The sequence below is a fragment of the Shimia marina genome (genome assembly GCF_001458175.1).
GTDB lineage: Bacteria > Pseudomonadota > Alphaproteobacteria > Rhodobacterales > Rhodobacteraceae > Shimia > Shimia marina.
The window spans coordinates 172013-228772 of the sequence record NZ_CYPW01000024.1; the positions used below are offsets into that span (position 1 = coordinate 172013).

Annotated in this window: 54 protein-coding genes and 1 pseudogene (1 of these 55 running past the window's edge); 28 read left to right on the forward strand and 27 right to left on the reverse strand. The window is 56.8% G+C overall.

The window, feature by feature from the left end; genetic code table 11:
• The 5 genes and pseudogenes from SHM7688_RS20060 to SHM7688_RS11640 all read right to left on the reverse strand — a co-directional run.
• A pseudogene (locus tag SHM7688_RS20060) lies at positions 1–838 on the reverse strand (cobaltochelatase subunit CobT); the annotation flags it as partial.
• A 159-nt stretch (positions 839–997) separates the two neighbouring features.
• On the reverse strand, positions 998–1984 hold the full coding sequence (gene cobS / locus SHM7688_RS11625; RefSeq protein ID WP_058240246.1) for a cobaltochelatase subunit CobS: 987 nt from the start codon (positions 1982–1984) through the stop codon (positions 998–1000).
• A 332-nt stretch (positions 1985–2316) separates the two neighbouring features.
• Positions 2317–3024, reverse strand: coding sequence for a response regulator transcription factor (locus tag SHM7688_RS11630; RefSeq protein ID WP_083499029.1), 708 nt, complete (start codon positions 3022–3024; stop codon positions 2317–2319).
• Positions 3025–3291: 267 nt separating this feature from the next.
• Positions 3292–4308 carry an AraC family transcriptional regulator gene (locus SHM7688_RS11635; RefSeq protein WP_058240105.1) on the reverse strand — a complete coding sequence of 339 codons (1017 nt, stop codon included), beginning with the start codon at positions 4306–4308 and terminating at the stop codon, positions 3292–3294.
• A 148-nt stretch (positions 4309–4456) separates the two neighbouring features.
• Positions 4457–5080 (reverse strand): DnaJ domain-containing protein, encoded by a 624-nt coding sequence (locus SHM7688_RS11640; RefSeq protein ID WP_058240106.1) that lies wholly within the window; start codon positions 5078–5080, stop codon positions 4457–4459.
• Positions 5081–5154: 74 nt separating this feature from the next.
• Between SHM7688_RS11640 and SHM7688_RS11645 the strand changes: the two genes are divergently transcribed.
• Complete coding sequence (locus tag SHM7688_RS11645; protein ID WP_058240107.1) at positions 5155–5415, forward strand: BolA family protein; 261 nt, start codon at positions 5155–5157, stop codon at positions 5413–5415.
• A gap of 2 nt (positions 5416–5417) precedes the next feature.
• Here SHM7688_RS11645 and SHM7688_RS11650 read toward each other — a convergent pair whose 3' ends face one another.
• The 3 genes from SHM7688_RS11650 to SHM7688_RS11660 all read right to left on the reverse strand — a co-directional run bounded on the left by SHM7688_RS11650 (position 5418) and on the right by SHM7688_RS11660 (position 7049).
• The gene (locus SHM7688_RS11650; protein ID WP_058240108.1) at positions 5418–5855 is read right to left on the reverse strand and encodes a DUF4177 domain-containing protein; all 438 of its coding nucleotides are present in this window, start codon (positions 5853–5855) and stop codon (positions 5418–5420) included.
• A gap of 86 nt (positions 5856–5941) precedes the next feature.
• Positions 5942–6535, reverse strand: coding sequence for a class I SAM-dependent methyltransferase (locus SHM7688_RS11655; RefSeq protein ID WP_058240109.1), 594 nt, complete (start codon positions 6533–6535; stop codon positions 5942–5944).
• Positions 6536–6548: 13 nt separating this feature from the next.
• The gene (locus tag SHM7688_RS11660) at positions 6549–7049 is read right to left on the reverse strand and encodes a thioesterase family protein (protein ID WP_058240110.1); all 501 of its coding nucleotides are present in this window, start codon (positions 7047–7049) and stop codon (positions 6549–6551) included.
• Positions 7050–7251: 202 nt separating this feature from the next.
• Here SHM7688_RS11660 and SHM7688_RS11665 point away from each other — a divergent pair, with 202 nt between their 5' ends.
• Complete coding sequence (locus tag SHM7688_RS11665; protein ID WP_058240111.1) at positions 7252–8775, forward strand: tetratricopeptide repeat protein; 1524 nt, start codon at positions 7252–7254, stop codon at positions 8773–8775.
• Positions 8776–8867: 92 nt separating this feature from the next.
• Here the strand turns inward: SHM7688_RS11665 and SHM7688_RS11670 are convergent, their stop codons facing one another.
• Positions 8868–9332: a YybH family protein gene (locus SHM7688_RS11670; RefSeq protein ID WP_083499042.1), complete on the reverse strand. Its 465-nt coding sequence runs from the start codon at positions 9330–9332 to the stop codon at positions 8868–8870.
• A 71-nt stretch (positions 9333–9403) separates the two neighbouring features.
• Between SHM7688_RS11670 and SHM7688_RS11675 the strand changes: the two genes are divergently transcribed.
• Positions 9404–10339 carry a LysR family transcriptional regulator gene (locus SHM7688_RS11675; RefSeq protein WP_223229206.1) on the forward strand — a complete coding sequence of 312 codons (936 nt, stop codon included), beginning with the start codon at positions 9404–9406 and terminating at the stop codon, positions 10337–10339.
• A gap of 138 nt (positions 10340–10477) precedes the next feature.
• Here SHM7688_RS11675 and gatB read toward each other — a convergent pair whose 3' ends face one another.
• The 4 genes from gatB to pepN form a co-directional block, all read right to left on the reverse strand.
• Positions 10478–11986: an Asp-tRNA(Asn)/Glu-tRNA(Gln) amidotransferase subunit GatB gene (gene gatB / locus SHM7688_RS11680; RefSeq protein WP_058240112.1), complete on the reverse strand. Its 1509-nt coding sequence runs from the start codon at positions 11984–11986 to the stop codon at positions 10478–10480.
• 74 nt (positions 11987–12060) lie between these two features.
• Positions 12061–13383, reverse strand: a complete 1323-nt coding sequence (locus tag SHM7688_RS11685) for a hypothetical protein (protein ID WP_058240113.1) — start codon at positions 13381–13383, stop codon at positions 12061–12063.
• Between the two features lie 112 nt (positions 13384–13495).
• Complete coding sequence (locus tag SHM7688_RS11690) at positions 13496–13924, reverse strand: hypothetical protein (protein WP_058240114.1); 429 nt, start codon at positions 13922–13924, stop codon at positions 13496–13498.
• Between the two features lie 15 nt (positions 13925–13939).
• The gene (gene pepN / locus SHM7688_RS11695) at positions 13940–16501 is read right to left on the reverse strand and encodes an aminopeptidase N (protein ID WP_058240115.1); all 2562 of its coding nucleotides are present in this window, start codon (positions 16499–16501) and stop codon (positions 13940–13942) included.
• Between the two features lie 210 nt (positions 16502–16711).
• On the opposite strand from pepN, the gene SHM7688_RS11700 reads away from it, so the two are divergent.
• The 4 genes from SHM7688_RS11700 to SHM7688_RS11715 all read left to right on the forward strand — a co-directional run bounded on the left by SHM7688_RS11700 (position 16712) and on the right by SHM7688_RS11715 (position 21951).
• Positions 16712–18844: a malate synthase G gene (locus SHM7688_RS11700; RefSeq protein WP_058240116.1), complete on the forward strand. Its 2133-nt coding sequence runs from the start codon at positions 16712–16714 to the stop codon at positions 18842–18844.
• Positions 18845–18894: 50 nt separating this feature from the next.
• Positions 18895–19320, forward strand: a complete 426-nt coding sequence (locus SHM7688_RS11705; RefSeq protein WP_083499043.1) for a GlcG/HbpS family heme-binding protein — start codon at positions 18895–18897, stop codon at positions 19318–19320.
• 65 nt (positions 19321–19385) lie between these two features.
• Positions 19386–20165: a gamma-glutamyl-gamma-aminobutyrate hydrolase family protein gene (locus tag SHM7688_RS11710; protein ID WP_058240118.1), complete on the forward strand. Its 780-nt coding sequence runs from the start codon at positions 19386–19388 to the stop codon at positions 20163–20165.
• Between the two features lie 292 nt (positions 20166–20457).
• Complete coding sequence (locus SHM7688_RS11715; RefSeq protein WP_083499030.1) at positions 20458–21951, forward strand: diguanylate cyclase; 1494 nt, start codon at positions 20458–20460, stop codon at positions 21949–21951.
• 57 nt (positions 21952–22008) lie between these two features.
• On the opposite strand, the gene SHM7688_RS11720 is transcribed toward SHM7688_RS11715, so the two are convergent.
• The gene (locus SHM7688_RS11720) at positions 22009–22761 is read right to left on the reverse strand and encodes an SDR family NAD(P)-dependent oxidoreductase (protein WP_058240119.1); all 753 of its coding nucleotides are present in this window, start codon (positions 22759–22761) and stop codon (positions 22009–22011) included.
• 304 nt (positions 22762–23065) lie between these two features.
• Here SHM7688_RS11720 and SHM7688_RS11725 point away from each other — a divergent pair, with 304 nt between their 5' ends.
• The 13 genes from SHM7688_RS11725 (at position 23066) to SHM7688_RS11785 (ending at position 34468) form a co-directional block, all read left to right on the forward strand.
• Positions 23066–23533: a methyltransferase family protein gene (locus SHM7688_RS11725; RefSeq protein ID WP_058240120.1), complete on the forward strand. Its 468-nt coding sequence runs from the start codon at positions 23066–23068 to the stop codon at positions 23531–23533.
• A gap of 132 nt (positions 23534–23665) precedes the next feature.
• Positions 23666–25237: a Re/Si-specific NAD(P)(+) transhydrogenase subunit alpha gene (locus SHM7688_RS11730; RefSeq protein ID WP_058240121.1), complete on the forward strand. Its 1572-nt coding sequence runs from the start codon at positions 23666–23668 to the stop codon at positions 25235–25237.
• Positions 25238–25248: 11 nt separating this feature from the next.
• A complete protein-coding gene (locus SHM7688_RS11735) occupies positions 25249–26787 on the forward strand; it encodes an NAD(P)(+) transhydrogenase (Re/Si-specific) subunit beta (protein WP_144432570.1) in 1539 nt (512 codons plus the stop codon).
• A 211-nt stretch (positions 26788–26998) separates the two neighbouring features.
• Positions 26999–27670, forward strand: coding sequence for a THUMP domain-containing protein (locus tag SHM7688_RS11740; protein WP_058240123.1), 672 nt, complete (start codon positions 26999–27001; stop codon positions 27668–27670).
• A gap of 143 nt (positions 27671–27813) precedes the next feature.
• Complete coding sequence (locus SHM7688_RS11745; protein ID WP_058240124.1) at positions 27814–29094, forward strand: DUF3422 family protein; 1281 nt, start codon at positions 27814–27816, stop codon at positions 29092–29094.
• A gap of 287 nt (positions 29095–29381) precedes the next feature.
• A complete protein-coding gene (gene ihfB / locus SHM7688_RS11750; RefSeq protein ID WP_058240125.1) occupies positions 29382–29663 on the forward strand; it encodes an integration host factor subunit beta in 282 nt (93 codons plus the stop codon).
• Between the two features lie 3 nt (positions 29664–29666).
• Positions 29667–30017 (forward strand): lipopolysaccharide assembly protein LapA domain-containing protein, encoded by a 351-nt coding sequence (locus SHM7688_RS11755; RefSeq protein WP_058240126.1) that lies wholly within the window; start codon positions 29667–29669, stop codon positions 30015–30017.
• Positions 30018–30065: 48 nt separating this feature from the next.
• Positions 30066–30710 carry a phosphoribosylanthranilate isomerase gene (locus SHM7688_RS11760; RefSeq protein ID WP_058240127.1) on the forward strand — a complete coding sequence of 215 codons (645 nt, stop codon included), beginning with the start codon at positions 30066–30068 and terminating at the stop codon, positions 30708–30710.
• Positions 30711–30860: 150 nt separating this feature from the next.
• Positions 30861–32114: a tryptophan synthase subunit beta gene (gene trpB / locus SHM7688_RS11765; RefSeq protein ID WP_058240128.1), complete on the forward strand. Its 1254-nt coding sequence runs from the start codon at positions 30861–30863 to the stop codon at positions 32112–32114.
• A gap of 190 nt (positions 32115–32304) precedes the next feature.
• The gene (locus SHM7688_RS11770; protein ID WP_144432571.1) at positions 32305–32571 is read left to right on the forward strand and encodes a hypothetical protein; all 267 of its coding nucleotides are present in this window, start codon (positions 32305–32307) and stop codon (positions 32569–32571) included.
• Between the two features lie 145 nt (positions 32572–32716).
• A complete protein-coding gene (locus SHM7688_RS11775) occupies positions 32717–33079 on the forward strand; it encodes a hypothetical protein (RefSeq protein ID WP_058240130.1) in 363 nt (120 codons plus the stop codon).
• A gap of 150 nt (positions 33080–33229) precedes the next feature.
• The gene (locus SHM7688_RS11780) at positions 33230–33934 is read left to right on the forward strand and encodes a hypothetical protein (protein ID WP_058240131.1); all 705 of its coding nucleotides are present in this window, start codon (positions 33230–33232) and stop codon (positions 33932–33934) included.
• Positions 33935–33973: 39 nt separating this feature from the next.
• Positions 33974–34468: a helix-turn-helix transcriptional regulator gene (locus SHM7688_RS11785; RefSeq protein WP_223229207.1), complete on the forward strand. Its 495-nt coding sequence runs from the start codon at positions 33974–33976 to the stop codon at positions 34466–34468.
• A gap of 71 nt (positions 34469–34539) precedes the next feature.
• Here the strand turns inward: SHM7688_RS11785 and SHM7688_RS11790 are convergent, their stop codons facing one another.
• From SHM7688_RS11790 to SHM7688_RS11800, 3 genes are all read right to left on the reverse strand, one after another.
• Positions 34540–36066: an alpha/beta hydrolase family protein gene (locus tag SHM7688_RS11790; protein ID WP_058240133.1), complete on the reverse strand. Its 1527-nt coding sequence runs from the start codon at positions 36064–36066 to the stop codon at positions 34540–34542.
• 246 nt (positions 36067–36312) lie between these two features.
• Positions 36313–36633 (reverse strand): heme-degrading protein HmuQ, encoded by a 321-nt coding sequence (gene hmuQ, locus SHM7688_RS11795; RefSeq protein WP_058240134.1) that lies wholly within the window; start codon positions 36631–36633, stop codon positions 36313–36315.
• A gap of 116 nt (positions 36634–36749) precedes the next feature.
• On the reverse strand, positions 36750–37124 hold the full coding sequence (locus SHM7688_RS11800; RefSeq protein ID WP_058240135.1) for a DUF2237 family protein: 375 nt from the start codon (positions 37122–37124) through the stop codon (positions 36750–36752).
• Between the two features lie 139 nt (positions 37125–37263).
• On the opposite strand from SHM7688_RS11800, the gene SHM7688_RS11805 reads away from it, so the two are divergent.
• Positions 37264–38628: an FAD-dependent oxidoreductase gene (locus SHM7688_RS11805; protein ID WP_083499044.1), complete on the forward strand. Its 1365-nt coding sequence runs from the start codon at positions 37264–37266 to the stop codon at positions 38626–38628.
• Positions 38629–38694: 66 nt separating this feature from the next.
• Here the strand turns inward: SHM7688_RS11805 and SHM7688_RS11810 are convergent, their stop codons facing one another.
• The 3 genes from SHM7688_RS11810 to pth form a co-directional block, all read right to left on the reverse strand.
• Positions 38695–39858: a serine hydrolase domain-containing protein gene (locus SHM7688_RS11810; RefSeq protein WP_058240136.1), complete on the reverse strand. Its 1164-nt coding sequence runs from the start codon at positions 39856–39858 to the stop codon at positions 38695–38697.
• Positions 39859–39955: 97 nt separating this feature from the next.
• Positions 39956–40999 (reverse strand): DUF2332 domain-containing protein, encoded by a 1044-nt coding sequence (locus SHM7688_RS11815; protein ID WP_058240137.1) that lies wholly within the window; start codon positions 40997–40999, stop codon positions 39956–39958.
• A complete protein-coding gene (gene pth / locus SHM7688_RS11820) occupies positions 40996–41715 on the reverse strand; it encodes an aminoacyl-tRNA hydrolase (RefSeq protein ID WP_058240138.1) in 720 nt (239 codons plus the stop codon). The genes SHM7688_RS11815 and pth overlap by 4 nt, the downstream gene beginning before the upstream one ends.
• A 364-nt stretch (positions 41716–42079) precedes the next feature.
• Here pth and SHM7688_RS11825 point away from each other — a divergent pair, with 364 nt between their 5' ends.
• The 3 genes from SHM7688_RS11825 (at position 42080) to SHM7688_RS11835 (ending at position 45255) form a co-directional block, all read left to right on the forward strand.
• On the forward strand, positions 42080–43084 hold the full coding sequence (locus SHM7688_RS11825; protein ID WP_058240139.1) for a DctP family TRAP transporter solute-binding subunit: 1005 nt from the start codon (positions 42080–42082) through the stop codon (positions 43082–43084).
• Positions 43085–43186: 102 nt separating this feature from the next.
• Positions 43187–43852 (forward strand): TRAP transporter small permease, encoded by a 666-nt coding sequence (locus SHM7688_RS11830; RefSeq protein WP_058240251.1) that lies wholly within the window; start codon positions 43187–43189, stop codon positions 43850–43852.
• Positions 43852–45255, forward strand: coding sequence for a TRAP transporter large permease (locus tag SHM7688_RS11835; RefSeq protein ID WP_058240140.1), 1404 nt, complete (start codon positions 43852–43854; stop codon positions 45253–45255). The genes SHM7688_RS11830 and SHM7688_RS11835 overlap by 1 nt, the downstream gene beginning before the upstream one ends.
• A gap of 344 nt (positions 45256–45599) precedes the next feature.
• Here the strand turns inward: SHM7688_RS11835 and tpiA are convergent, their stop codons facing one another.
• The 5 genes from tpiA to SHM7688_RS11860 all read right to left on the reverse strand — a co-directional run bounded on the left by tpiA (position 45600) and on the right by SHM7688_RS11860 (position 48590).
• Complete coding sequence (tpiA, locus tag SHM7688_RS11840; RefSeq protein ID WP_058240141.1) at positions 45600–46346, reverse strand: triose-phosphate isomerase; 747 nt, start codon at positions 46344–46346, stop codon at positions 45600–45602.
• Positions 46347–46415: 69 nt separating this feature from the next.
• Complete coding sequence (locus tag SHM7688_RS11845; RefSeq protein ID WP_058240142.1) at positions 46416–46814, reverse strand: HesB/IscA family protein; 399 nt, start codon at positions 46812–46814, stop codon at positions 46416–46418.
• Between the two features lie 28 nt (positions 46815–46842).
• Positions 46843–47217 (reverse strand): SUF system Fe-S cluster assembly protein, encoded by a 375-nt coding sequence (locus tag SHM7688_RS11850; protein ID WP_058240143.1) that lies wholly within the window; start codon positions 47215–47217, stop codon positions 46843–46845.
• 209 nt (positions 47218–47426) lie between these two features.
• Positions 47427–47702: an NfeD family protein gene (locus SHM7688_RS11855; protein ID WP_058240144.1), complete on the reverse strand. Its 276-nt coding sequence runs from the start codon at positions 47700–47702 to the stop codon at positions 47427–47429.
• A 3-nt stretch (positions 47703–47705) separates the two neighbouring features.
• A complete protein-coding gene (locus SHM7688_RS11860; protein WP_058240145.1) occupies positions 47706–48590 on the reverse strand; it encodes an SPFH domain-containing protein in 885 nt (294 codons plus the stop codon).
• A 132-nt stretch (positions 48591–48722) separates the two neighbouring features.
• Between SHM7688_RS11860 and tgt the strand changes: the two genes are divergently transcribed.
• The 4 genes from tgt to SHM7688_RS11880 all read left to right on the forward strand — a co-directional run bounded on the left by tgt (position 48723) and on the right by SHM7688_RS11880 (position 54667).
• Positions 48723–49853, forward strand: coding sequence for a tRNA guanosine(34) transglycosylase Tgt (tgt, locus tag SHM7688_RS11865; RefSeq protein WP_058240252.1), 1131 nt, complete (start codon positions 48723–48725; stop codon positions 49851–49853).
• 19 nt (positions 49854–49872) lie between these two features.
• Positions 49873–50547 (forward strand): hypothetical protein, encoded by a 675-nt coding sequence (locus tag SHM7688_RS11870; protein ID WP_149687248.1) that lies wholly within the window; start codon positions 49873–49875, stop codon positions 50545–50547.
• Between the two features lie 251 nt (positions 50548–50798).
• Positions 50799–53201 carry an endopeptidase La gene (lon, locus tag SHM7688_RS11875; RefSeq protein WP_058240147.1) on the forward strand — a complete coding sequence of 801 codons (2403 nt, stop codon included), beginning with the start codon at positions 50799–50801 and terminating at the stop codon, positions 53199–53201.
• 194 nt (positions 53202–53395) lie between these two features.
• A complete protein-coding gene (locus SHM7688_RS11880; protein ID WP_058240148.1) occupies positions 53396–54667 on the forward strand; it encodes an ATP-grasp domain-containing protein in 1272 nt (423 codons plus the stop codon).
• Between the two features lie 249 nt (positions 54668–54916).
• On the opposite strand, the gene SHM7688_RS11885 is transcribed toward SHM7688_RS11880, so the two are convergent.
• Both SHM7688_RS11885 and SHM7688_RS11890 read right to left on the reverse strand, forming a co-directional pair.
• Positions 54917–55126 (reverse strand): hypothetical protein, encoded by a 210-nt coding sequence (locus SHM7688_RS11885; RefSeq protein WP_058240149.1) that lies wholly within the window; start codon positions 55124–55126, stop codon positions 54917–54919.
• Between the two features lie 10 nt (positions 55127–55136).
• On the reverse strand, positions 55137–56760 hold the 3' end of the coding sequence (locus SHM7688_RS11890) for a vitamin B12-dependent ribonucleotide reductase (protein ID WP_058240150.1). 2042 nt of this gene lie beyond the right edge of the window; 1624 of the gene's 3666 nt are visible here — the last part of the coding sequence; its start codon lies off the right edge, out of view — the gene reads right to left on this strand; it ends in the stop codon at positions 55137–55139.

The window sequence follows — 56760 nt, forward strand, 5'->3', positions numbered from 1 at the left end:
CGGACATCTCGTCGTCGGCCATGTCATCCATGGTGACCTGCGCTTCGGACATGTCCTGTTGCTCTTCCTGAGACTGCTCAGGATTGGCTTCGGTGTCCTCTTCTTCGCTTTGGTCTTCGCCGCTGCTATCGGGATCATCCTGTTCTTCGGATTCTGGCTCAGCGTCATCCTGTTGATCATCAAGATCGTCAGGATCATCCCCAAGCTGATCGCCATAGCCCAGATCATCAATGATCTGTCGGGCAAATTTCGCAAAGGCCTGTTGATCGTCGAGCAGACCTTGAAGGTCCCCCAAATGTTCTCCGGCGCTTTGCTCGATGTAGCCGCGCCAGAGGTCCATCACATTGGCAGCTGCTGGTGGCAGGTCGCGGCCTGTGGCCAGATGCCGGATCAGATAGCCTGCTGCCACCGCAAGGGGGGCCTGCTCTGTGGAGGTCATGTCCGCATAGCCACGGCCGGCGGCGTCGTGGCTGATCTTCACGTCAATGTTGGAGGCTGTACCGGGCATGTCACGCGCGCCCATGGCTTCGCAGCGCGCGGTTTCCATGGCCTCATAAAGATCGCGCGCAATGCCCTGTCCGGGCGCATAGCGCATGTGGGTTGCGTCATCGTGATACTTGCGCTGCAGCGCCAGCGCATCTGCCGTGCCCCGTGCCAAAAGCACCTCATCGCGGCTCATGCGGCGGCTCACCTGTGGCAGGCGCATTGCATCGCCAGAAACACCAGACGGGTCCACCGTGTAAGAGACCGACAATTCCGGATCGTTGGCCATCACTTTGGTGGCCTCAGCCAGGGCCTTCTTGAACGGATCAGCGGGGTTGTCGCTTGGTTTTTTCATGATCGCACCCAGTCCATAGAATGAGTTTCCCGCCCAAAGTGGTCTTTGTCCAGCCTTCCTTCATGAGAGGGCGGCGCCCGACCGCGGGCGGAAAACGAAGTGCCCGCCCATGGGGGCGGTCGGGCACTGCCCGGCGTTGCCGCCGGACAAGGCTGTTGTTTAACCCAAGCTCACGTTTGCAGCGCTTTCCGGCAGCTCTTCGTCAAAGCAGCGCTGGTAGAACTCTGCCACAGTCTGGCGTTCCAGCTCGTCACATTTGTTCAGGAAGCTCAGGCGGAAAGCATAGCCCACATTGCGGAAGATTTCCGCGTTGGCCGCCCAGTTGATCACGGTCCGTGGGCTCATCACGGTTGAGAGATCGCCGTTCATGAAAGCTGTCCGGGTCAGATCTGCCACAGTCACCATCTGGTTTACAATTTTGCGGCCTTCCGCGGTGTTGTAATGCGGCGCTTTGGACAGGATGATCGCGGCTTCGGCATCGTGGCTGAGGTAGTTCAGCGTCGCCACCAGAGACCAGCGGTCCATCTGCGCTTGGTTGATCTGCTGCGTGCCGTGATACAGCCCGGTGGTATCCCCGAGGCCCACGGTGTTGGCCGTGGCAAACAGGCGGAAATAGGGATTGGGCGTGATCACTTCGTTTTGGTCCAGCAGGGTCAGCTTGCCATCGGTTTCCAGAACCCGCTGAATGACAAACATCACGTCGGCGCGGCCTGCATCATATTCGTCAAACACAATGGCCGTCGGGTTGCGCAGGGCCCAAGGCAGAATGCCTTCGTGGAATTCTGTCACCTGTTTGCCATCGCGCAGTTTGATAGCGTCTTTCCCGATCAGGTCGATCCGGCTGATGTGGCTGTCCAGGTTGACGCGCACACAGGGCCAGTTCAGGCGCGCGGCCACCTGTTCGATGTGGGTCGATTTACCGGTGCCGTGATAGCCCTGAATCATCACCCGGCGGTTGTGACCAAAGCCAGCAAGGATGGCCAGCGTGGTTTCGGGGTCAAATTTATAGGTCGGGTCGATTTCCGGCACACGGTCGGTGCGCTCTTCAAAACCCTTGATTTTCATATCGCTGTCGATGCCAAACACATCACGCAGATCAATGTCTTCGGTGGGCTTTGCGTTGCTTTCCATAGTGCCGTTGGCCATGTCCATCGTCCTTCTACAAGCCGCGCGATGAGGGCGGCCCAAATCTACCGGCCTTTGGTGCATCAATTCCAAACAGATCACAAGCGAAACCACGCAAAAGACGCGGCGTTGTCGTCAAACGCCCACCCGCGCGCCTATGCGGGGGTATAGATTGAATTTCTGTGCCACCGGAGATGAGAGCGAAGGCGACGGATGGCCCCTTCATGTGTTTCAGACAGGCTTGGGGCATTTGCCAGGTCTCCCGAAGACCTGAGCGGGGGGCGATGTGCCCAGAAACATCGGGAGACCTGACCCTCCCGCAAAGGGGAGGGCCCCATCCGCGAGCTTGCGGTTTAAGCGGCAACCTCGCTTGAGGGTTCCGTAAAGCGATAGCCAAGCCCGTAGAGGGTCTGGATCGCGTTGAACTCTGGCGCAACGTCGCGCAGCTTGCGGCGAATGCGCTTCACCTGACTGTCAATGCTGCGGTCTGTAACGTCCGCATCGCCACCGTGGGCCTGATCCAGAATGGCCGCGCGGCTGAAAACATGTCCGGGACGTTGCGCGATGATCCACAGCACATTGAATTCCGAAGCGGTCAGCATCACGTCCTTGCCGTCCCAGGAGGCAAGATGTCTGAGCTTGTCGAGCCTCAGCAGACCGCGCTGCAAAACCTGTGTCGCGTCATCGGCCTCCAAGGAGACAAACCCCACGCGCAGCGCCGCAGCAACGCGGGCGGACATGACCTTTCTGGCAAAGGGTTTTGCCAGATAGTCGGATGCGCCCAGGCGCAGATACATGGCCTCTTCACTGTCGCTGCTTGTTGCGCTTGTGATCATCACGGGCACCCGAAAGCCGTCCCGTAAGCGGTCAAAGACGGCAAGACCGTCCATCTTGGCGAAGCGCGTTTCCATGATCACCAGATCTGGCATCTGACGCGCCACGTCAGGCAAGGCTGTGTCCGGATCTACATGTGTGCGGACCACATGTCCCTCCGCTTCCAACTGCAATTGCAAAAGGCTCAGACAGTCCCTGTCCGGATCGATTAGAATAATCCTGCTCACCGCCTTATGCCCTTTCGCTACATGGCGCGCGCACTTCTGTGAGCGGTTGCAGCATGGGCGATCTCTGGCGGAGCATCACGGTAAAAAAGCCAATTACAAAAACAAATCCAACCAGACTCATGTTGCCTCCAAATCCTATTCAAATGCGGTCCTGTGGAAGGCGGCATAATTGGTCGCGCGCCTTCGCAAAGGACATAGGGGCGCTGGTCAGTCCCGCCTTAGGGAAACGTGCCAAGGTTTTGAGGAAATTTGCCAAGTTGTTTGGCGTCAGGAGCGCGTGTGGCGTTGCTCGCCCGGAGAATGACCGGTCCATCGTTTAAATGCGGTCGCAAAGGAGCTGACATCAGAGTAGCCCAACATATAAGCAATTTCGCTTTGCGACAGGCTGTGGTCAGAGAGGTAGCGTTCGGCCAATGCGCGTCGTAAATTGGAGAGAATGGATTGATATGTCGTGCCGACGTCGCCCAGACGTCGTGCCAGCGTTCGGGCGCTCATGCCCAGATCTTTTGCGATGACGCCCACGGTGGCCTGCCCTTGGGCAATGCGATCGACAATGGCCTTTTCAACCTTCACCTGAATATCGGGGCGATCTTTGGGGCGATTGGCCAAAACCAGCTCACAGTGCCGCTGCAAGACCGCCTGTAATCCTGCGTCGGCAGTGCTTAGGGGCAGATCAAGGTCCGCTTGATGAAACACAATGCGATTGGCCGTATGCCCAAAGCTGACCGGACAGTGAAACAGACTTTGGACGTCACCGGCGCGCGCGCTGCGGAAATGCTCAAATTCGATCAGTTTGGGTTTCAACTGACGTGGCACCACAAGGTTGAGACCGCCGATGACCTGTGCTGTTTGAGCTTCAACGAAGCGGCTCAGGTTGATGCGCGGCGGCAAATTGTAGCTCCACATAAAGGCGCCGGTGATTTCCAATTGGCTTACGTCAAAATCAATCGGGTCCGAAAACACCTGTCTGTAGCGCGCGATGTTCAGCAGCATGTTTTTGACATCCATAGAGGAACGTCCGAGGTAGCCCACAAGGCCGAGCTGAACAAAACGTCTGTTCAGCCCCCAACGAATGCCGATGAGGTCATCACCGGTCAGCGCGGCGCCATTGTCAAAAACACGACCCAACTCTGCGATCGGGGCCATCGCCTCTGGTTCTGAAATCTCCGTCAGAGAAAGAAGGGTGCCTTGAAATACATCCGCCTGCTGATGGCCTTCGGCGATCAGATAAGAGGCAAAGTCGCGCACAATTGCGGCAAGATGTTTTGGACTGTCATGACCCATAGCGCAAAATGTGCTGATTTACCGTGTCAAATCAAGTGCGGCCTGTGCCGGAATACAAAAGCGCGCGGTCCACTCAAAACCGCGCGGCTTTATAAAACTGTCAGTCAGAAAGCCTCAGGGGCAATATTGCGCCCCTAAATCCGCGACATCACTTGAAGTTGCGGCTTTCTTTGATCTGGTCCCAGGCCCAGACCACCTCTTGAAGCTGATCTTCCTGGCTGCGATCACCACCGTTCATATCAGGGTGCAGCACTTTGATGAGCTTTTTATAAGCCTTGCGCACTTCTGCTTTGGTCCAGCTGTCCTTGGCTTCAAGGATTTCTATGGCCCGACGTTCCGTCGGTGGCAGGCGTTTGGAGGCCCCCCCGTTTTTACCTGGGTTCTGTGTGGCATTGCCCCCCAGAACCTGATGAGGATCTTCAATGCCCAGACGGGCCCATGCACGGGCTTCTGGATCGGTGAATTTTTTTGTCTCGCGCTCCCAGACTTTGTCTTTGGAGTTTTGCGCGTTCAACTCGGCTTCGGTCTTGCCGTCAAAGAAGTTCCACTTGAGGTTATATTCCCTCACATGGTCTTTGCAGAACCATTTGAACTCATCCAGCACATCCGGCGCGCGTGGCGCACGGTACTGGCCAGCCTCGGTACATCCGGGGTGTTCACATTCGCGCGTAGAGGTTTCTGACGCGCCTGTCATGCCACGGCGCCCGCGCGGGTTCTTCTTCTTCGCCGATTTCACCGACATATCAAAACCGAAGGGATCAGATTTTGTCATTCACGCACCTATTCGACTCGGAGCAGAGAGTTTACCCTAAAGCGCGCCAGATTGAAGAGGTCGGAGTCAGAAAAATGAGCGTTGCACAGGAAATTCACAAAAAGTTGGCAGAGGCCTTTTCCCCGGTGGAACTTGATGTGCAGGATGATAGCGCCAGCCATGCTGGACATGCAGGCGCGCCTTCAGGCGGGGAAAGCCATTTCAATGTGCGGATTCGTGCTAACGCCTTTGCGGGTCAGTCCCGGATTACACGGCACCGTGCCGTACATGCCGCGCTGGGCGCAGAAGTGCTGTCCCGTATCCATGCATTGGCTTTGGATATTGACACGCCCTAGCACTATGGTCGGTCCGACGGAGGGGATACGGACACCTCTGTTGCGGAGACCTCCTCAGACATTTCTTCATACTCGTCGTTTGCAGCAGGCGCATCTGCTTCTTGGTCCGAGACAGGCATGTCTGCCTCAGGGGTGACAACCGGTGGCGTAGCGGGCACAGCGCGTGATGTTGCGGGGATTCGCTCCGGGTGAAATACGGCAACCTCATCTGTTTTGTTGCGACGAAAGACCAACACGGAGCGATATGTGGTGGCGGATCCGGTGAGCCCGCTGCGTTCTTCGTTGGGCAATGTTTCGGCCCGAACAAACTCCCAGCCCTCCGCCGCCAGCATGTTCATCTGGTGTTCCAGCGCATGGGCAAACCGCCCATCGGGTCCTTTCACCCCCTTTGCTTTTAAGCCGCGGGTGGGGGAGGGGATCACTTTGTATTCAAATGTCATAACTCTTCGTCCAGACTTTAAAGCACCACGGCGTGTCATGCGCCATTTTCAAATATCGCTTGCGCAAATACGTTGGGTCGCCATTTTTATCCACGCAGTTTCTTTGGAAGCAGGCGCAATCGATCCGGGTACGCGGGTGTTTTTGCATCTTCCTTGAACATGGCCCAACTGGGGAATTTATCCTGCGGATCCCGTTTCTTGGAAAGCGCGGTGCGCATCACAGGCTGTTGTAACTCCTCCGCCAGCGCGTCGACGCTGATCTGCACCAGTGGCCATTTTTTGTGATAGTCATGGCCGGCAATCATACCACCGACTTTCACCTTGGCGAACCAGTCAAACATGGTCTTGCCGCGCTCTTCCCCGGTGTGTGCATAGCCATCGATGTACACAAAATCAAAATACTCATCCGGGAAAGCACTCAGGGCCTCGTCAAAGCTCATCCGCAAAAGCCAGTAAGGTTTGCCCATACCGACATTATGAAGGGCTTTTATGTATTCTTCGGTGTCATGATGATCGCCGTACAGATCCACCCCATAAAGCTCTTTGAACAAACCGGTTTCCATCAGGCGCTTGGAATACCAGCCCCCGGCCACGCCAAGTTCAATGCCAATCAGCCCGTCGCGCTCTAAGAAGCGCGGCAGTTCTTTGCGTTCTTGTATTATATCGATCAAATCCGCCATGCGTGGCACAGTCTCATGCGCGTGTCAGCGCGTCTAGTGGTTTGCGCAGCCCCATTGGGCGTCCCACCCTCTCTGGGCGCGGCAAGCCGCTATGGGTCTGAGCCATAATGTTAAATTGCGTTTGGATTTCTGCTGGCATGGCCGCCACCCGCGGACCGCTTTGATCAATGTGCAAGCCGATCCCTTCGCCGGTTGCGGCCAACCAGCCGTCCACATGGCGCAGTTCTTGATAGAAGTGAAAGCTCTTTGGGCCGTGATCCAGCAGTTGAAAGCTGGCTCGGACCTGATCACCCAAATGGAGTTCCCGAATGTAGCAGACGTGAAATTCCGCCGAAAATGTCGTGTGCCCCGTGCGGTCACGGTACTCTGGCCCCAAACCCAGTGGCGCATAGACTTGATCCACGCCGCGATCAAAAAGCACATTATAAAACGCCATGTTCAAATGCCCATTGTAGTCAAGCCATTGCGCTTCGACAGCCATGGGCTTGGATAAAAAAGGGGCGTCATAGGTCATTGGGCACTCCTGTTGGCCGCCCTTTTTTATGGCAATGCCGCTTTCTGAGTTCAAGAGAGATCCAGAGGGACAACGCTTGGAGTTACCTAGGGGAGCTTTGCTTAGCTGCGCCCCCACTACAGGGCGACCAAAGTCCAAAGGCGACGTGCTTGAGACTCACATAAAACTGCCGTAACTGCCTGAGTGCATTCGGAGTACTCATATGAAAACACTATTCTTTTCACCTTCCTCTGCCATATCGGTTGCCGCGATTTCGTTGGCAGCCTCTTGGGCGGCTCTGCCGGCGGCTGCACAGGACGAAGCCCCTGCACCAGAGGTCGTCGCGCTCACAGAGGCCTGCGATGCAGGCACCGCAGAAAGCTGCTATCAACTTGGGCACCTTTACTATGGTGGTGAGGGCGTTTCCTGGGATGAAACCAAAGCAGCGGAACTTTACGTAAAGGCCTGCGAGGCCGGGTTTGAGCCAAGCTGTGCAGACGCGGGATATATGTATGAACGCGCCCGCGGAGTGGAGGTGGATCTCACACGCGCCGCGCAATATTATGCTGTCGGTTGTGAGGCCGGTGAGACCTGGTCCTGTGTGTCGGTTGGGCGCATGCACGAGCTTGCGCGGGGTGTTGTTGCAGATGACGCGCAGGCGGCGCATTTTTATCAGCTGTCCTGTGATGGTGGTGATGCGGCTGGCTGTGCCTATCTGGGCGTGCTTCACGAGGAAGGACGCGGCGTCTCACAAGCCTATGATGTCGCGGCACAGCTCTACGACAGAGCCTGTTATGGCGACGGCATGTCTTATGCCTGCTCCAAACTGGGTTTTTTAACGGAAAAAGGACAGGGCGTTGCGCGGGACGACAGGCAGGCAGCCCTGTTGCATTCCTATGCCTGTGACAGCGAAGAATGGGCCAGTTGCCGCGCATTGGGTCTGATTTACGAGTATGGGGAGGCGGGGATCAAAAACGGTCGTCTTGCGCTCAGCATGTATATGCAGGCTTGCGAAGGGCGCTACGGGTTTGATGCGGAAAGCTGTGCCTTTGCCGGGATCCTGCTTGAAAATGGCGAAGTCACTGCGAAAGATACCAAACAGGCGGTCAAGTATTTTGAACGCAGCTGTGAAGCCGGCTCTGGGCTTGGGTGTGGTAAGCTCGGCAGCGCTTATGCGCTTGCCATCGGTGTAGAAGAAGACTTGGCCAAGTCGGCCCATTATTCGGAAATCGCTTGTGAGCGTGACAATACCGTTGGCTGCTACAATGCAGGATTGGCCTATGGTCTTGCGCGTGGCGTCGAAGAAGATCTGTCGCGCGCCTTCACTTACTTCCAGACCGCTTGTGACAAAGGGCATGTCTACGCTTGTACCAATCTGGGAGATGCTTATTCCAATGCGAAAGGCGTGGAGCGGGACCATCAAAAGGCCCATGTGCTGTATGAAAGCTCATGTGAAAAGGACGATGGGCTGGCCTGCAACAATCTGGCGTGGCTCTATCGGGATGCCGCAGGCGTGGTGCAGGACTATGCCAAAGCGCTGGATCTGTTTGTGCTGTCTTGTGACAAAGGCCATATTCGCGGCTGCTATGCCGCAGGGTATCAATACCTGTTTGGCGAAGGTATTGCCAAAGACAAAGACCAAGCTGAGGTCTACCTCACCCAAGCATGTGAAGCTGATGTTCAACACGCCTGCGACCTGCTGGATGAAGAGTTTGGCGGTTTCAAATTCAAAAAGAAAAAACGCTGATACAGGATCAGTGATTTTAAAAGGCCCGCAGGTTTGCTCCTGCGGGCCTTTTTACTTTTGGGGCGTGTGTGATTGTCCCGACGCGGCTAAGTTTACGGAGCGACTTCGAAGTGGTCTTCGCGCAGCAATGCGGTGCCATCTGGCTGCATCACCCAGAGTTCATTGGTGATAATCCCATGCGCTTTGTTCATACGCCACTGCGCGGACACCTGTGCGGCATTCAGTGACTGGTCCACAACTTGTGTTGTGGTCTGTGTATAGACGATATCGTCATAGCCATTTTCAATCAGGTTTTGCCAAAAGGCTTGAATGGCGTCGCGGCCTTCAAAGGTGCCAAAGGGCTTGGCGACCATGATGGCGTCTTCTTCATAAAGTGCGGCGGCCGCGGTTGCGTCTCCGGCATTGAACGCATCGCGCCAGGCGCGGCTGGCGGTGGCCACGGCTGTGCTTAGGGCAAATTCGTCTGCGGCACGGGTCTCCGCGTCTTGAGCAAAAGCAGGTGCTGCGATGCTCATCGTCAAAGCGCCCAGAAGCGAGAGGGTGGGGAGGAATTTCATCATGGTGCTCCAATCTTCATGTTCTGCGCCATGATCTAGATCGTTTGATTGGTGTGAAAAATAGGCATAGTATGAAGTATAAGTTCAGTTTTGGAGAACAATTGAATATGCTGTCGCCTCTGCCGATGTCCTTTCTTGCCATTGTCGAAGCGGGGTCAATCACTGGTGCGGCAGACGCTCTGGGGGTGGCAAAATCGGCGGTCAGTCAAAATCTCAAACATCTGGAAGACACACTCGGCGTCAAACTGGCCATCAGAACAACACGCCGTTTCACTCTGACTCCCGCTGGTGAGCGCTATTATCAGCGATGCAAAGATATTGTGGCTTTGTCACACAGCGCTCGCACAGAGATGGAGGCCTATGGCGCCACGCCCAAAGGGCCGTTTGTGATTACAGCGCCGCATGCGCTTATCGCGCCGGTTGTGGCGCCTGCACTGGCGCAGATGCTCAGGCGATTCTCGTCTCTGCAGCCGCGTGTGATCGCCGATGATGCCCGTCTGGATCTGGTGGCAGGAGGCATTGATCTGGCACTGACTGTTGGCGACCTGCCCGACAGCAGCCTGAAAGCGCAACGGGTGGGCGCCTTGTGCGATACTCTCTGTGTGGCTCCCGAATTGCTGGAAACCGGCCCATCGCCTTCAGCAGCAGAGTTTACGGACTGGATTCAGCAACTGCCTTATGTGGCTCATATGCGTGAGCCCGCCACTGTTACGTTTGCCTGCGACAGTGAGATAAGGGGCGATCTGCGATTTGTGCCCAACTTGCGCGGCAACACGGTCGACGCGGTTCTGGCCATGGCCAGAGAAGGGATGGGGGTGGCTTTGCTGCCGGATCTTGCGGTTGCCGAAGACCTTGCAGGAGGGAGGCTGGTCAGAGTGTGCTCTGCTCATAATCCCGCACCGGTTCCGATTTATGCGGTGCATGCTTATGACGCGTTGGTGCCGCTCTCTGTGCGCGAAGCAATTTTGGCGTTACGCCATCGGCTCTCTGAAAATGGGCCAACTTAGGCGGCGGTAAGGGCGCGGATGCCATGGGCCGTTGCAGGGGGCACGCTGTTGGGCTGTTAACGATTTAAAACGCAAAACGCGCCGGTTTTTACACCGACGCGTTATGGCTGCGATACCGACGCGATACCGACGCAGCGTTTAGCCGTTCAGTTTCTGCGCCACCAATTGGTTAACAGCCTTTGGGTTGGCCTTGCCGCCGGTGGCTTTCATCACCTGACCCACAAACCAGCCCGCCAGTTTCGGGTTCTGTTTCGCCTTTTCCACCTGCGCCGGATTGGCCGCGATGATCTCATCAAGAGCGGCTTCGATTGCGCCGGTGTCGGTCACCTGCTTGAGGCCTTTTTCTTCAACGATCTTAGCGGGATCGTCTTTGGTCTCGATGTGGATCTCAAGCACGTCTTTGGCGATCTTGGTGCTGATTTCGTCAGAGGCGACCATGGCAAGAATGGCGGCGTTGGCTTCAGGTGCGACCAGTTCTTGCGGGCGCACTTCGGCCTTATTGGCGCGGCCCAGCACTTCGTTGATCACCCAGTTTGCGGTCTTCTTGCCGTCACCTTTACCCACAGAGGCTTCAAAGTAGTCAGCCAGATCAACCTCAGCCGTCAGCACCGAAGCATCATATTCGGTCACGCCGTAGTCTTTGATAAAGCGTGACTTTTTCTGATCCGGCAGCTCTGGCAAGGTCTTGGCAATATCGTCCACCCAGCCTTGTTCGATCTCCAGTGGCAGCAGATCGGGATCCGGGAAGTAGCGATAATCATGCGCTTCTTCTTTGGAGCGCATGGAGCGGGTTTCGTTCTTGTCCGGATCATAGAGACGGGTCTCTTGATCGACGGTGCCACCAGCCTCAACAATCGCGATCTGACGACGGGCTTCATATTCGATCGCCGCCTGAATAAAGCGCATGGAGTTCATGTTCTTGATTTCGCAGCGGGTGCCGAGATGTGAGAAGTCCTGTGTTTCCATGTACTTCTCATACTGGCCCGGACGGCAGATGGAGACGTTCACGTCCGCACGCAGGTTGCCGTTCTGCATGTTGCCGTCACAGGTGCCCAGATAGCGCAGGATCTGACGCATCTTGGTGACATATGCGGCGGCCTCTTCTGGCCCACGAATGTCAGGGCGGCTCACGATTTCCATCAGCGCCACACCAGTGCGGTTCAGGTCCACGAAGGACATGTTTGGATCCATGTCGTGCACAGATTTGCCGGCATCCTGCTCCAAGTGGATGCGCTCAACACGCACCAAACGCGCCACACCGGGGCCCATATCCACAAGGATTTCGCCCTCGCCCACAATGGGTTCATAAAGCTGGGAAATCTGGTAGCCCTGCGGCAGATCCGGGTAGAAATAGTTCTTGCGGTCAAAGGCGGATTTCAGGTGAATCTCGGCATTCAGGCCAAGGCCTGTGCGCACTGCTTGCTCCACGCAGTATTCGTTGATGACAGGCAGCATGCCCGGCATGGCACTGTCCACGAAGGCTACGTTGGAGTTGGGTTCGGCACCAAAAGCGGTTGAGGCGCCGGAAAACAGCTTCGCATTGGAAGAAACCTGCGCGTGGACCTCCATGCCAATGACCAATTCCCAGTCATGTTTGGCACCCGCGATCACTTTGGGTTTGGGGGTCTCATATGTCAGGTCGAGCATCGCTCACGCTCCTTAGATATCTGGCTGATCTGCGTTCTAGGCCAGCCAGACATGAGGAGCAAGAGGTCAGTGGCCTATGGGTTCACCTGAGTGATGCCTTCGGGTGTGAAATAGACCGTTTGCCCAGCCTGAAGGCCGCTCATGAACGGCATGGCCACCGCTTGCAGCGCAATGTCGCGCCCTTTGGCTGAAAGGCGTTCTTTTGAGATCACACGAGAGGTGTTTTCAAAGCCGATTTCAGCATGGCCCCATATCAGGGGATGAATTTCGCGCAGGTGATCTCGAACCACCATTTCAAAGCCCTGACGTAATGCGGGAGGCAGATCTGCCCGCAGCCCATCAGCACTGTGTTGCGCACGAGCATGTTGCCAACATCGATAAAGATGTGCCGCCATGAGGTTGGCGGAATGTTGATCCCCGCTGCGCTGCAATGCGTCGGTGACCCCATCGACAAAATATTCTATTTCAAGGGTTTCCAACCCACGTGGGTCGACCAATAGGGCGTCAAACCACACCCAAGCATAGGCACCAGCGCCCCAGACATCATATGTTTGTGCGGCGATACGGCGGGCTTGCAGGTCCAGTTGCGGAAAGTCACCATACCAACGTGGCAACAGATAGTTGCCAAGCGCGCGCATGTGCCGAGGGTTGAATGGATCCAGCGCAATGAGCGATTCAAACTCGCGACACAGCGTGTTGAGAGGCTGGGCTTCGCCGGGCAAAAGCGCGCAGCGGGCCGCAGAGAGGGCTGGGGAGTGGCGTTCCTTTGGGCAAAATCTTTTCAGGATGTTTGTGGCACGCTCAAAGTGGGCCTCAAAAGCTTCTCTGTTGATTTCGCGCACATCTTCTTTGGCCGAGGCCCCGCGCCAAGCCCAGCCGACGTCAATATGCATATGCGCGACTACCAAAGCAATTGGGTAGCTGTCTGGGTGTTCCTCTAGCAGGTACTCCATGGCCTCGATGCCAGCGAAGAAATCGGCGTCCTTAGCAGGGCGTCCGTGGAGAAGGGCATGTTCTGCGGCGCGTACGACATCTGAGCGTGCGCCAAACAACATGAGTTCCGCCAGGGGTGTGCCCGTCGCAGTTGCGGCTCTGTTTTGATCATGGGTTCGGATCAGATCTTCGAGTTCTTCCCACCTTTCCTGACGCGCCAGAAACTGGCCGCGGTCACGCACCTGAGCACTTTCGATCTGATCGGGCGTTTCCGCGTTGATCGGAATTTGCAGACGACTGAGCAAATCACGGTAGGTTTTGTTTCCCTCCGAAGTCTGGCCTACGGAGATGCTAGAACTGGATTGAGAGAAAACTTTGCCGAGTTTGCGCAGTGCAGGAGGTGCGATTGCGCTCACAGCAGGCGCGTGCGGCCCCTTGGTGCGGTATCTGGAAAACAGCTTCATCTCGACTCCCGTCCTGTCACTCCAGCCATTCTGTTGGAGCTTTCAGGCTAAAAAAGGGCACCAAGTTGAAATCATGCGGTCACGATTGGGTCGATGCAGCCACAAATTGTGGTCAGATAATTTTCAGTCTCTCGTGCATCACAGGAATATCATGTGCTGCCATCGCCGCTTCAAAATCAGCGCGTGGAGGTAAAACATCTTGTGGAATCCGTACTTTTCCGCCATCGCCCATCTCTAGCGTCACGCGAAAAGCTACGTTCAAACGTGTGACGGTCTGCACCGCGCGGATGTTATGGAACGCAATGTTCGCCTCTTGTGTGACGTTTTTCCAATGCAGGCTGTCATCGTCGATAGAAAAATGCGTTACCGGGTTGAAGAGAACATCTACCAAAGACGGCACCGCAAGGAGAGATACAAGGAGGACAATGACCCAGTGCAGCCCTGCTACCAAAAGCGCCGAAATGCCGAATGCAAACAGGAGCACAACGGCAATACTCCGACGGTTGCGCCCGTAGGTTGTGTGTTGCAGTGCGCGGGTCATTGTCTTTCCTCAGATCTATGCATCAAGGATGCGCCCAACCATTTCTGATGTGTCCCGGCTGAGGTTGCTTTGAGTGGCGATGCGTTCCAGTTGTTCTTTTATGAGCGACTGGCGGTGGGCATCGTAGCGTTTCCAGGTTTGGAAGGCACTGCACATGCGCGCTGTCGTCTGTGGGTTCACCGGGTCCAGCTTGATCAGCCAATCTGCGAGAAGGGCATAGGCTGCGCCGCTTTGATGATGGAAACCGGCATGGTTCATGGCCAGAATACCCATGACAGAACGGAATCGATTGGGATTTTTCATTTCAAAATCAGCATGTTGGGTGAGGGTGCGGGCAACGGTTGCAGAGTCTGCAGGTTTGGCATGCATCACTTGCAGCGAGAACCATTTGTCCATGACCAAGCGGTCGGACTGCCACTGATCATAGAAGGCTTGTAGCGCGCTTGCGCCTTTGCCTGCGTCAATCAAGGCGCTGAGCGCAGCCAGCTGCAATGTCATATTGTCGGCATGTGCGTATTGCTGAGAGGCCGTTGCCCCTCCGTCGAGGCGCGTTACAAGCGCCAGCGCGGCATTGGCGAGGCTGCGTTTTCCGGCGGGGCCTGCTTCAGGGCTGAAGGGGCCTTCAACCTGATTTTTTGCGTAGAGATCTGGGAGCATATCCGCAAAAGCTCGCGCTTTGGCGTCGCGCAGCGCTTCGCTTGCGGTGTGAATCGCGGCAGGATCTGGGATTTGGCCCATTTTGTGGATAACCCCTGCCAGTTCGGATTGTGAGGGCTGCCCAAGCATCAGAGCGCGGTAAGCGGGATCCAGAGTCTCATCACACAGAAGGGCTTTTAGCCCATCAAGGTAGGCGGCGTTGTGTGGCGCTCCTTCTAAGATGGCGCCCAACAGGCTGTCTCGTGCAAGATCGCGCCCTGCCTCCCAGCGATTGAAGGGGTCTGTGTCATGGGCCAGCAAAAAGGCGCGTCTGGTATTGTCTATGTCTTGTTTCAGGATCACCGGTGCCGAAAATCCGCGGAGGACAGATGCGATTGGCCGGGTCGTATGCCCTTCAAATGAGAAACTTTGTTCGGCTTTGTTTAATTCCAGAGCCATTGTTGGTTGCACTTCTTCGCCATCAGTATTGAGCAGACCAATGGCAACAGGGATGACCTGAGGGTGTTTTTCATCCTGACCCGGCGTGGGTGCGCTCTTTTGGCTGAGATGCAGCGTGAAGGTCTCGCCGTTATATTCTTCGCGCACCGTCACTTCGGGTGTTCCAGACTGGGAATACCAGAGTTTGAACTGTGTGAGATCGCGACCAGTGGTGTCTTCGAAGGCTTTGATCCAGTCCTCAATCGTGCAGGCCTGACCATCATGACGCTCAAAATAGAGGTCCAGCGCCTTGGCATAGGCGGCGTCTCCTACGAGTGTTTTGAGCATGCCGATCACTTCGGCGCCCTTTTCGTAGATGGTTGCCGTGTAAAAGTTGTTGATTTCCTGAAAGCTTTCCGGCCGTACCGCATGAGAAAGAGGGCCTTGATCTTCAGGGAACTGACGTGCCCGCAGTGCGATCACATCATCGATCCGCTTGACCGGTTCTGAGCGCATGTCCGCCGTGAACTGCGCATCGCGAAACACTGTGAGTCCTTCTTTCAGGCAGAGCTGGAACCAATCGCGGCATGTGATCCGGTTGCCGGTCCAGTTGTGGAAGTACTCATGTGCAATGATCGCTTCGATCCGCTCAAAATTGCCGTCGGTTGCTGTTTCTGGAGAGGCGAGCACGCAGGAGCTGTTGAAGATGTTCAAGCCCTTGTTCTCCATCGCCCCCATATTGAAGTCATCCACAGCGACGATGTTGAATTCATCCAGATCATACTCACGCCCATAGACCTCTTCATCCCATGTCATGGATTTTTTCAGGGCTTCCATGCCAAAGGCGCATTTGCCCTCGTCTCCCGGACGCACCCAGATGGCCAGATCAACTTCAGTTCCAGACTTGGTTGTAAACTGGTCAGTATGCGCAATCAGGTTACCTGCCACGAGAGCGAAGAGATAAGCCGGTTTGGGCCAAGGATCTGACCAAGTGGCAAAGCCTTCGCCTTTGCTTACCCCGTTGCCGTTTGACAGCATGACAGGGGTATTGTCGGCGTCTGCCTCGATCCGGACATCAAAAACGGACATGACGTCCGGCCGGTCGGGGTAGAATGTGATTTTACGAAATCCCTCTGCCTCACATTGAGTGCAATACATGCCATTGGACATGTAGAGACCTTCAAGAGCTGTGTTGGCTTCAGGGTTGATTTCCACTTCGGCCTCCCAAGTGAAGGCTGTGTCGGGCACGTCTGCCTGCAAGCCGCCCTCTACGTATGAAGGGGAGATCTCCTGTCCGTCGATTTTGGCTGAGATGAGTTTAAGCTGTTCGCCGTGAAGGAAAAACATCTTGTCCGAGGTCGATGTATCGGGGGTGAACCGGATTTTGGAAAGCACGCGCGTGGCTGTGGGGTGTAACTTGAACGTCAGGTCCACATGCTCGACGATGTAACCAAAAGGTGTGTAATCCTTGAGATAGATCGTCTGCGGGGCGGCATCTTTCATCGGTCTCTCCATCCTGAATGCCCTATTGGTTTAAGATTTCCTGCGGCGCCTGCAAGGGCTTAAAGGATTGGATTGGAAAGCAAGAAGCTTGCGCTTAATTTATGAATATTTTTGAAAATCCCTTTGGTAAAAAAAGATAACCAATTTTGTTGCCTATCGGAAACTCATGCTCTAATTGAGAAATGTATCCAGTGGAAAGGGAGAGCCACAATGACTGATCGTGTTGCGCAAAACGGTTTGCAAATCGCACAGGAGCTCTATGACTTTGTTGTCAATCAGGCCCTTCCGGGGACTGGCGTGACGGAGGAGCAATTCTGGGCAGGACTGTCTGAGCTGGCGCATGATTTTGGTCCTAAAAATCGCGCATTTTTGGCAAAGCGGGAAGAGTTGCAGCAAAGAATTGATGGCTGGCATCTTTCGCGCAAAGGGCAGCCTCATGATGCTGCAGCCTATAAGGCCTTTTTGGAAGAGATTGGCTATCTGGTTCCAGAAGGCGAAGATTTTTCCATCGAGACAGCAAATGTGGATCCCGAGATTGCACAGCTTCCTGGGCCTCAACTGGTCGTACCTATTACGAATGCACGTTTTGCTCTGAACGCTGCGAATGCGCGCTGGGGCAGTCTTTATGATGCGCTTTATGGCACCGATGCCATGGGCGATTTGCCTACCGCTGGTGGATATGATGCGGCCCGTGGGGACCGCGTGATCGCTTGGGGCCGTGACTTCCTTGATAAAACGCTGCCTTTGGCCGACGGCTCTTGGCGCGATGTCAAAGGTCTCTCTGTTGAGAACGGTCAGATGGTCCCGGCGCTGAAAGTTGTTGACGCCTTCGTGGGGCACGCCGGAGAGGCGGCTAATCCTTCGCGAGTCTTCCTTAAAAACAATGGTTTGCACGTTGTCATCGAGGTGGACCGTGCGGGCAATATCGGGGCTTCTGACAAGGCCGGTATCAATGACATCACGCTGGAAAGCGCGCTTTCCACGATCATGGATTGCGAAGATTCCGTGGCCTGTGTGGATGCTGAGGACAAGGTGGTTGCCTATGGCAACTGGCTTGGGCTGATGCAGGGCAATCTCGCGGAAGAGGTGAGCAAAGGTGGCAAGACCTTCACACGTGTTTTGAATGAGGACGTCACATTTACAGCAGCGAGCGGTGCGGAAACTGTTCTGAAAGGCCGTTCCCTGATGCTGGTACGCAATGTTGGGCATCTTATGACCAACCCTGCGGTTCTTGATCGGGAGGGCAATGAAATCGGCGAAGGCTTGATGGATGCGCTGGTGACTGTGATGATTGCGATGCACGATCTGAACAAAGAGAGTGGAAACTCCGTTCATGGCTCGGTCTACATCGTGAAGCCAAAGATGCACGGCCCCGAAGAGGTGGCGTTCTCCAATGAGATCTTCACCAAGGTCGAGGATATTCTCGGCCTGCCGCGCAACACGGTGAAAATGGGGATCATGGATGAGGAGCGTCGCACGTCGGCCAACCTGAAAGAGTGTATTCGCGCGGCCAAATCCCGTGTGGCCTTTATCAATACGGGCTTCTTGGACCGCACTGGTGATGAGATTCACACCTCAATGGAGGCGGGTGCGTTCTTGCGTAAAGGTGAAATGAAAACAACGCCTTGGATTTTGTCTTATGAGGATCGCAACGTCGATATCGGCTTGGCGTGCGGGCTTCAGGGCAAGGCCCAGATTGGCAAAGGCATGTGGGCCATGCCAGATCTCATGGGCGCGATGCTGGATCAGAAAATCGGGCATCCGAAATCTGGTGCCAATTGTGCTTGGGTGCCGTCCCCGACCGCAGCGACATTGCATGCCACACACTACCATGAGGTAGATGTTCTGGCGCGGCAGGAAGAAATCAAAGCAGGCGGGGCGCGCGGCTCTCTTGATGATCTGCTGACGGTTCCGGTGATGGATGGGCAGAACCTGTCTGATGAAGAGATCGCTGCCGAAGTGGAAAACAACGCGCAGGGCATTTTGGGATATGTGGTCCGCTGGGTCGATCAGGGCGTAGGGTGCTCCAAAGTACCAGACATCAACGACGTTGGGCTGATGGAAGACCGCGCGACCTGCCGTATTTCCTCACAAGGTTTGGCCAACTGGCTGCATCAGGGCGTGGTCAGCGAGGCGCAAGTCATGGCGGCTATGCAGAAAATGGCGGCTGTTGTGGATCGTCAAAATGCCAATGATCCGCTCTATACGCCGATGGCGCCGGGCTTTGATGGGATTGCCTTCCAGGCCGCTTGTGATCTGGTGTTCAAGGGGCGGGTGCAACCGTCTGGTTATACGGAGCCTGTGCTGCATGCGCGGCGCTTGGAGCTGAAGGCACAAGCATAAATCTTGAGGTCAGAGCACGGCTCTGACCTTTCTTATTGGGAGAGAAAATGATGACGATTTCACTTCGCCGCGCGCGAACAATTATTCGTAAGGCCTTGGAAAAAGGCCGTGAAATGGAGTTCAAACCATTGTCTGTCGTGGTGCTTGACGCGGGCGGTCATGTGCAGGCATTTGAGCGTGAAGACGGCGCAGCTCCAGGGCGGTTTGCGATTGCGCATGGCAAAGCTTACGGCGCTGTGATGCTCGGGATGGCGGGCACTGCTCAGATGGCGCGGGCAGAACAGCAGGCCTACTTCATGGCGGCGGTGAATGGCGTTTACGGCGGGCAGGTTGTGCCCGTGCCCGGCGGCGTTTTGCTGCGGGACAAAAAAGGTGCCGTGATTGGCGCTGTGGGTGTGACAGGCGATACCTCCGATAATGACGCTGTTGCTGCAATGGCAGGCATTGAGGCTGTAGGGCTGACTGGCGAAGTGTGATTGGGCTTCCGCATTGACTGCACAGGTTCTATGTTAACCTGTGCAGTAGACGAACGAGGCTTCTTATGACGCGCCCTGTTGTTGGGATCATTGGCAATCAGTATCTGATCAACGACCAATATCCGGCTCATGCCGGCGGAACGATGAATTCCGAAGCGATTTCAGGCGTTTCTGGCTGCATGCCGCTTTTAATTCCGGCGGATCCGCGGTTTGTCTCCGTTGAGGAGTTGCTGGAAAAATGCGACGGCTTCCTGCTCACAGGGGGGCGTCCAAATGTACACCCGGAGGAATATGGCGAGCCGGAAACGCTGGCGCATGGGGAATTTGATCGTGCGCGGGATGCGATTGTCTTGCCATTGGTGCGGGCTTGTGTGGAAACTGGGCAGCCCTTTATGGGCATTTGCCGTGGCTTTCAGGAAGTGAATGTCGCCATGGGTGGCAGCCTCTACCCTGAGATCCGCGACCTGCCGGGACGGGATAATCACCGCATGCCACCTGATGGATCCCTCGAAGAAAAATTTGCTCTGCGCCATCTTGTAACCTTCTGTGAAGGGGGGCCTTTTCAGCGTTTGATGGGGGCACAGAAAGTCATGACCAATACCCTTCATGGACAGGGTATTAAGCGCGCTGGGCAGCGGGTGGTGATTGATGGTTATGCGCCCGATGAAACGCCGGAGGCGATTTACATCAAAGATGCGCCGGGTTTTACCATGTCGGTGCAGTGGCATCCGGAATGGGATGCGGCCAATGACCCGGTAAGCCGGCCTTTGTTTGAGGCGTTTGGCGAAGCCGTGCATGCTTGGGCGCAGGCGGGAGAAGCGCGACCTGTGCGCAAATCTGCTTAGGCGTTAACGGTTTTTGGGGGGCTGTTTTTGACGTCGGTATCGCGTCGGTATTCCAACGGTATTGCGTAGGTGGATTTCAGGAAATCTAAACCTTAATGCCTCGACACTTTGTCTGGCGCTGCCAAGGGGGTTTGCACCCTGTTGGCCATGTTTTCTGAATGGGCCGGTTGAGTGCCTGCCCTTAGGTAAATCCTAAGTAAAATTTGGCCCAATTTGCGGCTTCTCTTTTAGGGCGGACGCAACTTTTTTGCTGCAAAAGAGAGCAATCAAGATGCACTTATGGGGCCCCAAAATGCGAGAACAGCGACAACCTTTTATCGCGGATCCGGTCGGTGCCTGCGATACTTTTCGCCAAGAACAGATGCTTGAAGTGCTCAATCAGATGGAGCAGGGCATCGTCGTTTGGGACAGCGATCAAAACTGTCTGATGTTCAATGAGAGAATCTTTGTGGTGCTTGAGATCAGCCCAACGGATCTGTTTGTTGGCATGAAGCGCGAGATGTTTCTGGACAAAGCCGTGCAATGGGGCGTCATCACCGCGGGCAGCAAAGAAGAAGCGCAGGCGCGGTTCCAAACTGGGCAGCCCTTCAGCTTTGATCGCAGCTTGCCCTCAGGAAAAGTGATTTCCTCTTTTGCGCGGCCTTTGGGGCAGGGGGGGTATGTCGTGACGTTTACGGATGTCACCCAGTTTCGCAAAGATGCCGCAGATCTGGCCGTTGCCAAGAAGGCGGCGGAAAAGGCTGAGACAAAGGCGCTCAAGATGCTCGCAAAGGAGCAGGCATGGCGTGAAGAAGCCAAACTGCTGGGCGATCTGGATGAGTGGTTGCAGAGCTGCAAATCTCTTGCAGAGCTGTTTGAGGTGGTCACTCAGTTCATGACAAAGCTTTTGCCGGATACGGCGGGCGAGTTGTATCTCTATTCCAATTCCCGTGACGTGCTGGATGGGGCCTGCGTCTGGGGCGGAGGTGAAGTGCAGGAGCATATTGCGCCGGACAGTTGCTGGGCGCTGCGCCGCGGGCGCGGATACCGATATGAGGCCGGCGGGATCGGGCTGCAATGCAGTCACGTCAAAGATCATCCGCGCCAGCGTGAGGTGGAGCATACGCTCTGTGTGCCCATTGTGGCGCATGGCGATACCGTTGGTCTGATGCATGTGGTCTATCCAGAAAATGCTTCGGACGCAGAGGTCAGGCAGGGATATGAGTTTGCCTTACAATGTGGGGAACACATCAGCCTTGCGATTGCCAATGTGAAGCTGCGCGATGAGCTGCATGATCAAAGCACGCGTGATGCGCTGACCCGGCTTTACAACCGGCGCTATTTCCTTGAAGCGATGCGCACAGAGGCCAGCATGGCCGCGCGCAAGCGCAGCGATTTCTCATTGCTGTCTTTTGATGCGGATAAGTTCAAATCCTTCAATGACAATCACGGCCATGATGCCGGTGACATGGTGTTGCGGGCGATTGCCGACAAAATGCATGAGATGTTTTCTGATGGGGCCACGCCCTGCCGGTTCGGGGGCGAAGAGTTTTCCGTTCTCTTGCCGAATGTGACGGGCGCAGAGGCCTATGACGTCGCGGAAGAGCTGCGTCGGGCTGTGGAGGAAATCAAGATCCGTTATGGCTCAGGCGAATTGCCTCCGGTGACCATCTCCATCGGGGTTGCAAGCTTCAGTGACCATGGTCCGTTGTTACAGGACATCATTAACGCGGCGGATCGGGCGTTGTATCAGGCCAAGAAAGACGGGCGCAATTGTGTGCGTGCGGCTGACGCTGAGGCGCAATAAGACACTCTTGTAAGGGGAGGGATGCAACAGGCCTGACGCCGCTGCATCCCCTGTGCGTCACAATTCTCCGCCAGAAATCTGCACCATCTGTCCGCGTACGGAATCTGCCATGTCTGAACAGAGATACAGCGCCGCGTGGGCCACTTCTTCGGGGGTGATCAGCCTGCCATGGGGGTTTACGCCGACCATCATATGGCGCGCCTCTTCTTCGCTGCAGCCGGTGCGCTCCATAATGCTTTTGATGTTTTGACTGATGATCGGCGTCTCCACATAGGCCGGGCAGAGGGAGTTGAAGGTGATCGGCTTATTGGCGAAATCCGCCGCCAGCGATTTGATCATGCCATTTACGGCGTGTTTGGAGGTGGAATAGGCCGGTGCGCCTTTCAGGCCGCGCAGCCCGGCGATGGAGGAAACGGCCATAACCCGGCCCCAGTCTGTCTGCGCCATGGATTTGAGGGATTCGCGGATGGTGAGGAAGACACCATCAATGTTGATCGCCATCATATGGCGCCAGAAGTCCATGTCGGTTTTGTGCAGGGCGCGGCCTTCGGCGATGCCAGCGTTGGCCACACAGATTTGAATCGGTCCCCGTGCCGCAACCGCCGCAGCGACTCCTTCCACAACGGAAGCCTCCTCAGCGACATCCATCGCCAGCGGATGCAGACCTTCGGTGGCGGCCTCTTCCAGTACGTTTAAACGCCGCCCGGTGATGGTCACTTGGGCGCCTTCTGCGGCGAGTGCTTTTGCGATGGCCAGGCCAATGCCTGTGCCGCCGCCGGTAACCAATGCGTGTTTGCCTTGCAATGACATGATCCAATCTCCCTGTGTGTCTTTGAAGACGACAGTATCGGGCCGGGGAGGGCAAACAAGGCCGCTGCTGCAAACCGCCGCACCGTCATTTTATGTGATGCGCCCAGAACAGCGGCATAGGGCGTGGACAGATTGTGTTGTTTTGGTTTCATTTTCTCTGAAACAGCAGACATTCTGTCCTTTTTGCCCTTTGAGGCAAATTGTGCCGTTGCGTCGTCTTAAAACATCGCTACACCGAATGAGGACGCGCCCTGCGTCGGACCTAGACGCACGAAGCGTCGCAAGCCAGTTGAGGAGCCTGTGCATGACCGAGACCGCAAGTCGGCGTTTTTTTGACGTGCCGCCGGTCTGGCTTGTGGCCGCGCTCCTTCTTGCTTGGATGCAGGTGCGACACTTTCCTATGGGATTGAGCTTTGGCCCTGTCTGGGCGGATCTGCTGGGTGGTCTGCTGGTCGGCGGCGGCGTGCTTTTGATGAGCCTTGCCGTGATGGAGATGCGCCGCCACCAGACAAGCTTTCACCCGCATCATGACAGCGCACGGCTGGTGCAAAGCGGGATCTTTTCGCGCAGCCGCAATCCGATCTATCTCGGGGATATGATGGTTTTGACGGGGCTCATTCTCTATTGGGATGCGGTTCTGTCTTTGCCATTGGTGCCGCTTTTCCTTTGGTTTCTTGAGCGTCGCTTTGTGATTCCTGAGGAGAACCGCCTGCGTCGGACGTTCCGGATGGACTATGCCCGATACTGTGAAAAGGTGCGCAGATGGGTGTGATGTCGCTACGTCCATATGACAAATGCCGTCTGTTTGCTTGTGCAGCATCACGGGTGGCGTTAAAACATTTTGCAAGTGCAGCGTGGTCTGCGTGAAACATTATTGCTCTGACACTGAAGGGGGATAAGAAAGGTGAAGATAGGTACACCAAAAGAGGTGTTTGACGGAGAGAACCGGGTTGCGATGACACCGGATTCCGCCAAGCAGCTCCAGAAGCTCGGCTATGCCTGTGCGATTGAAAGCGGTGCAGGGGCCGGTGCGGGGTTCTCGGATGCGGTTTATGAAGAAGCGGGTGTTGAGGTCATCAAGACCGCAGCGGCGCTTTGGAAAGAGGTCGACATCATCGCGAAGGTGCGTCAGCCCAATGAAACCGAGCTGAAGCGTTTGAGCAGCGACAAGACGCTGATCTCCTTCTTCAACCCGGCAGGGAATGAAGCGGGCATGGACGCGGCCAAGGCCAAGGGTGCCAATGTGATCGCCATGGAAATGGTGCCGCGTATTTCCCGTGCTCAGAAGATGGATGCGCTGTCCTCCATGGCCAATATCGCGGGCTATCGCGCGGTGATCGAGGCCGGTAACAACTTTGGACGTTTCTTCACCGGTCAGGTGACAGCGGCGGGCAAAGTGCCACCTGCGAAAGTGTTGATCGTAGGTGCTGGTGTGGCTGGTCTGGCCGCGATCGGGACTTCCACCTCGCTGGGGGCGATCACCTATGCCTTTGACGTGCGCCCCGAAGTGGCCGAACAGGTCGAATCCATGGGCGCCGAATTTGTCTATCTGGACTTTGAGGAAGAGCAGCAGGATGGCGCGGCTACCGGCGGCTATGCCTCTGTGCAGTCTGATGAATTCCGCGAAGCGCAGCTGGCGAAGTTCCGCGAGCTGGCACCAGAAGTGGATATCGTCATCACCACCGCGCTGATCCCGAACCGCGAAGCGCCGGAGCTTTGGACCAAAGACATGGTCGAAGCGATGAAGCCGGGTTCTGTGATTGTGGACCTCGCGGCGGAAAAGGGCGGCAACTGTAAGCTGACCGTGATGGATGAGAAGATTGTCACCGACAATGGCGTGACTATCATCGGCTACACCGACTTCCCATCCCGCATGGCGGCGCAGTCCTCCAGCCTTTATGCCACCAACATCCGCCACATGATGGCCGACCTGACCCCTGAGAAAGATGGTCAGATCAACCACGACATGGAAGATGATGTGATCCGTGGGGCAACGGTGACCTTTGAAGGTGAAATCACCTTCCCACCACCCCCTCCGAAGGTGCAGGCGATAGCGGCCAAACCCAAAGAAGTGGTGCCGGAGCTGACACCGGAAGAAAAGCGCGCAGCCGAAGTGGCGGCGTTCAAACAGCAGACCAAACAGCAGGTGATGCTGCTGGGCGGCGGCGGGGCCTTGATCCTGCTCTTGGGTCTGGTGGCGCCTGCGAGCTTCATGCAGCACTTCATCGTGTTTGTGCTGGCCTGTTTCGTGGGCTTCCAGGTGATCTGGGGCGTGGCGCACAGCCTACACACTCCGTTGATGGCGGTGACCAACGCGATCTCCTCGATCATCATTCTGGGGGCCGTGATGCAGATCGGGTCGGGGAGTTTCCTCGTGATCCTGCTGGCGGCGCTCTCTGTCTTCATGGCCGGGATCAATATCTTCGGCGGCTTCCTCGTGACACGGCGCATGCTTGCCATGTTCCAGAAATCCTAAGGAGTTAGAGGATCATGCTTGGATTTACTACTGCGGCATATGTGGTTGCCGCTGTCCTCTTCATCCTGTCGCTGGGCGGTCTGTCCGGTCAGGAAAGCGCAAAACGCGCCGTGTGGTACGGCATTGTCGGCATGGCGCTGGCGGTCTGTGCAACCCTGATTGGCCCCGGTGCGGGTCTGTGGTGGCTCTCTGTGCCGCTCATTATTGCCGGTGGCGCGATTGGATATCAGCTGGCCAGCAAGGTTGAGATGACCCAGATGCCAGAATTGGTGGCCGGCATGCACGCGCTGGTTGGTCTGGCGGCTGTGTTTGTGGGTTTCAACGCACACTTTGAACTGGCCAATGTTCTGGCGCTTAAGGGCGCAATTGTGACCCTGCTGCCAGAAGTGGCGGGCATTCTGTCCAGCCCCAAAGGCTTTGTCTGGCCTGCGGAACTGGCGCTTGTGGCAGAAACCAAAGCGCTGGTGGAAGAGTATAAGTCTCTGGAAGGCTTTGCTGCGCTGCTGGCCAAGAAAGATGCGGTTGAGATTGCCATCCTGCGGATCGAGGCGAGCCTCGGCATCTGGATTGGGGCGGTGACCTTTACCGGCTCCGTGATTGCCTATGGCAAGCTGTCCGGTCGTGTGACCTCTGCGGCGGAAAAACTGCCCGGTGGTCATATGCTGAACGCCGGTGCGGCTGCGCTCTCTCTTGTGTGCCTGATCTGGTACATGAACTCGGCGAGCCTGCTGCCCCTGTTGATCCTGACCATTGCGGCGCTCTTCATCGGCTACCACCTGATCATGGGCATCGGTGGCGCGGACATGCCAGTGGTTGTCTCCATGCTGAACAGCTATTCCGGCTGGGCGGCTGCGGCGATCGGTTTCTCTCTTGGCAACGACCTTCTGATCGTTGTGGGCGCGCTGGTTGGTTCCTCTGGTGCGATCCTGTCCTACATCATGTGTAAGGCGATGAACCGCTCCTTTGTGTCGGTGATCCTGGGCGGCTTTGGTGGCGCGTCTGGTCCGGCCATGGAAGTGGAAGGCGAGCAGATCGCGATTGAGGCTGACGGTGTGGCGGCAGCGCTGGATGATGCAGACAGCGTTGTGATCATCCCGGGCTACGGCATGGCGGTGGCACAGGCACAGCAGAATGTGGCGGAGCTGACCCGTCGTCTGCGCGCCAAAGGCAAGAACGTGCGCTTTGCGATCCACCCGGTTGCAGGCCGTCTGCCAGGCCACATGAACGTGCTGCTGGCCGAAGCCAAGGTGCCTTATGACATCGTGCTGGAGATGGATGAGATCAATGATGACTTCCCGGAAACGGATGTGGCCATTGTGATCGGTTCCAACGACATCGTGAACCCGGCAGCGCAAGAAGATCCGAACAGCCCGATTGCAGGCATGCCGGTTCTGGAGTGCTGGAAAGCGAAACAGGTGTTTGTCTCCAAACGGGGGCAGGGCACCGGGTATTCGGGCATCGAGAACCCGCTGTTCTTCAAGGAGAACACCCGGATGTTTTATGGCGATGCGAAGGCAAGCCTTGATAAGCTGCTGACGATGATCGACTGATCATTTCACGCAGGGATTTCAGGAAAGGCGCTCCGGTCGGGGCGCCTTTTCTTTTGGCGGATCTGCGGCGCGCCGTGGGAATCCTCCGGCGGGGATATTTGGAGAGTGAGAAAGCGGGAGGGGGGCGCAGGAAAGGCGTTTGATTTTCGGTAAAAACACGTTTTAGATGTAGTGATGCCGCAGATTGTGTGGCGCGTGTTGGGGGCATTGAATGACGATGAAGCGGTTTTGGCTGGCACTGTGTCTGGGGCTGGGAGCCTGTAGCATCCCGCCTGTGGATCCCACCTATATCAGTGACACCCCGGCGGATGCGGCCAGTTTTGCTCTGGCGCAGCGCGCGGTGCGGGCGTGTAGTGATTTGCACAGCCCCGATGCGGTGCAGCGGAAATTGACACAGGCAGGGTTTCAGGTGGTCGCAAAGGGAACGGCGTCAAGGGGGCGGGAACGGTTTGATGTTGTTGCGCCTGATGCGGATGTGATTGTCCATTTTAATGCGAGTAATTGTTTTGTTGGGCTGGTGGGCATGACGCCGGAGCAGTCCTATGAGCTGGCGCAGATCTGGGTGAAGGCCCATCAGGCCAAGCCGAATTCGGCATATGGCGATGGGTTGTCAGACCATGTTGTCGGGGCCTGGCGGCGCTTTTTTGAGGAGCCTGCTGCACAGGGCAAAGCGCCCTATCAGCATCGCATTTACATTGCCGCGTTTAAAACATGGCCCTATGGCCCCTATGATCCGTCCGGCAGTCTTGGCTATGCGATTGAGCCCTTCCCCAAAAAGCCGGGCGCGGCTGTCGAGCTGTCTCATCATGCGCAATGCAACGCGTCTGTATTGGACACAGTTGAGGGGGCGACCTGTTCGGGGTCGGCGTATCGCCCGCGCTGACGCGCAACGCATGCTGTATATTCTGAATTTTATGTCGCACAGCAGGAATGTATGCCGTGGTATTCAGTCAACATATTGAAAAATAACAAAAAGATTTACTTTTGGCAGCGCTTGGATCAGGTTGGCGACAACAGGAGAAGCCGATGTCGACGATCACAGACCACCCTTTGCGCTATAAATTGGCCAATGAGCTGCATGCGCGTCCCTTTCCTACGCTGCAGGCCCCATGCCGGGCGGTGTTTGTGGCCTGGCGCATTGCGCCCTCTGAGGTGGGGCAGGAGGGCAGCGCGCAGCGGGCACATTTGCTTGAGCTTCTGGATCGTTTTGGGGCACCCCATCCGCAACCGGGGGCCACGCATTTCACCTGCCAACTGGGGCGGGACACGCTCAAATGGGAGCAACATGCGGAGTTTGTGACCTACACAGTGTTTCTGCCGCAGGTCTCCGCGCGGGCGTTTGACCCAAGTGATCTGGATGTGTTGCCGGATGATTGGCTGGCTGCGGCCCCCGGGCGGCGGGTGACCTCGGCGATGATCCGGGTGGAAACCATGCCAGATGAGGCGGAGATGGTCGCACAGATCAACACATGGTTCATGCCGGAGGCCGTGGCGGCGAACTATGTGCTGGACCGTTCTTGTGTTGTTGCGACGGATTTCAGGATTGGCCAGAGTGGGCATCAGAACATGGCGGTGTTTGTGGCGCCGGGCACTGGCAAACGCCGTATTGGCCGGGTGGTGCAGCGCTTGTGTGAGATCGAGACATACAAGAGCATGTCGATGCTGGGGTATTTTCGTGTCAAGGAGATTGCGGGCACGCTGGGCGCGCTTGAGGCGGATGCCGGGCGTTTGATGGGGCATCTGCGCAGCGAAGACGGAGATGCCGCCGCCACCTTGCAGCGGCTCTTGGAGCTGTCAGGCGATGTGGAGCGGCTGATTGCAGAGACGTCGTTCCGCTTTGGTGCGACACATGCCTATGAGACCATCGTGCAGCAGCGCATCACTGTACTGCGCGAAGAGCGCTTTCAGGGGCGTCAGACCTTCAGTGAATTCATGACCCGCCGCTATGATCCGGCGATGCGGACAGTCAATCACAGCGAACGGCGTCTACAATCGCTGGCGGAGCGGATCGGGCGGGCGGCGCAGTTGTTGCGCACCAAGGTGGACGTATCGCGCTCTGCCCAAAATCAGGCGTTGCTTGAAAGCATGGACCGGCGTGCGGATCTGGCTCTGCGGCTTCAGGAAACGGTTGAAGGGCTGTCGGTGGTGGCAATCAGCTACTATGCGGTCTCGCTGGCAGGGTATGTGGCCTATCCGCTGGCGGCGCCATTGGGGATGAGCAAGGGGATGATGACGGCAGCGCTTACGCCGGTTGTGGTGGGGCTGGTCTGGTGGATGGTGCGGCGCATCAAGGCCAAGATGCACTGAGGGGAGATGTGCTTTGGCCTGATGGCGGACGTGGCCGCAAGGGAGGGTGGGCTTTCCGTTCCGAATCAAGAGCTTCTCTGCGGCACGGAAGGGCTTTGCGGGCTGTGATTTGTCGCCAAGTGTTCGAAGAAAGGCGTCAAATATCTGAGGAACCGGCAAATTTTTTGGGAATTGAGCGGATTTCCACCATATTGCGTGGGGAATTCGTTTCCGTCCTGCCGCTTTCTTCCTATAGTCAAGGAGATGCTTGCGACAAGACCTGCACGCCCTCAGGGAGATAGACACCGATGATCCGTTCGGAATTGATTCAGAAAATTGCAGACGAGAACCCACACCTGTATCAACGCGACGTTGAGCGCATCGTGAACACGATCTTTGATGAGATCACAGAAGCGATGAGCCGCGGCGATCGGGTGGAACTGCGTGGGTTTGGCGCATTCTCAGTCAAGCAACGGGATGCCCGCACAGGGCGTAACCCGCGCACGGGGGAATCGGTTGAAGTGGAAGAAAAACACGTGCCTTTCTTTAAGACGGGCAAGTTGTTGCGGGATCGACTGAACGGAAAGTAAGCCATGCGCTACATTCGCTATGCCTTTCTCGGCACCCTTGGTGTCGTTTTGATTTCGATTGCTTTGGCCAATCGGGATTTTGTCACGCTGACTTTGCTGCCTGCGGTGGCAGAGGATTGGTTTGGTGTGAACTACGTGATCGAGCTGCCGCTCTTCCTGGTGATCCTCGGCGCCATTGTGGCGGGTATTCTGATTGGCTTCTGCTGGGAATACCTGCGGGAGCATCGGATGCGCTCTGACAAATCCAAGGCGGAGAAAGAGCTGCATAAGACCAAGCGTGAAGTGCGTCGTCTGAAAGGCCGCGAGGCCGAGAAAAAAGACGAGGTTCTGGTGCTTCTGGACGAAGCCAGCTGACCACTGCTTTGAGGCTCCCGTCAGATAGGGGCAGATAGGGCATATCCCATGGATATTCGTGTAAAGATTTGCGGGCTCAAGGAGCCCGCGCATGTGGTTGCGGCAGCAGAGGCTGGGGCAGCTTATGTGGGCTTTGTGTTTTTTGAAAAATCCCCCCGTCACGTGAGTGTAGCACAGGCGCGTGATCTGGCGATTGAAGCCCCTGTTGGTGTGGCCAAAGTGGCGCTGACTGTGAATGCAGACGACGCGTTTCTGGATGATCTTGTGGCGCGGGTGCCGCTGGATATGCTGCAATTGCATGGTCAGGAAAGCCCCGAACGGGTGGCGGAGGTGCGCGCGCGCTATGGGTTGCCAGTGATGAAAGCGATTGGCATTGCCGATGCGCAAGATGTGGAAAAAATCGACATCTACGGGGCGGTTGCAGATCAACTGTTGGTGGATGCCAAACCACCGAAAAACGCTGATCTGCCGGGGGGCAATGGCTTGTCTTTTGACTGGCGTCTGGTCAACCGCAAATACTGGCCAAAGCCGTGGATGCTGGCCGGTGGGCTGACGGTCGATAATGTGGCTCAGGCCGTGAAAATGACCGGCGCACGCCAGCTCGATCTTTCCTCTGGGGTGGAAAGTGCGCCGGGTGTGAAGGATGTTGCGAAGATTAAAGACTTCATGCGGGCTGTAAAAGCCGCAATTTGAGGCCACATTGGTCCATGTCCCCATTGGCTGCGTAGAGGCTAGGGGGCGCAATGATGGCTGTTTGATCATCTGATTTTCCAAGACAGATTGGGGTGGCAAAACCTGCCGCGCGCCCCTAAGAACAATGCAAACACCGTGGGAGAGACCTTTATGTCCAACGATCTTTTCAACAGCTTCATGACCGGCCCTGATGAAAATGGCCGGTTCGGCGATTTTGGTGGGCGCTTTGTGAGCGAGACCTTGATGCCGCTGATCCTTGATCTGGAAGCGGAATACGAAAAGGCCAAGGATGATCCGACCTTCTGGGCGGAGATGGATGATCTGTGGAAACACTATGTGGGCCGCCCAAGCCCGCTGTATTTTGCGTCCCGCATCACCGAAGAGTTGGGTGGCGCGAAAATCTATTTGAAGCGTGACGAGCTGAACCACACCGGCGCGCATAAGGTGAACAACGTGCTGGGGCAGATTATTCTGGCGCGCCGCATGGGCAAAACCCGCATCATCGCAGAAACCGGCGCTGGTCAGCACGGTGTGGCGACGGCGACTGTTTGCGCGAAGTTTGGCCTTAAATGTGTGGTTTACATGGGCGCGCATGATGTGCAGCGTCAGGCGCCAAATGTGTTCCGCATGCGCCTTTTGGGCGCGGAAGTGGTGCCGGTGACCTCTGGTCGTGGCACGCTGAAGGATGCGATGAATGACGCGCTGCGCGACTGGGTGACCAATGTGCGCGATACCTTTTACTGCATCGGGACTGTGGCTGGCCCACACCCCTATCCGGCGATGGTGCGGGATTTCCAATCCATCATCGGCAAAGAGGTGCGCTGGCAGCTTGCCGAGCAGGAAGGCGAAGGTCGTTTGCCCGATACCGTGATTGCGGCCATTGGGGGTGGTTCCAACGCGATGGGCCTGTTCTATCCATTCCTTGATGACAAAGAGGTCAACATCATTGGTGTTGAGGCCGGTGGCCGTGGCGTGGATGAGAAGATGGAGCATTGCGCCTCCCTGACTGGCGGTCGCCCCGGCGTACTGCATGGCAACCGCACCTATCTGTTGCAGGATGACGATGGTCAGATCCTTGAGGGATATTCCATTTCTGCTGGTCTGGATTATCCGGGCATCGGGCCTGAGCACAGCTGGCTGCATGATACGAAGCGTGCGCAGTATGTTTCCATCACAGACAAAGAGGCGCTTGAGGCGTTCCAGTTCTCCTGTGCGATGGAGGGCATCATCCCGGCGCTGGAGCCCAGCCATGCGCTGGCCCATGTGATGAAAATCGCAGGCGATCTGCCCAAGGATCATATCATTGTGATGAACATGTGTGGCCGTGGCGACAAGGACGTGCAGACCGTAGCGCGTCATCTTGGCTTTGACATGTCAGACACCGAAGGCCGCAGCGCCGATTGAGCGATGTGATCTTTGAGTGCGAACAGAGCGTCCTTCGGGGCGCTCTTTTCTTTTGGGCAGGCACCTATCCTAAAGGGGGGAATTTTAGACTTTGTAACATCAATTGACGTTGGGGCAGAGTGTTAGCTTTGGGTCATCAACAGCCGCAGTCTGCGGGCGGTGGCACCATTCAGGAACAGAGGAGATGCAGATGACCGCGAAGATGAGAAAGCCAAAGGCGACGCGCATTCGACAGACCCTTTCTCAGGGGTGGGAGGAGATTGCAAAACGCGTTGTGGCCTCGATGCAGACGCAGGGCTACTGCGATGTTGAGTATGTCGTGTCCGATCAGGGTGTGAACATCTTGGCGCGTGCCTCAGGGCAGAGCACACGTCGGCACTATCTGACGGTCAGCGGTGAACGGGCCGGTCATGGTCGCGGTGGGGCAGATAAAAAGGCACCGCGGTTTGTGCTCTGAGTGCGCATAAACCTGAGTTTAAGCGCCTAAACCCAAGGGCCAAGCCCTCAAATGTAAACCGCTGGCCGATGGTGTTGCTGCATTGTGGCGCAGAGATGGGAGGAGCCGCACGCAAAACTGTGTGGGAAGACCAAAGGAGAACCCGATGAGCCGCATTCTTTTGACCTCCTCCGTGATCGCAATGGGATTGGGGGTACAGATGGACACAAGTGAATTGGCCGAGAAGATCAAAGCCTCCATGCTGGCACGCGGGTACATTGAGGTGCAGGTGGCGATTGAGGACGGCGGTTTGAAAATTGTGGGGCGCAAGTCCGGACAGCCTGAGGAGACTGTTTACCTTGCGGCGGCGGACCCGGTTCAGGAAATGCAGTTGGAGGAGGCTTGTAAATATGGTGACCACGCGGACAGCTCCAAGGCACATGAGCCACAAGAGCGCATTGTGCAGCGCGGCGAAACCTGCGCTGCGGATCCGGACGATGATGACGATGACCACAATGCAGCGGCGTAAAGAGATACTGAGAACAACGGGACGGGTGCCCCCCCCAGTGTGACTTGTGTTTTGCCATCCACTCACGGTTCAATTACATGATGGTAAATCACCGTTGTTTTCGGTGGGCCGGCGTTGGCCCCTCAACGCCGGCCTATTTAGAAAGTTGATATGAAACAGCAAACCTGGATTTTCGCTATTGGTGTGTCGCTTGCATTGGCCTCGGCTGGCGCGGGCTATGCTGAATCGCGTATTGAGGCCATTGCGCGACATCTTCGGGGGCAGGGATATTCCGATATTGAGATCAGCCGCACCTGGCTGGGACGCGCGCGGATCGAGGCGCAGCGCGGCACGGTGGAGCGTGAGATCATTGTGAATCCGCGGACGGGCGAAATTCTGCGGGATTATTGGGATGACGACGACGAGGATACCGTGCTTGGGGGGCAGGACCGGGATCGCGAGGAGCGGCGACCGGATCGTCCGGAAGTCATAGATGGCACAATGACGGATACCTTTGATGACCGCAGGCCTGATCATGATCCAGGGGGCTGGCATGAGGGCGGAGTCGTAGGGGACGTCGGTGTCGAAGATGTTCCAGACTATGATGACACCAGCGATCCCGGTGGCTGGGGCGGTGACAATGGCGGCTGGAACGACGGCGGTGGCTGGAGTGACGAAGGCACCGGAGGTGGCTGGGATGACAGCGACACCGGTGGCGGCTGGAATGATGGGCCTGATGACCATGGCGGAGGCCATGGTGGCGATCATAGCGAAAATCATGGCGGGGGGCACGGTGGTGACCGTGGCGGGGATCATGGCGGCTGGGATGGCGGCGGCACAGGCGGCGGGCACGGAGACCATTCACGTGACTATTGACGTCTTGCCTGTCTCTTGTGCGGGGCCGGAGGCGGATTTTTGAAGTCTCCCTGGGTACTTGTTGGGCTGCTGCTGTTGCAGAGTCTCTGCGCGATGTTCTTTCTGGCGGACATCGTTTTGACGCTTGTGGGCGTGCGCAGTGCGCCCGTGGCCTGGCATATTCGCGAATTGCTGGAAATCGGTGCCGCGCTGGGCCTTTTGCTGGGCGCGGGACTTGGCGCGATTGCCTGGCGTCAGGCGGTGCGCGCACGGGCGCGGGCGGAGGCCAGTCTGGCGCAGGTGCAATTGGCGTTTCGGGATCATATGGAGGCAAGTTTTGCCACATGGCAGTTGACTCCGGCGGAGCGGGATGTGGCGCTGTTTTCCATCAAGGGGCTGTCCATCCAAGAGATTGCGCAGCTGCGTCAGACCTCTGAGGGCACGGTGAAGGCGCAGTGCAATGCGATCTACCGCAAAGCGGGGGTCAGTGGGCGGGCGCAGCTGATGAGCCTGTTTCTGGACGATCTTCTGGCGGATGCGACGGGCGCGACATAACATTTGCCGGGCATAAAGCAGGGCGCCCCGGTGAGGCGCCCTTTGTGTTGTTTTTCCAACGATAGGTGCCCTTAGGCAAAGATAAAGTCGTTGTTTTCCAGCGAGAGCCACGGCAGCAGGCCAGAAGAGTCCACCACAAGGGTTTCATCTTCATAGGTGATGGTCACCTCGCCCCAGCCTGTGCGCCGCATGGAGAGTTCATCCGCTGACTGTACGCCCCATGCGGAGATGTCGATGAGATCCGTGCCTTCGTTGAAGTCCGTGATTTCGTCGCGGTCGCCATCACGCATAAACACAAAGACATCTTCGCCCCAGCCGCCTTCGAGCACATCGCTGCCGCTGCCATCGGTGAGCCTGTCGTCGCCCCATCCGCCTTCCAGACGGTCGTTGCCTGCGCCGCCCAGCAGCCTGTCATCGCCGCCACGACCAACGATCCAGTCATCACCGGTAAAGCCTTCGATGGTGTCGTCGTCATTGTTGCCGCGCAGACGGTCATCAAAATCGGAGCCAATGATATAGGCCCCATCGCCAAAGTGACCGGTGTTTGCGAGTGCCAGATCAATGTCTTCGACCCATGTGTCGCCGCGACGGGCATCAGACAGATCCGCCACGATGATCAGGCTGTCACGGGTCATTTCCTGATAGAACTCGGATTGGATCAGCTGCTGGAAGGCATTGAGATAGACATGGTCGAGGTGTGCAGTCCATGTGAGCAGGTTGATCACCTCGCCCCCGCCCGCAAAGGCTGCGGTGTCATAGAGATCGTTGAAGACCACAATATTGTCAGTGCTGAATTCGAAGTTGGTGTCATTGCCCAGCAGATTGGGCAGGCCATTGGCAATGGCGGCCCCAACGGGATCATTTTCAAAATCAAAGCTCAGAATTTCGGCACCATTGTCCAGAACGGAGCTGCCGTCTTCAGGCACATAATGCGTGGCCACGCCAATGTAGTTGGCATCCACAAAGAACCCATCAAGGAAGGTGTCGCTGTTTTCCGCCAGATTGGTGGTGGCGCCGCCACCCAGCGAGTGCCCGGTGATCAGAACGTCAGAGGCATCCAGCCCGTTGGCAATGGCCAGATCGCGCACAGCCTCCAGCACATCGGAGAAAGCATCAATGGTATAGTTGGGATTGCGTGTCAGAAATTCGAGATAATCGAGCGCATCGCCAACGGTATCGAGCACCACATTGTCCAGCGGTCCGGAGGTGCCACGAATGACAAACCCGATCTGGGTCATATTGCCGTTTTCGTCATATTGCGCGAGCACATCCGCCTGAGCGTTCTGCAACTGCGGCGTGCGGCCGTTGAAGGTGTGGAACGCGTCTGTGCGATCAGAGGGCAGACCAAGATCCTCTGCGGTCAGCACGGTCCAGCCCGCCGCTTCGACATCTGCGACGGCGGCATTGTTGCGCTCAACGGCATCGCCCCCCGTCAGAATACCCAAACCTGTTTCCACCAGGCTGAGCGCGATATAGCCATCCTCCTCATAGCGTTCGCGCTCTCCCTCAAAAAGCCCATGATAGGCATAGTTGATCAGGTCCAGTGAATCCTGCACCAAATGCTGGCCATCCTGGCCGCGGTACTCAAAAAGAGCCATGTTGTCCTCCCGTGAAAGCTCCTCAACTCCCGAGAGAAGGTTTTTTGACGTAACGGTATTCGGTCAACAGTAGGGCTTGGGGGTAGTTGCGTCACCCAAGGGCATGACTTTGCGTAAGTTCTTCTTATTCGCGTTTTCTGACTTTGGGTCACTATCGGTAGGCGTGTATTTTGCAGGGTTTGAACCCGCCACATGTACAAAGGCGCCACGGTGGGCGCCTTTGCGATCGGGTTCAAACTGGGTGTTTCAGCTTTCGTGCAGAACCGTTTCAAAGCCTTCGAAATTTGGCGGTCCAACAACGACGCCTTCGGTTTTGCTTTTGCCTGCGTTGCGATGGGCATCGCGGAATTGTTCGGACTTGGTCCAAGCCTCAAAGTCTTCCCGGCTGTCCCAGAGCACATGGCTGGAATAGAGCGTGTGATCTTCGTTTTGCGGGCCCTTCAAAAGTCGGAATTCGCGAAAGCCCTTGAGTTCTTTCAGACGGCTCTCACGTGATTTCCAGACCTCTTCAAAATCCGCCTCGCGGCCCGGCGCAATTTTGAACCGGTTCATGGCAATATAGCCCATGGGGTGCCTCACTATTGTTTTGGAGTGGATGGAACTGGCGCGGCATATGCGTTGGCTTGCTCGGGTGGCAGTTGATCCTGACCACGGGCAAAGGTCAATATATCAGTCCGGTCAGATCAGTCTTGGGCGTGTTGTCGCAGGATATGCAGCGGCACGATATCGACCGCACGCTGGTGGGTGGCATCCAGATTGACTTTGGGGGCGCAGCCTTCGTCATGCGCCTGCAGGAACCGTGCGGCGCAGAGGCACCATTGATCTCCGGGCTTGAGCCCAGCGAAGTTAAATTCCGGGCGCGGGGTGGACAGATCGTTGCCCACATATTTCGAATAGGCCAGAAACTCTGCCGTCATGACAGCGCAGACCGTGTGGCTGCCCTGATCCTCGGCACAGGTATTGCAGTGCCCATCACGAAAGAACCCGGTGAGGGGTTCCCGCGAGCAGGCTGTCAAGGCTGTGCCCAGCACATTGAGAGAGGGATCTTTTTGCACCATGGCGTGATCTTGGCATGATGGGGTGTGGGGGCGCAATGGCCGATCTGACAGGGCGAGATCTGTCTGGGTTTGGCAATTCCTGAATGATGGTTCAAAAAATTGTTGACCTGATCAGGCAATGCGGCAAAGCATGCCGCTTATGAAAACAATTACTGAACCCGCCCGCCAGATAGATGTGATCCATGAAACCGATGTGCTTGTTGTGGGCTCTGGCCCCGGCGGACTGTCTGCGGCACTTGCTGCGGCGCGTGCTGGCGTTGAGGTGACCCTCGTGGAGCGGTTTGGCTGCTTTGGCGGCAATATCACCGTGGTGGGTGTGGAGGGCATGCATTGGTATCGTCATGAACAGACGGTCGAAAGCATGGGCATTCCCAAGGAGTTTGAGGATGCCGCCAAGGAGGCCGGCGCGGCGGTGCCCGAAAGCCAGTCGCTGAGCTATGAGATTGACAGCGAAGGCTTCAAACTGGTGGCAGATCAGATGGTGCAGAAGGCCGGCATTCACCCGATGCTACACCGCGCCTTTGTGGCGCCGATCATGGAAGGCGATGAGATCAAAGGCATCATCACCGAGTCCAAGGCGGGGCGGGAGGCACTTTTGGCCAAAGTGGTGATCGACGCCACCGGGGATGCGGATGTGGCCCATCGTGCTGGCGCGCCGTGCCGGATGGCCCCGCGCGAAGATCTGATGGCGGCCTCGGTGATGTTCCACCTCGCGGGTGTTGACAAAAGCGCCTTCATGGAAGGCATCAAGGCCGATCCGCAGACCTATGCTGATTGGGGCGGCGGTGGGGAGTGGAACATCGAAACCTCCGGCAAAGAGGATCAGATGTTCTCCCCTTTCCTCTACAAACCCTTTGCGCAGGCCATCGAGGCCGGGCTGATCCCGCCCCATCTGAACACCATCGCAGGCACCTGGGGGGCGATGCATGACACAGGCGAGCTGACCTATATGAACCTCATTCATCTCGATGGGATTGACGGCACTGATCCGGACAGCCTCACTCAGGGTGAGATCGAAGGCCGCCGCCAGACCATGCTGGCGATTGAGGCGCTCAAACGTTTCCTGCCGGGCTGTGAGAATGCGCGCCTGAGAAACTTTGGCATGAGCCTTGGCATTCGCGACACCCGCAAGGTGGATACGGTCTATGCCATGGGCGAGCTGGATGTGCGCGAGCAGGGGCGGTTTGAGGACAGTATCGGGATTTTCCCTGAATTTATTGATGGCTATGGCATTCTCATTTTGCCAACCACCGGGCGTTATTTTGAAGTGCCCTATCGTAACCTGCTGCCCAAAGGCATAAAAAACCTGCTGATTTCGGGCCGTGCCACGGCGGGGCATAAGGTGGCGCATGCGGCCACCCGCAATATGGCCTGCTGCGCGGTGATCGGTCAGGGCGCGGGCGTGGCGGCGGCCTTGTCGGTGCAGCAGAACCGGGCGCTGGATGACTTGCCCATCAGTGACATTCAGGCGGAGTTGCTGCGGCAAGGCGCGCGGGTGCACTGAACCCTTCCTCTTGATGAAAATATCCGCGGGGGTCCGGGGGCAGCCAGCCCCCGCCTTTTTAGGCAATCAGCGCGCGGTTGCGGCGATTTCGCGAAACAGGGCGATATTGCCATCGGTCACACCGCCGTCCTTAAAACGGCGATCCGCTGAGTTCACGGCAATCACCACGCCTTCGGCACGGTTGATGTAGATGTATTGGCCATAGACCCCGATGCCAAAGAACTCGCCCGCGCGCGGGTCTTTGGGCATCCACCATTGGTAGCCATAGTGCAGCTTGCCCGCCGCTGTGTTGGCGCTGGGCACGGTGGCTGCGGCGAGCCAGTCGGCAGGCACCACTTGTGCGCCGTCATAGACGCCTTCTTGCAGGATCATCTGTCCAAAGCGGGCGTAGTCGCGTGTGCGGATGTTCAGCCCGCCGAGCACAAAGGCCACACCTTCGCCATCGGTGACATAATAGGGTGCGGCCTCATAGCCGAGTTTTGAGATGATCTTTTCGCCCAGAAGATCGGGGATGCTGCGGCCTGTGGCCCCGCGCAACACCATGCCAATCACATGGGTGTCGATGGAGACATATTGAAACTGTGTGCCCGGCGCGACGAAGCTTTCAGTCAGACCGGCGGCGAAGCCATCCAATGTGCCGCCAAGCGCCAGCACGCGCCCCATGCGATTGATGTCGGAATTGAAGTCGAGGTAATCTTCATCAAAGGTGACGCCAGACGACATCTGCAACACGTTTTTCACGGTCACGCCCTCATAGGCAGAGCCGGTCAATATCGGGGCGTATTGCGTGACCGGCGCATCAAGCTCGACCAGCCCCTCCGCCACAAGAATGCCGGTGAGCGAAGACAGGTAGGATTTGGCGACGGACCAGCTGATTTTGCGATCCTCCGCGCTGGTGCCCTGATGATAGCTTTCATGAACCACAGCCCCATCTTTGAGCACGACCATGCCGGTGACGGTGCGCTCTTGGACCCATGTGTCAAAACCCTCAGGCATGTCCATGGGCGCCGCGGCGGGCAGGGGGCTGGCCGGGGTGTCGCCTTTGTCAATCTCTGCGGTGAGGAACAGCGTGTCCATATTGGAGAAATTCGCGATGATTTTGTCTTCGGAGAAGAGCGAGTTGACGGCCAGAAGGCGGGTGATTTCTTCGCGCTTCACCGCATAGAGGCCCCCTGCCGCGAGGGCCAGCATCAACAGGATGCGGCCGAGCCATTTTCCAAAACTGCGCATATGATTGTTTCCTCTCCCCAAAACAACGCCCACAGTTGAGCATTTTGGCCCCCTGTGCGGCAATGCTGACGTAGGGTTAGAGGCGTGGGCCATGTGTTCAGGGGAGGCGCGCTGGTCCCTGCCATTTGATCCAGCGGCCATGGAAATCTGCGCGCCCCAAATGCCAGACTTGCGGGGCATCACCGGTCCACAGATGCAGCGTCACGGCAGCACCGGGCGTCTGGTCGTCTGCTTCATATGAGAGCCAGGCCAGGGGCGCGTCTGGGCTGGCTTTCTGGCCGAATTGCATCAGGATGTCCGTGCCTTGCCTTTGTTTTTCTGGCGGAAAATACTGCCAAGCCACGGTGGAATACACCATGTGCACCATGCCCGTCTCCGGCGTGCTGAGACGGGTTTGCAGCCAGTCAATGGCGTCACCGCCGTCGACCTGCGCGTCATGGACTGCGATGGCGGCGCGGGTGCGGGTCAGGCGCTCTGCCTGATCGGCCCAGAGGTAGGCCTGCAGGCGCAGGGCATGGTCGACCCTGTGACAGTCCAGTGGGTTAAGGTCGACCCCTCGGCGCTCGGCGACCTTCAGGGTGGCAGCCGGGGGCAGAGGGCCTTCCCAGTTTGGCGCAAGCTGGACGTCACTTTGCGGGCCATAGCCTTCGCCAACCGCCAGATGAAATTTCTCAAACATCAGATTGAGACCCGCAGAGGCCCCCAGTTCGGAGAGTTTCAAAGGCAAGTCAAAGCGCTCTGCCAGAAGCTGGGCAGCGGCGATCAGCACCGCGCTGCGGCGCACCTCATTGGTTTGTGGCGTGTTGCGGATCCAGTCGCAGAGAAAGACATCGTGCCGATGCAGCGCCGCAATGATTTCTGTTTTGAAAATGGCGTCAGAGGACGCATGTGGCGGGTAGACATTTGTCAGAGCGGGATCGGCGTTTTGGAGCACCAGCGCGTGCAGGCCGCTGGCAATGCGCAAAGGCAGGCTGTGCCCCTTGGGGCCAATATCGCCTGAAAAATCGGCGCATCTGGTCGCAAGCTCGGTGTCCGCGGGCCAATGTGCTGCCAGCAGACGCAGAAGCCGCCCCATAAATGGGCTGTCCAGCGCCTCACAGCTGTTGGCTTGGTCCAGAAAAGCTTGCGACAGGGTACTCATGAAAACTTATCCTTTAACTTTTGAAGCGCGCTGCGTGTGTCTGGCGCTGTGGTCGCTTTGTCTTCAGCGGCTGCCTTGGCGGTCTCCGGTTTTTTGGATGCCGTCTCCGCTTTAGGTTTGGGGCCTTTGGTGCCGGTTGAGGGGCGCGGCGGGTTCAGGCGCATGGCCACAGCGTTGGAAAATTTTGCGGTATCGCCTTCTGCCAGATGCGCGGCACCGTCGGAAATGCCCCGCAGCATATCATCCAGCCAGGTCTGATCCGCTTTGGCAAAATCATGCAGTACGTAGCGGCTCACCAGATCCTTGCGACCGGGATGGCCAATGCCCATACGCACCCGCCCGTAGTTTTCGCCGAGATGCTGATGAATGGAGCGCAGACCATTGTGGCCGGCGTGCCCCCCCGCCATTTTATATTTTAGTTTGCCCGGTGCGAGATCCAATTCGTCGTGGAAGACAACCACATCTTCCGGGGCCAGTTTGTAAAACCGCATGGCCTCGCCAACAGATTGGCCGGAGAGGTTCATGAAGGTTTCGGGTTTGAGAAGCAGGACTTTCTCGCGCCCCAGTCGCCCTTCGGTGATGGCGCCCTGAAACTTGCCTTTGAAAGGGGCAAAGCCGTGATCATCCGCGATCTGATCCATGGCCATGAAGCCGATGTTGTGACGGTTCTGCGCGTATTTTGAGCCCGGATTTCCAAGGCCAACGAAGAGTTTCATAAAGTCTGCCTGCTGTCATTTCTGCGCTGCAGTATAATCGTGGAGCAACCATCAGGCAAATCACTCCGTTTGGTCTTGGTGTGCGACCCTCTGTTGGAAAAACAGGGTTGGTTGGAAAAACAGGGTTGTGCGGAATTTCGCACAACTTTGGTGCAGCGCGTGCGGGAAATCGCACGCTGACAGTCTGCAAGGAAACGTGATTAAGATCTTTTGTGTGGTAAGCGTCTGTGAATACGTAATAAAATTTCAATTTTCAGGGGGAGTAAAGAATCTGTTGAGTGGTGGTTTTAGGGGCGTCACAGTTTCGTCATCAGGCATCGGAGGGTGCCGGAGGGACTTTGACTGTTTACCGGGAGGAAAAAATATGAAGTTCTTGACCACTGCTGCGACGGCGATGGCTCTGACTGTGACGGGCGCAAGCTTTGCTGCTGCGGCCTGTGACGATGGTGAGATCGTTGTTAAATTCAGCCATGTGACCAACACCGACAAGCACCCAAAGGGCATTGCGGCGTCGCTCTTGGAAAAGCGTGTTAACGAAGAGATGGACGGCAAGATGTGCATGGAGGTCTTCCCGAACTCCACGCTCTATAACGACAACAAAGTGTTGGAAGCGATGCTGCAGGGTGACGTGCAGCTGGCCGCGCCTTCGCTGTCCAAGTTTGAAAAATTCACCAAACAGTTCCGCCTGTTTGACCTGCCATTCATGTTCAAAGACATCGCGGCCGTGGATGCGTTCCAGGCCTCTGACAACGGTCAGGCCATGCTGGACAGCATGCAGCGTCGCGGTCTGCAAGGGCTGGGCTACTGGCACAATGGCATGAAGCAGATGTCTGCGAATGTGCCGCTGCTGGATCCGTCTGATGCGAACGGCCTGAAGTTCCGTGTGCAGTCCTCAGATGTGCTGGTTGCGCAGATGGAAGCCATGGGTGGCTCCCCGCAGAAGATGGCCTTCTCTGAAGTCTACGGCGCGCTGCAGCAGGGCGTTGTGGATGGTCAGGAAAACACCTGGTCCAACATCTACGGCAAGAAGTTCTTTGAGGTGCAGGACGGTGTCACAGAAACCAACCACGGCATTCTCGACTATCTGGTTGTGACCTCTGTTGACTGGCTGGACAGCCTGCCAGAAGACGTGCGCACTCAGTTCATCACCATCTTCCAGGAAGTGACCCACACCCGGAACCAGGAAGCGGAAGCTGTGAACCTGGCGGCGCGTCAGTCCATCGTTGATGCGGGTGGCACCATCCGTGAACTGACCCCAGAGCAACGTGCGGCATGGGTAGAAGCCATGAAGCCGGTCTGGGAAAAATTCACCGATGACGTTGGTCAAGACAACATTGATGCCGCGCAGGCGATCAACGCTGCGGGCTAAGTTTCAGGCTTAAAACCTGACCCAAAAATGAGCGGGCGGGCCGCCAATGGCCCGCCCGTTTTGCAACCAAAATCCACAAAAACACAAGCGGGACGCGGGACAATGCAAACCAAGCATAGCTTTGTGGACCGGATCGAAGAGACGCTGATTGCGTTTCTTCTGGGCAGCATGACATTGATCACCTTTGCCAATGTGATTGCCCGGTTCGGTTTCAACTCAAACATTCTCTGGGCGCTGGAGGCGACGGTCTTCCTTTTTGCCTGGCTGGTGCTTCTGGGCGCCTCTTATGCCGTCAAGAAACACAGCCATCTGGGCGTGGACGCGATCCTGAATATGGTGAGCCCGGCCACGGCGCGCGTGCTCGGCCTGATTGCGGCGGCGGCCTGTCTGGTCTTTTCGTTGCTGATGCTGAAGGGCGCCTATGATTACTGGGCCGTGTTTGCCGATCTGCCGCCCACGTCGGGCCGTTGGTTCCCAACCGGCTTTGATATGAAGGCGCGCAGCCAGTCTTTCTATGAGGTGCAGGATGTGCCGATGATTGGTGCCTTCGCCTTTCTCGAAGACCTGATCAACTATGGCGACGCATACGAAAAGCTGCCGAAAGTGGTGCCGTATATTGTGTTGCCGATTTCCATGCTGTTGCTGGTCTATCGCTTTGCGCAGGCTGCGGTGGCTGTCCTGAAAGGGGAAACCGACCGTCTGGTGGCCAGCCATGAGGTCGAAGATGAAATTGCAGAAGTGCGCGCACTTCAGGGGGAGCATGACTGATGGCTGTTGTTCTACTTTTTGCCATGGTGATTGGCCTCTTGCTGATCGGGGTGCCGATTGCGGTCTCCCTCGGTCTCAGCTCGATCCTGTTCCTGCTGCTTTTCGGCGATGCCACGCTGGCCTCTGTGGCGGGCACGCTGTTTGAAGCCTTTGAGGGGCATTTCACGCTTCTGGCGATCCCCTTCTTCATTCTGGCCAGTTCGTTCATGACCACGGGTGGCGTGGCGCGCCGCATCATCCGCTTCTCCATCGCCTGTGTGGGGCATCTGCCCGGCGGTCTGGCGATTGCGGGTGTGTTTGCCTGCATGATGTTTGCAGCACTTTCAGGCTCCTCTCCAGCAACGGTTGTGGCGATTGGCTCCATCGTGATCGCGGGTATGCGCCAAGTTGGCTACACCAAAGAATTTGCCGCCGGTGTGATCTGTAACGCAGGGACGCTGGGCATTCTGATCCCGCCCTCCATCGTGATGGTGGTTTATGCCGCAGCGGTGGAAGTCTCCGTGGGCCGAATGTTCCTTGCGGGTGTGATCCCGGGCCTTTTGGCAGGACTGATGCTGATGGTGACCATCTATGTGATGGCGAAGGTGAAAAACCTGCCCAAAGGCGAATGGAAGGGCTTTGGTGAGATTCTTTGGGCGAGCCTGAATGCCTCGGCTGGTCTCTTCCTGATTGTGATCATTCTGGGTGGTATCTACGGCGGTATTTTCACGCCAACGGAGGCTGCGGCAGTCGCATCTGTCTATGCTTTCTTTGTCGCGACTTTTGTATATCGGGACATGGGGCCACTGAAAGATGAGGCCAAGCCTCAGAGCCTTCTGGAATTTTTCAAGATGTTGCCGAAGTTCATTGGCCAAACGGTTGTCTACTTCGTGCCGTCATTTTTCCATGCGGACACGCGGCATGCTTTGTTTGAAGCGGGAAAGCTGACCGTCACGCTGCTGTTTGTGATCGCCAACGCGCTGATCCTGAAGCATGTTCTGACCGAACAGCAGGTGCCGCAGACCATCGCCAATGCGATGCTTTCGGCGGGGTTTGGCCCGGTGATGTTCCTGATTGTGGTCAATGTGATCCTGTTGATCGGTGGTCAGTTCATGGAGCCGTCAGGCCTTCTGGTGATCGTGGCGCCGCTGGTGTTCCCAATTGCGATTGAGCTGGGCATTGATCCGATCCATCTGGGCATCATCATGGTGGTGAACATGGAGATCGGGATGATCACACCGCCGGTGGGTCTCAACCTCTTTGTGACCTCCGGTGTGGCCGGGATGCCGATGATGGGCGTGGTGCGGGCGGCATTGCCGTTCCTTGCGGTGCTCTTCGTCTTCCTGATCATGATCACCTATATTCCGTGGATTTCCACTGTGCTGCCCAATGCGGTCATGGGGCCGGAGATCATCACCAATTAGGGGAGGTAAGCGGTGCGCTTCCGCGCGCTCTTATTCAGAAAAACGCAAGGCGACGCTCCGATCTCGGGGCGTCGCTTTTTGTTGTCTGTGTGTGCGGAAAGTTTTGCCTATAGCCGTTTGCGTTTGATCTGAAACGCCTGTTCGCTGCCTCTCCCTTTCGGTCGAACGCGAACAGCGATCCCTTTGCCTCATATAAAACGCAAACGGCTTTAGAAGCGGTTCAGTCAGGGGCTGGTCTGCCCTGAACGCGCCCGCCCCAAGTGTCAGGTGTGCATGGCCCGGCTCAAGGCTAGGCCGCTGTGCGGGCGCTTTGGTGCGCCCGAACCTGTGCTGCTCAAGTGGGGTCAGGCCGCGTCAAGAGCCGTGATGATGGCGCCAAAATCGGCCGCCTTCAGGCTGGCACCACCGACAAGCGCGCCGTCCACGTTGGAGACGGCAAAGATTTCTGCCGCATTGCCCGGCTTCACGGAGCCGCCATAGAGCAGCGGAAGCGCGTCGCCGATGGCGGTGCCAAAGCGCTCTGTCAGGGTTGTGCGCATGAAATCATGCACTTCGCCGATTTGCGCCAGCGTGGGCACTTTGCCTGTGCCAATGGCCCAGATTGGTTCATATGCGATCACAAGGTTCTCTGCGGTGACATCGTCGGGCAGGGAGCCTGCGAGCTGTGCGCCGATCACGGCGAGGGTGTTGCCCGCCTCACGTTCCTCAAGGCTTTCGCCAAGGCACACCACAGCGACAAGCCCTGCCTGCCACGCCGCGCGGGTTTTGGCCGCCACGTCTGCGTCCGTTTCGCCGTGGTCTTCACGACGTTCGGAATGCCCGAGGATCACATGGCTTGCCCCGGCATCTTTCAGCATGTCAGCGGAGATGTCCCCTGTGTGTGCGCCACTTTGAGAGGCGTGGCAATCCTGCCCGCCAACAAGCACGGCCTCGCCGGCGACATCTTTGGCACGCGACAGCAGCGTAGCAGGGGGGCAGATCAACACATCTGTGTTAGCGGCCTGTGGAACCTTGCCCAAAGCCTCAAGTTCTGACAGCGCCGCCGCGGTGCCGTTCATCTTCCAATTGCCTGCTGCCAGCTTACGTCGCATAAATTGCCCCTTCCGAAATCGCGATTTACGCGTCAGTCATGCGGGGCAAGGCGGCCTAGGTCAAGGCCGTCACGTCAGTTTTGGCGCGCCGTTTGCAGCAACCTGTTCAGTCAACTCATCCATGTCCTTAAACTTGATGGATTCGCCGCATCCGCAGGCATCTGCCACATTGGGGTTGTTGAATTTGAAACCGCTTTCCAGAAGCGAAGTTTCATAGTCAATTTCTGTGCCAAAGAGGAACATCTGGGCCATGGGCGCGATCATGACAATGGCGCCGTCCTGTTCCACCACCTCATCATGCGGGTCGCGGTCGGTCACGTAGTCCATGGTGTATTCCATGCCCGCGCAGCCGCCTTTCTTGACGCCGATCCGCAGACCGGCGTGGCCTTCTTTGGACATAAGGCGCGCGATCTGCTTGGCGGCAGTTGGCGTCATTGTCACAGCTTGTTTTCCGGGAATGCCAAACATCAGCTTTCCTTTCTAACGAATTGGAATATCACATGAAGCCCAATTCAAGCCGGGCTTCGTCGCTCATCATTTCCATGCCCCAAGGGGGGTGCCAGACCAGCGCCACTTCGACAGTGCGTACGCCGCCCACACCGGCCACAGCTTCCTGAACCCAGCCTGGCATTTCACCTGCCACAGGGCAACCCGGCGCTGTAAGGGTCATGATCACATTCACGTCGTTTTCCGCATTGATCTCGACCGTGTAGATCAGGCCAAGATCATAGATGTTTACCGGGATTTCCGGATCGTACACGCTGCGGCAGGCTTCAACAATCTGCTCGTGCAGGGGGTGATCAACACTGGAGGGCGCAATCAATGGGGTGCCTTCGACCGGTTCCACGGCGGGATCTGGAGCTTGAGTCATAGTCTGTCCTACAAAAATCCTGAGTTTTTCATATAGGAAAACTTGCCTGCCACGTCCAGAGGGGAGCGTGTGTGAATTCCGTCTGCGTTTGGGCGGTGTTTTGCGCTGACGCTGGCGGTCGGCGAGGCTCAGCGCAGCTGAGCCGGGCCCAACCCCGCACAAGCAGCCTTGGCTGCGCGGATGCGGGGGCGGGAGGGTGTCTTTGTGGGTCAGTCGTTGATGTCGTGATGAAATTTTTTGACCTGTCCGCCGGGAAGGGAGAACACACGCCGCAGCAACAGCCAGCTCGCGAGGCTGAGGACGGCAAAACCTAGGAGGATGACCGGTAGGGAGAGCGCCTGCAGCGGCGTCAACAGTGCGAGCCCCACAAGCGCTGCTCCGGCGGCAAAACCGAGAAAGATAAATCCCGGTGCAAGTACTTCCAGAATGGCGAGCACAAGCGCGAACGCGAGCCAGACCCACCAGACAACCAGATAATCCGTCATGCGTTATCCTTTCAGCAGTTTGAAGGCGTCACCAAAGGCTTCCAGCGCGGCGGCAGGCAGGACAATTGTCTGTTTGCCATCCCCATTGCCCAGTGCATTGAGCGCCTCAACCTGTTTTAGAGCCACTTGATATTGCGCCGCTTCCAGACCGTTTTCCTTGATGGCTTGTGCCACAACGCCGGTGGCATAGGCTTCTGCCTCAGCACCGATGCGACGGGCTTTGGCGGTTTGTTCGGCCGCATAGAGTTCGGCGTCCGCCTGAAGTTCCACAGCGCGTTTTTGGCCTTCGGCTTCTGTCACCTGTGCGCGGCGGGCGCGTTCGGCGTTGAGCTGTTGCAACATGGCGTCGCGGGTGGCCTGATCCAGATTCACATCCAGAATTTCAGCGCGCGTGACCTCGATCCCCCAATCATCCACGGCGGTTTCGACGCTGGATTGAATGGAGGCGATCAGATTGGCCCGGTTGGATTGCACTTCGTCCAGATCCATTTTGCCGATTTCGGCACGCACGATCCCGGCCACGGTGGTGGCAATGGCCCCATCCACGTCCCGGATGCGGTAAACGGTCTTTTCCGGCTCCAGAATGCGATAGAAAACCGATGTGTCGATCTGCACGAGCACGTTGTCTTTGGTGATGGCGTCCTGTGTGGCGTTGGGCAACTGGCGCTCCAGAATGGAGATCTGGTGACGCACCACATCCAGAAATGGCACCACAAAGTTGATGCCAGGGCCCAGCACCGAATGCAGGCGGCCAAAACGCTCCACCACATGTTTTTCGGATTGAGGCACAATGCGCACCCCTTTGAGGACCACGACAATCAGGAAGACCGCCGCCAGAAGGATCACGATGTTTTCGCTCAAAAGCCCCAGGATCAGGTCTTCGCTCATCTATATGCACTCCAGAAAATGGTTGTATTTCTATGGTTTGCAATATGGCGATTGGCGGGTGTTTTACAAGCTCTGCCTGAGCGCGTAGAGAGGGGGAAAATAGCCACAATCTTCCCGATCAAAAGGCGCATGATGTCTCAGAAGTTTTCCTTTTCGCTCAATGCCACCGACGGCAAGGCCCGCACCGGGGTGATTTCCACGCCGCGTGGCGATATTCGCACGCCGGCCTTTATGCCGGTGGGCACGGCGGCGACGGTGAAAGCAATGATGCCAGAAAGCGTGCGCGCCACGGGGGCGGATATCTTGTTGGGCAACACCTATCATCTGATGTTGCGGCCCACGGCAGAGCGGATTGATCGGCTGGGCGGTTTGCATAAGTTCATGAACTGGGAGCGGCCTATTCTGACGGACAGCGGGGGGTTTCAGGTGATGAGCCTTGCCGGGCTGCGCAAGCTGACCGAAGAGGGCGTGACGTTCAAAAGCCATATTGATGGCTCCAAACACGCGCTAACACCGGAACGCTCCATGGAGATCCAGAAGCTCTTGGGCAGTGATATTGTCATGTGTTTTGACGAATGTCCGGCCCTGCCTGCGGATCGGGACCGGATTGCAGAGAGCATGCGCCTGTCGATGCGTTGGGCGCAGCGGTCGCGTGACGCTTTCGGGGATCGCCCCGGGCATGCGCTCTTTGGTATTCAGCAGGGTGGTCTTGAGCAGGATTTCCGCGAAGAGAGTGCTGAGGCGCTTAAAGAGATCGGCTTTGACGGCTATGCGGTGGGCGGTCTTGCGGTTGGGGAAGGGCAGGAGGCCATGTTTGGCTGTCTGGATTACGCGCCGGATATGTTGCCTGTGGACAAGCCGCGCTATCTCATGGGGGTGGGTAAACCCTCTGACATTGTGGGCGCGGTCAAACGCGGCATCGACATGATGGATTGTGTGCTGCCCAGCCGCTCTGGCCGCACAGGGCAGGTGTTTACGCGCCGCGGGGTCGTGAACATCAAAAACGCGCGCCATGCGGATGACCCGCGGCCACTGGATGAGGCCTGCACCTGTCCGGCGTGTCAGAATTATTCCCGCGCCTATCTGCACCATGTGTTCCGCAGCAACGAGATGATCTCCGGCATGCTGCTCACCTGGCACAACCTGCATTACTTCCAGCAGATCATGCAGGAGATGCGGGATGCGATTGCCGCAGGTACGTTTGACGCTTGGGAAAAACAGTTCCAAGAGATGCAGGCTCAGGGCGATATCGAGCCGCTTTGAGCCATTTATGGAGTGTTTTTTGACCAAGGTGATACGTTTAGGAGTGCTGTTAAGTCTGTCCTGTCTGGTTTTGGCAGCCTGTCTTGGTGGGGGCACTCCTCAGAGCCCTCCGACCCAACCAGCGCCAGAGGTCTTGGCTGATCCGTTCTCCTTTTGGACCCGAGCAGGAAATGTGCCATTTCGCTTGAAAGATGGCAGTCGAGCGGGGAGCGTGGGCGTCTCGGTGCGGGCGACAGATGCGTCTAAAGACTTGAAACGCATTTACTATACCGTGGAACTTGATCACTACGGTGGCATTGCTGTGGCGCGGGAGAATAAAATTCTGCCAGCCTACTTGAGCGCAATCCCGGATTCTCTTGTGTCGCATGCGCACTACAATATTCTCATCGAAAGGGCGGATGAGAGTTTGCTTTTGTTGGCGACTGCAGTTTCCCAAGTGACAATCTGCGTTGATGGGCAAGTGCAGGTGGATGACCGTAATCGGCAACGAGCCTCTTTGAGCGCCGAACAATCTGCGCGCGTCGTTGAAGTGTCTGGTGGTAATTTGGATGCGATCCTAGGGCTAAGCAATGCGGAGCTTAAACGCGCCGGATATGGCGATTTGCTGTCTGAAGCCGAAGATATTCCCGTAATAAATTTCAGAAGATACCAAAAGGGCTACGTTGATATCTATCTGATGTGTCAGCTCGGGTGATTGAGATTGGCCGCTTTGGGGGCGACGTCTGCTGTGCAAACAGAATGCGAAGAAACCCAAAATATTTTGCCTTCTATCCCTTTTCCCGCCTTGTTCCTCACCTTCTGTAAAGGCATTGTGTGCTCCAACAAAGAAAACGCAGTTGAAAGCGGGTGCGCGTGCCCCCAAATCAATAAGCCGAGGAAACGGAAAGCGTCCGAGAGGTTGCCACATGTGGGACCTGTGTCGCTTTGCTAGAACAAGGAAAACTCATGCAAGAGCCCCTCAACACATCTTATCCTGTGCTGCCACTGCGCGATATTGTGGTCTTCCCACATATGATCGTGCCGCTGTTTGTGGGCCGGGAGAAATCGGTTCGCGCGCTGGAAGAGGTGATGGCCGATGACAAGCAGATTCTGCTGTCCAGCCAGATTGACCCTTCTGAGGACGATCCCAACATTGATGGCATCTATCGCACCGGTGTGCTCGCCAATGTGCTGCAGCTGCTGAAACTTCCTGATGGCACCGTGAAAGTGTTGGTGGAAGGCCAAAGCCGTGTGACCATTACCGATTTTCTGGAAAACGACGATTATTTCGAAGCGACCGCGGAACATCTTGAGGAGATGCCGGGGGATGCGGCCACCATTGAAGCGCTGTTGCGCACGGTTGGCGATGAGTTTGAGCGCTATTCCAAGGTCAAGAAAAACATCCCAGAAGAAGCTCTGAGTGCTGTTGAAGAAGCCAATGAACCCGCGCGTCTGGCCGATTTGGTGGCCGGTCATCTGGGCATTGAAGTCAACGAGAAGCAGGAGCTTCTGGAAACGCTGTCGGTGAGCGAGCGTCTGGAGAAGGTCTATGGTCTGATGCAGGGCGAGATGAGCGTTCTGCAGGTTGAGAAGAAGATCAAGACCCGGGTCAAAACTCAGATGGAGAAGACCCAGCGCGAATATTACCTGAATGAGCAGATGAAGGCCATTCAGAAGGAACTTGGCGACGGGGAAGAGGGCGAAGGCGAAATTGCCGAGCTCGAAGAAAAGATCTCCAAAACCAAGCTTTCCAAAGAAGCCAAGGAAAAGGCCGACGCAGAACTCAAAAAGCTCAAGAACATGAGCCCCATGAGCGCTGAGGCCACCGTGGTGCGCAACTATCTGGATTGGATGCTCTCCATTCCATGGGGCAAGCGCGGCCGTGTGAAGAAAGATCTCAAAGGCGCGCAAGCGGTTCTGGATAAGGATCACTACGGTCTGGAGAAGGTGAAAGAACGCATTGTCGAGTATCTCGCGGTGCAGCAGCGTTCTTCCAAGCTCAAAGGGCCTATTCTGTGCCTTGTTGGCCCTCCGGGTGTGGGTAAAACCTCGCTGGGCAAATCTGTGGCCAAAGCGACCGGTCGTGAGTTCATCCGTATCAGTCTTGGCGGCGTGCGTGATGAAAGCGAAATCCGCGGCCACCGCCGGACGTATATTGGCTCCATGCCGGGTAAGATCATTCAGGCGCTGAAAAAGGCCAAAACCACCAATCCGCTGATCCTGCTCGATGAAATCGACAAGATGGGGCAGGACTTCCGCGGCGATCCGGCCTCTGCGATGCTCGAAGTGCTTGATCCGGAGCAGAACGGCAGCTTTGTGGATCACTACCTTGAGGTGGAATATGATCTCTCCAACGTGATGTTCCTGACCACGGCGAACTCCTACAACATGCCGGGGCCACTGCTTGACCGGATGGAGATCATTTCGCTGGCGGGTTACACCGAGGACGAAAAGCGCGAGATTGCACGTCAGCACCTGATCGACAAGCAGATCAAGAACCACGGCCTGAAAAAGGGCGAGTTCGAAGTCTCTGATGAGGCGCTGCAGGAGGTTATCCGCACCTACACCCGTGAAGCGGGCGTGCGGAACCTTGAGCGTGAACTGGCGAAACTGGCACGTAAGGCGGTGACCAAGATCGTCAAAGGCGAGGAAGACACTGTCGCGGTGACAGAGGATAACCTTGATGACTTCTTGGGTGTGAAGAAATACCGCTATGGTCTTGCCGAAGAAGAGCATCAGGTGGGGGTTGTCACCGGTCTGGCCTGGACCAGTGTGGGCGGCGACCTGCTGCATATCGAAGGTCTGAAACTGCCCGGTAAGGGCCGGATGAAGACCACCGGTAAGCTGGGCGATGTGATGAAAGAATCCATCGACGCGGCCAGCTCTTATGTGCGTTCCATCAGCCCGCAGATCGGCGTGAAGCCCACGGTCTTTGATAAGATCGACATCCACGTGCACGTGCCAGATGGCGCAACGCCCAAGGATGGTCCCTCTGCAGGTCTCGCTATGGTGACCTCGATTGTTTCTGTGTTGACCGGTATTCCGGTGCGCAAGGATATTGCGATGACCGGCGAGGTTTCCTTGCGCGGCAACGCGATGCCAATTGGCGGCCTTAAAGAAAAGCTTCTGGCGGCGCTGCGCGGTGGGATCAAAACGGTGCTGATCCCGCAGGACAATGAAAAGGATCTGGCGGATATTCCGGACAATGTGAAGGATGGTCTGGAGATCATCGCGGTCAAACACGTGTCTGAGGTGCTCAAGCTTGCCCTGATCGAAGAACCAGAAGCGATTGAGTGGGACGAGGCGGCCGAAGAGGCTGCGGCTGCGGCTCTGAAGAAAGAAGAGGGTGCTGGCGCAACCGCGCATTGAGCAGCCTGTTCAGCATGATTTAGAAAAGCGCGCCGGGTCTCTGGCGCGTTTTTTTGTGACTGATCGATTATTGCGTCTCGAGTCAAAATTTAGGAAAAATCCTAATGATTTTAGTCTTTAAGCCGGCAGAGCCCGTGTAGGTTTCATTAATCATATTCCGGCATCCAAGAGGGGTAACGACCATAGGAGCCAGAATGGAACCGCAAGAAAGACTGGGCCTTGCCCGGCTCACGAAAATGGCCTTTGACGGCGTGGATCTGATGCCGCTGCGGGCCGAACTCCTGACCAAAATGGAGCAGGGGGCCGAGGCCGATGGGATCTTCATGGACCTTTCGGTGATTGATCAGCTTTATGGCAATCAGGAAATGGGGTTGGCGTGGCAGGCAAAGGCGCTTGCGCGGCAGCGGATGTTCTCGACCAATCGGCGGGGCAAACTACAGCCAAAAGTTCTGGTGTTTGCAGAACCCAGCCATGTGGGTGGTAACACGCCGATTGAGTTCCTGCTGCAGTCCTCGGATTTTGAGATCATCACCTACTATCCTAAAATGGACAGTGAGAGAGATGAGCCGCTGCCGGAGCATGACGTGGCTTTCTGTGCTGTGCCAACAGACAGTGCACAGGCGGAAGCGTTTTTTGCCAAGGTGCGGCAGCTGACCCAAGCGACGGGGACGCAGGTGGTCAACCTGCCTGCTGGCCCTGTGGACCTTGAGCGTGACGCGTTGACAGAGATCTTCCCCTACGTGCGGGGGCTGAAGTTCCCCAAGACAGAACGCGTTGATCGGGACACATTGGTTGCGGCGGTGTGCAACGGGTTTGAAACGCAGGTCTTGGCGCAAGTTGGGAGCTATCCCTATATCATCCGGCCCGTGGGCTCACATGCCGGGGCAGGGCTTGCCAAAGTCGATACGCCCGAAGCACTTGTGCAGTATCTGGCGGGACAGGAGGCCCTGAACTTCTTTGTCTCCGAATATGTGGACTATGCGTCTTTTGATGGCACTTTCCGCAAGTATCGCATTGTCTTTGTGAACGGTCAGGCCTTCCCGTGCCATATGGCGATCGCGGATCAATGGGACCTTTGGTATCTCAATGCACAGATGGAGCAATCGGAGGCAAAACGCGCCGAGGAAGCTCATTTCATGGCGCGGTTTGAACGGGATTTTGCCAAACGGCACAAGGAGGCCTTTGAGGCTCTGATGTCAGGTGTTGGTCTTGATTACTTCGGGATTGATTGCGCGGAAGATCGGGATGGCAATCTGGTGGTGTTTGAGGCCGACAATGCGCTGATCGTGCATGACATGGATTCAGAGGCTGTATTTCCATACAAGGCCGCCCATATGCAGGAAATCTTTGCGGCGTTTGACAGCATGCTGCGGGCGCGCTCGCTCACGCATATTCGCGACATGGCACCGATGAGTGGGGCAGGGGGCCATGCGGGCATTGATGTGGCCGCAACGGCGCTCATGTAGGCGCACGCTGCTTTACGAAAAAAAGTGGGGGGCCAATGGGCCCCCCAGTTTCGCCATTCAGGCTCACTCTTGAATACCGCTCGATGTTTTTTGCCTGCGGCCTGAATGTCGTCGGAGCGAGCTCACCCGCTCCGTGTATCGCCACTGCCTAAGGTTAGGGACGGCAATGGGATATGTTCTTTTGTCTCGTCGGGGGCCGAAGCCCCCTACCCAGGTCCCCCCAGGATCGCTGTGTCGCCATGCTGGCCGTTAGGGGCCTTCTGCAAAGAGCAGATGCTCGGCGAAGTCATTTTGTGGCGTTGCCACAGGTGCGGCTTCCGACTCGTTACGCACCTTGCGCGCCCATGCACCGCTGATCACGATGCGACCGATGATGGCATTCTCCGGCGCGCTGTTGGTGTTGTCGGCGGGGCGCTGCATGCTGGTATTTTCGAGAGGAAGGCTTCTGCGCTTCTTCATGTTGCTCTCCTTAGCTGCAGCCTGAGGTCGCGCCACAGGTGTTGCATTTCATGCAGGTGCCATTGCGCACCAAAGTGTAGTTGCCGCAGTCGCCACAAGGGTCGCCCTCATAGCCCTGCATTTTTGCTTTGGCGCGCGCGTCCATGGGCGGTGCCATGGTGCTGACGGACGCGCTTGTTGCCACGTCTGAAAGAGTCGCGCCAGTGGTTTCCGGCACAAGTGTGTTCAAAGTTTTGACAGGATCGGCGGTTTCCGGCGCATTGCCTGCCCCCCCTTTCAAAACCACAAGTTCTTGTGGCAGACGCTTGCGCAGGTACCCGGTTGAGGAGATCTGCTTGAGCACCTCAAGCGAGCGGCTTGCCGTCGTTTCGGTGAGCTCCGCAACGTTGGAAACGCCTTCTTCCTCTCCACGTCCGAGATCGTCAAACGTGGTGCCTTCTGGCTTGATATGCGCAAGGTCGGTGCGGTCGAGGTAAGACACGGCCAATTCGCGGAAGATATAGTCGAGGATCGAGGTGGCGTTTTTGATGGAGTCGTTGCCCTGCACCATGCCTGCTGGCTCAAATTTGGTGAAGGTGAAGGCATCGACAAATTCTTCAAGCGGCACGCCATATTGCAGCCCGACAGAGACGGCGATGGCGAAGTTGTTCATCATGGCGCGGAAGCCTGCGCCTTCCTTGTGCATGTCGATGAAGATTTCGCCCAGCGAGCCATCAGAGTATTCGCCGGTCCGCAGGTAGACCTTATGGCCGCCAACAACGGCTTTCTGGGTGTAGCCCTTGCGGCGCTCTGGCATTTTTTCGCGGCCGCGCGCCACTTCTTTGATGACTACTTTCTCGACGATCTTTTCGGCGAGCACCTGCGCTTTTTCGTGCAGGGAGCCGGTTTCGAGCACGTCAGCAGCCTCGTCATCGTCCTCCACCAGCGCGGCGGCCAGAGGTTGCGACAGCTTGGAGCCGTCGCGATAGAGGGCATTGGCCTTGATGCCTAGGGACCATGAGTGCTCATAAGCCTGTTGGCAATCGGCAATCGTGGCGTCATTGGGCATGTTGATCGTTTTGGAGATCGCGCCGGAAATGAAGCTCTGTGCCGCGGCCATCATGGTGATGTGGCTGTCCACGGAGAGGTAGCGTTTGCCCTTTTTGCCGCAGGGGTTGGCGCAGTCAAAGATCGCGTAGTGCTCTTCTTTGAGGAAAGGCGCGCCTTCCAATGTCATGGTGCCGCAGACATGGTCGTTGGCGGCGTCTATGTCAGCTTTGGTGAAGCCGAGATGCCCCAGCAATTCAAAAGACGGGTCATTGAGCTTGTCGGCCGGGATGCCGAGAACGTTGGTGCAGAACTCTTCGCCCAGTGTCCACTGGTTGAACACAAAGCGGATGTCGAAAGCAGAGCCAAGCGCGGCTTCAATTTTCTCGATCTCATTGGAGGTGAACCCGTGGCCAATCAGTGAGGTGTGATTGATGCCGGGGGCGTTGCCGATGGAGCCGTGGCCGACGGCATAAGAGACGATTTCTTCGATCTGGGCGGAGGAATAGCCGAGTGTTTCCAGCGCAGCAGGTACGGAGCGGTTGATGATCTTGAAGTATCCGCCGCCAGCAAGCTTTTTGAACTTCACCAGCGCAAAGTCAGGCTCA

Coding starts and splice junctions, on each gene's coding strand:
- cobS (WP_058240246.1), bottom strand. CDS start 1,984: ATGGCCAACGGCACTATGGAAAGCAACGCAAAGCCCACCGAAGACATT.
- SHM7688_RS11635 (WP_058240105.1), bottom strand. CDS start 4,308: ATGGGTCATGACAGTCCAAAACATCTTGCCGCAATTGTGCGCGACTTT.
- SHM7688_RS11640 (WP_058240106.1), bottom strand. CDS start 5,080: ATGACAAAATCTGATCCCTTCGGTTTTGATATGTCGGTGAAATCGGCG.
- SHM7688_RS11645 (WP_058240107.1), top strand. CDS start 5,155: ATGAGCGTTGCACAGGAAATTCACAAAAAGTTGGCAGAGGCCTTTTCC.
- SHM7688_RS11650 (WP_058240108.1), bottom strand. CDS start 5,855: ATGACATTTGAATACAAAGTGATCCCCTCCCCCACCCGCGGCTTAAAA.
- SHM7688_RS11655 (WP_058240109.1), bottom strand. CDS start 6,535: ATGGCGGATTTGATCGATATAATACAAGAACGCAAAGAACTGCCGCGC.
- SHM7688_RS11660 (WP_058240110.1), bottom strand. CDS start 7,049: ATGACCTATGACGCCCCTTTTTTATCCAAGCCCATGGCTGTCGAAGCG.
- SHM7688_RS11665 (WP_058240111.1), top strand. CDS start 7,252: ATGAAAACACTATTCTTTTCACCTTCCTCTGCCATATCGGTTGCCGCG.
- SHM7688_RS11670 (WP_083499042.1), bottom strand. CDS start 9,332: ATGAAATTCCTCCCCACCCTCTCGCTTCTGGGCGCTTTGACGATGAGC.
- SHM7688_RS11675 (WP_223229206.1), top strand. CDS start 9,404: ATGAAGTATAAGTTCAGTTTTGGAGAACAATTGAATATGCTGTCGCCT.
- gatB (WP_058240112.1), bottom strand. CDS start 11,986: ATGCTCGACCTGACATATGAGACCCCCAAACCCAAAGTGATCGCGGGT.
- SHM7688_RS11685 (WP_058240113.1), bottom strand. CDS start 13,383: ATGAAGCTGTTTTCCAGATACCGCACCAAGGGGCCGCACGCGCCTGCT.
- SHM7688_RS11690 (WP_058240114.1), bottom strand. CDS start 13,924: ATGACCCGCGCACTGCAACACACAACCTACGGGCGCAACCGTCGGAGT.
- pepN (WP_058240115.1), bottom strand. CDS start 16,501: ATGAAAGATGCCGCCCCGCAGACGATCTATCTCAAGGATTACACACCT.
- SHM7688_RS11700 (WP_058240116.1), top strand. CDS start 16,712: ATGACTGATCGTGTTGCGCAAAACGGTTTGCAAATCGCACAGGAGCTC.
- SHM7688_RS11705 (WP_083499043.1), top strand. CDS start 18,895: ATGACGATTTCACTTCGCCGCGCGCGAACAATTATTCGTAAGGCCTTG.
- SHM7688_RS11710 (WP_058240118.1), top strand. CDS start 19,386: ATGACGCGCCCTGTTGTTGGGATCATTGGCAATCAGTATCTGATCAAC.
- SHM7688_RS11715 (WP_083499030.1), top strand. CDS start 20,458: ATGCGAGAACAGCGACAACCTTTTATCGCGGATCCGGTCGGTGCCTGC.
- SHM7688_RS11720 (WP_058240119.1), bottom strand. CDS start 22,761: ATGTCATTGCAAGGCAAACACGCATTGGTTACCGGCGGCGGCACAGGC.
- SHM7688_RS11725 (WP_058240120.1), top strand. CDS start 23,066: ATGACCGAGACCGCAAGTCGGCGTTTTTTTGACGTGCCGCCGGTCTGG.
- SHM7688_RS11740 (WP_058240123.1), top strand. CDS start 26,999: ATGACGATGAAGCGGTTTTGGCTGGCACTGTGTCTGGGGCTGGGAGCC.
- SHM7688_RS11745 (WP_058240124.1), top strand. CDS start 27,814: ATGTCGACGATCACAGACCACCCTTTGCGCTATAAATTGGCCAATGAG.
- ihfB (WP_058240125.1), top strand. CDS start 29,382: ATGATCCGTTCGGAATTGATTCAGAAAATTGCAGACGAGAACCCACAC.
- SHM7688_RS11755 (WP_058240126.1), top strand. CDS start 29,667: ATGCGCTACATTCGCTATGCCTTTCTCGGCACCCTTGGTGTCGTTTTG.
- SHM7688_RS11760 (WP_058240127.1), top strand. CDS start 30,066: ATGGATATTCGTGTAAAGATTTGCGGGCTCAAGGAGCCCGCGCATGTG.
- trpB (WP_058240128.1), top strand. CDS start 30,861: ATGTCCAACGATCTTTTCAACAGCTTCATGACCGGCCCTGATGAAAAT.
- SHM7688_RS11770 (WP_144432571.1), top strand. CDS start 32,305: ATGACCGCGAAGATGAGAAAGCCAAAGGCGACGCGCATTCGACAGACC.
- SHM7688_RS11775 (WP_058240130.1), top strand. CDS start 32,717: ATGAGCCGCATTCTTTTGACCTCCTCCGTGATCGCAATGGGATTGGGG.
- SHM7688_RS11780 (WP_058240131.1), top strand. CDS start 33,230: ATGAAACAGCAAACCTGGATTTTCGCTATTGGTGTGTCGCTTGCATTG.
- SHM7688_RS11790 (WP_058240133.1), bottom strand. CDS start 36,066: ATGGCTCTTTTTGAGTACCGCGGCCAGGATGGCCAGCATTTGGTGCAG.
- hmuQ (WP_058240134.1), bottom strand. CDS start 36,633: ATGGGCTATATTGCCATGAACCGGTTCAAAATTGCGCCGGGCCGCGAG.
- SHM7688_RS11800 (WP_058240135.1), bottom strand. CDS start 37,124: ATGGTGCAAAAAGATCCCTCTCTCAATGTGCTGGGCACAGCCTTGACA.
- SHM7688_RS11805 (WP_083499044.1), top strand. CDS start 37,264: ATGAAAACAATTACTGAACCCGCCCGCCAGATAGATGTGATCCATGAA.
- SHM7688_RS11810 (WP_058240136.1), bottom strand. CDS start 39,858: ATGCGCAGTTTTGGAAAATGGCTCGGCCGCATCCTGTTGATGCTGGCC.
- SHM7688_RS11815 (WP_058240137.1), bottom strand. CDS start 40,999: ATGAGTACCCTGTCGCAAGCTTTTCTGGACCAAGCCAACAGCTGTGAG.
- pth (WP_058240138.1), bottom strand. CDS start 41,715: ATGAAACTCTTCGTTGGCCTTGGAAATCCGGGCTCAAAATACGCGCAG.
- SHM7688_RS11825 (WP_058240139.1), top strand. CDS start 42,080: ATGAAGTTCTTGACCACTGCTGCGACGGCGATGGCTCTGACTGTGACG.
- SHM7688_RS11830 (WP_058240251.1), top strand. CDS start 43,187: ATGCAAACCAAGCATAGCTTTGTGGACCGGATCGAAGAGACGCTGATT.
- SHM7688_RS11835 (WP_058240140.1), top strand. CDS start 43,852: ATGGCTGTTGTTCTACTTTTTGCCATGGTGATTGGCCTCTTGCTGATC.
- tpiA (WP_058240141.1), bottom strand. CDS start 46,346: ATGCGACGTAAGCTGGCAGCAGGCAATTGGAAGATGAACGGCACCGCG.
- SHM7688_RS11845 (WP_058240142.1), bottom strand. CDS start 46,814: ATGTTTGGCATTCCCGGAAAACAAGCTGTGACAATGACGCCAACTGCC.
- SHM7688_RS11850 (WP_058240143.1), bottom strand. CDS start 47,217: ATGACTCAAGCTCCAGATCCCGCCGTGGAACCGGTCGAAGGCACCCCA.
- SHM7688_RS11855 (WP_058240144.1), bottom strand. CDS start 47,702: ATGACGGATTATCTGGTTGTCTGGTGGGTCTGGCTCGCGTTCGCGCTT.
- SHM7688_RS11860 (WP_058240145.1), bottom strand. CDS start 48,590: ATGAGCGAAGACCTGATCCTGGGGCTTTTGAGCGAAAACATCGTGATC.
- tgt (WP_058240252.1), top strand. CDS start 48,723: ATGTCTCAGAAGTTTTCCTTTTCGCTCAATGCCACCGACGGCAAGGCC.
- lon (WP_058240147.1), top strand. CDS start 50,799: ATGCAAGAGCCCCTCAACACATCTTATCCTGTGCTGCCACTGCGCGAT.
- SHM7688_RS11880 (WP_058240148.1), top strand. CDS start 53,396: ATGGAACCGCAAGAAAGACTGGGCCTTGCCCGGCTCACGAAAATGGCC.
- SHM7688_RS11885 (WP_058240149.1), bottom strand. CDS start 55,126: ATGAAGAAGCGCAGAAGCCTTCCTCTCGAAAATACCAGCATGCAGCGC.